At 63.3% G+C, this 54,977-nt stretch carries 57 protein-coding genes and 1 tRNA gene (2 of these 58 cut by a window edge); 28 read left to right on the top strand and 30 right to left on the bottom strand.

The features are described from left to right. Positions 1-324: the 3' end of an alpha/beta hydrolase gene (locus HGI46_RS04750; RefSeq protein WP_168903303.1), read on the top strand. It extends 573 nt beyond the left edge of the window; the window shows 324 of its 897 coding nt (coding positions 574-897); its start codon lies beyond the left edge, outside the window; its stop codon occupies positions 322-324. A 4-nt stretch (positions 325-328) separates the two neighbouring features. Here the strand turns inward: HGI46_RS04750 and HGI46_RS04745 are convergent, their stop codons facing one another. Both HGI46_RS04745 and HGI46_RS04740 read right to left on the bottom strand, forming a co-directional pair. Next, on the bottom strand, positions 329-1,921 hold the full coding sequence (locus HGI46_RS04745; protein WP_240946586.1) for a DNA polymerase Y family protein: 1,593 nt from the start codon (positions 1,919-1,921) through the stop codon (positions 329-331). After that, on the bottom strand, positions 1,815-2,585 hold the full coding sequence (locus HGI46_RS04740) for a hypothetical protein (protein ID WP_240344658.1): 771 nt from the start codon (positions 2,583-2,585) through the stop codon (positions 1,815-1,817). The genes HGI46_RS04745 and HGI46_RS04740 overlap by 107 nt, the downstream gene beginning before the upstream one ends. Positions 2,586-2,746: 161 nt before the next feature. Between HGI46_RS04740 and HGI46_RS04735 the strand changes: the two genes are divergently transcribed. Continuing rightward, positions 2,747-3,229, top strand: coding sequence for a pyridoxamine 5'-phosphate oxidase family protein (locus tag HGI46_RS04735; protein ID WP_118073933.1), 483 nt, complete (start codon positions 2,747-2,749; stop codon positions 3,227-3,229). Positions 3,230-3,305: 76 nt separating this feature from the next. Here the strand turns inward: HGI46_RS04735 and HGI46_RS04730 are convergent, their stop codons facing one another. Next, a complete protein-coding gene (locus HGI46_RS04730; protein WP_118073934.1) occupies positions 3,306-4,844 on the bottom strand; it encodes an amino acid permease in 1,539 nt (512 codons plus the stop codon). 205 nt (positions 4,845-5,049) lie between these two features. Here HGI46_RS04730 and panB point away from each other — a divergent pair, with 205 nt between their 5' ends. Next, complete coding sequence (panB, locus tag HGI46_RS04725) at positions 5,050-5,919, top strand: 3-methyl-2-oxobutanoate hydroxymethyltransferase (RefSeq protein ID WP_168903302.1); 870 nt, start codon at positions 5,050-5,052, stop codon at positions 5,917-5,919. A gap of 41 nt (positions 5,920-5,960) precedes the next feature. Further along, a complete protein-coding gene (locus tag HGI46_RS04720; protein ID WP_168903301.1) occupies positions 5,961-7,028 on the top strand; it encodes a DUF475 domain-containing protein in 1,068 nt (355 codons plus the stop codon). A 4-nt stretch (positions 7,029-7,032) separates the two neighbouring features. On the opposite strand, the gene HGI46_RS04715 is transcribed toward HGI46_RS04720, so the two are convergent. From HGI46_RS04715 to HGI46_RS04690, 6 genes are all read right to left on the bottom strand, one after another. Then, a complete protein-coding gene (locus tag HGI46_RS04715) occupies positions 7,033-8,100 on the bottom strand; it encodes a CaiB/BaiF CoA-transferase family protein (RefSeq protein WP_168903300.1) in 1,068 nt (355 codons plus the stop codon). A 72-nt stretch (positions 8,101-8,172) separates the two neighbouring features. Beyond that, positions 8,173-9,768 (bottom strand): tetratricopeptide repeat protein, encoded by a 1,596-nt coding sequence (locus HGI46_RS04710; RefSeq protein WP_168903299.1) that lies wholly within the window; start codon positions 9,766-9,768, stop codon positions 8,173-8,175. Further along, positions 9,734-11,110, bottom strand: a complete 1,377-nt coding sequence (prsR, locus tag HGI46_RS04705; protein ID WP_118074775.1) for a PEP-CTERM-box response regulator transcription factor — start codon at positions 11,108-11,110, stop codon at positions 9,734-9,736. Before prsR ends, HGI46_RS04710 begins: the two co-directional genes overlap by 35 nt. Further along, positions 11,110-13,245, bottom strand: coding sequence for an XrtA/PEP-CTERM system histidine kinase PrsK (gene prsK, locus HGI46_RS04700; RefSeq protein ID WP_168903298.1), 2,136 nt, complete (start codon positions 13,243-13,245; stop codon positions 11,110-11,112). Before prsK ends, prsR begins: the two co-directional genes overlap by 1 nt. Before the next feature lie 12 nt (positions 13,246-13,257). Beyond that, a complete protein-coding gene (locus HGI46_RS04695) occupies positions 13,258-14,643 on the bottom strand; it encodes a TIGR03013 family XrtA/PEP-CTERM system glycosyltransferase (protein ID WP_168903297.1) in 1,386 nt (461 codons plus the stop codon). Positions 14,644-14,844: 201 nt separating this feature from the next. After that, the gene (locus tag HGI46_RS04690; RefSeq protein WP_118073941.1) at positions 14,845-15,117 is read right to left on the bottom strand and encodes a hypothetical protein; all 273 of its coding nucleotides are present in this window, start codon (positions 15,115-15,117) and stop codon (positions 14,845-14,847) included. A gap of 128 nt (positions 15,118-15,245) precedes the next feature. Between HGI46_RS04690 and HGI46_RS04685 the strand changes: the two genes are divergently transcribed. Further along, positions 15,246-17,555 (top strand): patatin-like protein, encoded by a 2,310-nt coding sequence (locus tag HGI46_RS04685; protein ID WP_168903296.1) that lies wholly within the window; start codon positions 15,246-15,248, stop codon positions 17,553-17,555. A gap of 51 nt (positions 17,556-17,606) precedes the next feature. On the opposite strand, the gene dnaJ is transcribed toward HGI46_RS04685, so the two are convergent. Both dnaJ and dnaK read right to left on the bottom strand, forming a co-directional pair. Next, the gene (dnaJ, locus tag HGI46_RS04680; protein WP_168903295.1) at positions 17,607-18,737 is read right to left on the bottom strand and encodes a molecular chaperone DnaJ; all 1,131 of its coding nucleotides are present in this window, start codon (positions 18,735-18,737) and stop codon (positions 17,607-17,609) included. A 70-nt stretch (positions 18,738-18,807) separates the two neighbouring features. Beyond that, complete coding sequence (gene dnaK / locus HGI46_RS04675; RefSeq protein WP_168903294.1) at positions 18,808-20,718, bottom strand: molecular chaperone DnaK; 1,911 nt, start codon at positions 20,716-20,718, stop codon at positions 18,808-18,810. Positions 20,719-20,886: 168 nt separating this feature from the next. On the opposite strand from dnaK, the gene HGI46_RS04670 reads away from it, so the two are divergent. Both HGI46_RS04670 and HGI46_RS04665 read left to right on the top strand, forming a co-directional pair. Continuing rightward, a complete protein-coding gene (locus HGI46_RS04670) occupies positions 20,887-21,453 on the top strand; it encodes a copper chaperone PCu(A)C (protein WP_168903293.1) in 567 nt (188 codons plus the stop codon). Beyond that, positions 21,450-21,944: a vgr related protein gene (locus HGI46_RS04665; RefSeq protein ID WP_346766672.1), complete on the top strand. Its 495-nt coding sequence runs from the start codon at positions 21,450-21,452 to the stop codon at positions 21,942-21,944. The genes HGI46_RS04670 and HGI46_RS04665 overlap by 4 nt, the downstream gene beginning before the upstream one ends. Here HGI46_RS04665 and HGI46_RS04660 read toward each other — a convergent pair whose 3' ends face one another. Further along, a complete protein-coding gene (locus HGI46_RS04660) occupies positions 21,945-22,205 on the bottom strand; it encodes a YMGG-like glycine zipper-containing protein (protein WP_039331092.1) in 261 nt (86 codons plus the stop codon). It abuts the gene before it with no gap. Positions 22,206-22,370: 165 nt separating this feature from the next. Between HGI46_RS04660 and HGI46_RS04655 the strand changes: the two genes are divergently transcribed. Then, a complete protein-coding gene (locus tag HGI46_RS04655; protein ID WP_118073945.1) occupies positions 22,371-23,048 on the top strand; it encodes an isochorismatase family cysteine hydrolase in 678 nt (225 codons plus the stop codon). A 143-nt stretch (positions 23,049-23,191) separates the two neighbouring features. Here HGI46_RS04655 and grpE read toward each other — a convergent pair whose 3' ends face one another. After that, positions 23,192-23,752, bottom strand: a complete 561-nt coding sequence (gene grpE / locus HGI46_RS04650; protein ID WP_118073946.1) for a nucleotide exchange factor GrpE — start codon at positions 23,750-23,752, stop codon at positions 23,192-23,194. After that, entirely contained in the window at positions 23,749-24,813 is a 1,065-nt protein-coding gene (hrcA, locus tag HGI46_RS04645; RefSeq protein WP_168903476.1) for a heat-inducible transcriptional repressor HrcA, read from the bottom strand. Before hrcA ends, grpE begins: the two co-directional genes overlap by 4 nt. A 78-nt stretch (positions 24,814-24,891) precedes the next feature. On the opposite strand from hrcA, the gene rph reads away from it, so the two are divergent. The 4 genes from rph to HGI46_RS04625 are packed head-to-tail and all read left to right on the top strand — an operon-like array spanning position 24,892 to position 28,333. Continuing rightward, entirely contained in the window at positions 24,892-25,608 is a 717-nt protein-coding gene (rph, locus tag HGI46_RS04640; RefSeq protein WP_168903292.1) for a ribonuclease PH, read from the top strand. After that, entirely contained in the window at positions 25,608-26,282 is a 675-nt protein-coding gene (gene rdgB, locus HGI46_RS04635) for an RdgB/HAM1 family non-canonical purine NTP pyrophosphatase (protein ID WP_168903291.1), read from the top strand. The genes rph and rdgB overlap by 1 nt, the downstream gene beginning before the upstream one ends. Positions 26,283-26,291: 9 nt before the next feature. Next, the gene (gene hemW / locus HGI46_RS04630) at positions 26,292-27,443 is read left to right on the top strand and encodes a radical SAM family heme chaperone HemW (RefSeq protein WP_168903290.1); all 1,152 of its coding nucleotides are present in this window, start codon (positions 26,292-26,294) and stop codon (positions 27,441-27,443) included. Then, a complete protein-coding gene (locus HGI46_RS04625) occupies positions 27,440-28,333 on the top strand; it encodes a tyrosine recombinase XerC (protein ID WP_168903289.1) in 894 nt (297 codons plus the stop codon). Before hemW ends, HGI46_RS04625 begins: the two co-directional genes overlap by 4 nt. 19 nt (positions 28,334-28,352) lie before the next feature. On the opposite strand, the gene HGI46_RS04620 is transcribed toward HGI46_RS04625, so the two are convergent. The 4 genes from HGI46_RS04620 to HGI46_RS04605 all read right to left on the bottom strand — a co-directional run bounded on the left by HGI46_RS04620 (position 28,353) and on the right by HGI46_RS04605 (position 31,679). Next, positions 28,353-29,093, bottom strand: coding sequence for a hypothetical protein (locus HGI46_RS04620; protein ID WP_168903288.1), 741 nt, complete (start codon positions 29,091-29,093; stop codon positions 28,353-28,355). Between the two features lie 88 nt (positions 29,094-29,181). Beyond that, positions 29,182-30,507 (bottom strand): HAMP domain-containing sensor histidine kinase, encoded by a 1,326-nt coding sequence (locus tag HGI46_RS04615; RefSeq protein WP_240344940.1) that lies wholly within the window; start codon positions 30,505-30,507, stop codon positions 29,182-29,184. Positions 30,508-30,589: 82 nt separating this feature from the next. Next, complete coding sequence (locus tag HGI46_RS04610; RefSeq protein WP_039331476.1) at positions 30,590-31,267, bottom strand: response regulator transcription factor; 678 nt, start codon at positions 31,265-31,267, stop codon at positions 30,590-30,592. Positions 31,268-31,382: 115 nt separating this feature from the next. After that, entirely contained in the window at positions 31,383-31,679 is a 297-nt protein-coding gene (locus HGI46_RS04605; RefSeq protein ID WP_062344478.1) for a PepSY domain-containing protein, read from the bottom strand. A 111-nt stretch (positions 31,680-31,790) separates the two neighbouring features. On the opposite strand from HGI46_RS04605, the gene HGI46_RS04600 reads away from it, so the two are divergent. From HGI46_RS04600 to HGI46_RS04590, 3 genes are all read left to right on the top strand, one after another. Next, positions 31,791-33,593: an ATP-binding cassette domain-containing protein gene (locus tag HGI46_RS04600; RefSeq protein ID WP_168903287.1), complete on the top strand. Its 1,803-nt coding sequence runs from the start codon at positions 31,791-31,793 to the stop codon at positions 33,591-33,593. 97 nt (positions 33,594-33,690) lie between these two features. Continuing rightward, positions 33,691-34,263, top strand: coding sequence for a helix-turn-helix transcriptional regulator (locus tag HGI46_RS04595; RefSeq protein ID WP_118073953.1), 573 nt, complete (start codon positions 33,691-33,693; stop codon positions 34,261-34,263). 1 nt (position 34,264) lies between these two features. Then, entirely contained in the window at positions 34,265-35,452 is a 1,188-nt protein-coding gene (locus HGI46_RS04590) for a glycosyltransferase (RefSeq protein WP_168903286.1), read from the top strand. 35 nt (positions 35,453-35,487) lie between these two features. On the opposite strand, the gene secF is transcribed toward HGI46_RS04590, so the two are convergent. Genes secF through yajC form a run of 3 tightly spaced genes read right to left on the bottom strand, consistent with a single transcriptional unit; the run spans position 35,488 to position 38,445 of the window. Next, positions 35,488-36,465: a protein translocase subunit SecF gene (gene secF / locus HGI46_RS04585; protein ID WP_168903285.1), complete on the bottom strand. Its 978-nt coding sequence runs from the start codon at positions 36,463-36,465 to the stop codon at positions 35,488-35,490. Between the two features lie 15 nt (positions 36,466-36,480). Beyond that, the gene (gene secD, locus HGI46_RS04580; protein WP_168903284.1) at positions 36,481-38,088 is read right to left on the bottom strand and encodes a protein translocase subunit SecD; all 1,608 of its coding nucleotides are present in this window, start codon (positions 38,086-38,088) and stop codon (positions 36,481-36,483) included. A gap of 27 nt (positions 38,089-38,115) precedes the next feature. After that, on the bottom strand, positions 38,116-38,445 hold the full coding sequence (gene yajC / locus HGI46_RS04575) for a preprotein translocase subunit YajC (protein WP_168903283.1): 330 nt from the start codon (positions 38,443-38,445) through the stop codon (positions 38,116-38,118). 228 nt (positions 38,446-38,673) lie between these two features. Between yajC and HGI46_RS04570 the strand changes: the two genes are divergently transcribed. From HGI46_RS04570 to accC, 6 genes are all read left to right on the top strand, one after another. Further along, positions 38,674-38,750: transfer RNA gene (locus HGI46_RS04570), tRNA-Pro, on the top strand. A gap of 116 nt (positions 38,751-38,866) precedes the next feature. Further along, positions 38,867-39,280, top strand: a complete 414-nt coding sequence (locus HGI46_RS04565) for a holin family protein (protein ID WP_168903282.1) — start codon at positions 38,867-38,869, stop codon at positions 39,278-39,280. A gap of 54 nt (positions 39,281-39,334) precedes the next feature. Then, positions 39,335-39,703: a hypothetical protein gene (locus HGI46_RS04560; RefSeq protein WP_168903281.1), complete on the top strand. Its 369-nt coding sequence runs from the start codon at positions 39,335-39,337 to the stop codon at positions 39,701-39,703. Positions 39,704-39,778: 75 nt separating this feature from the next. Then, positions 39,779-40,231, top strand: coding sequence for a type II 3-dehydroquinate dehydratase (aroQ, locus tag HGI46_RS04555; RefSeq protein WP_039331122.1), 453 nt, complete (start codon positions 39,779-39,781; stop codon positions 40,229-40,231). A 101-nt stretch (positions 40,232-40,332) separates the two neighbouring features. Next, complete coding sequence (accB, locus tag HGI46_RS04550; protein WP_168903280.1) at positions 40,333-40,821, top strand: acetyl-CoA carboxylase biotin carboxyl carrier protein; 489 nt, start codon at positions 40,333-40,335, stop codon at positions 40,819-40,821. Positions 40,822-40,831: 10 nt separating this feature from the next. After that, the gene (accC, locus tag HGI46_RS04545; RefSeq protein WP_118073960.1) at positions 40,832-42,178 is read left to right on the top strand and encodes an acetyl-CoA carboxylase biotin carboxylase subunit; all 1,347 of its coding nucleotides are present in this window, start codon (positions 40,832-40,834) and stop codon (positions 42,176-42,178) included. A gap of 55 nt (positions 42,179-42,233) precedes the next feature. On the opposite strand, the gene HGI46_RS04540 is transcribed toward accC, so the two are convergent. The 3 genes from HGI46_RS04540 to gshB form a co-directional block, all read right to left on the bottom strand. Next, a complete protein-coding gene (locus HGI46_RS04540) occupies positions 42,234-42,452 on the bottom strand; it encodes a hypothetical protein (RefSeq protein ID WP_162896061.1) in 219 nt (72 codons plus the stop codon). 80 nt (positions 42,453-42,532) lie between these two features. Continuing rightward, a complete protein-coding gene (locus HGI46_RS04535) occupies positions 42,533-43,135 on the bottom strand; it encodes a DedA family protein (RefSeq protein WP_168903279.1) in 603 nt (200 codons plus the stop codon). Between the two features lie 60 nt (positions 43,136-43,195). Beyond that, positions 43,196-44,143, bottom strand: a complete 948-nt coding sequence (gene gshB, locus HGI46_RS04530; protein WP_118073963.1) for a glutathione synthase — start codon at positions 44,141-44,143, stop codon at positions 43,196-43,198. Positions 44,144-44,256: 113 nt separating this feature from the next. On the opposite strand from gshB, the gene HGI46_RS04525 reads away from it, so the two are divergent. Next, a complete protein-coding gene (locus tag HGI46_RS04525; protein ID WP_118073964.1) occupies positions 44,257-44,445 on the top strand; it encodes a hypothetical protein in 189 nt (62 codons plus the stop codon). 7 nt (positions 44,446-44,452) lie between these two features. Here the strand turns inward: HGI46_RS04525 and HGI46_RS04520 are convergent, their stop codons facing one another. Both HGI46_RS04520 and rsmI read right to left on the bottom strand, forming a co-directional pair. Then, complete coding sequence (locus HGI46_RS04520; RefSeq protein ID WP_168903278.1) at positions 44,453-44,809, bottom strand: YraN family protein; 357 nt, start codon at positions 44,807-44,809, stop codon at positions 44,453-44,455. Beyond that, a complete protein-coding gene (gene rsmI, locus HGI46_RS04515) occupies positions 44,806-45,642 on the bottom strand; it encodes a 16S rRNA (cytidine(1402)-2'-O)-methyltransferase (RefSeq protein ID WP_168903277.1) in 837 nt (278 codons plus the stop codon). The genes HGI46_RS04520 and rsmI overlap by 4 nt, the downstream gene beginning before the upstream one ends. Before the next feature lie 20 nt (positions 45,643-45,662). Between rsmI and HGI46_RS04510 the strand changes: the two genes are divergently transcribed. After that, entirely contained in the window at positions 45,663-46,859 is a 1,197-nt protein-coding gene (locus HGI46_RS04510) for a penicillin-binding protein activator (protein ID WP_240946585.1), read from the top strand. Between the two features lie 80 nt (positions 46,860-46,939). After that, a complete protein-coding gene (parE, locus tag HGI46_RS04505; protein WP_168903276.1) occupies positions 46,940-48,940 on the top strand; it encodes a DNA topoisomerase IV subunit B in 2,001 nt (666 codons plus the stop codon). A gap of 4 nt (positions 48,941-48,944) precedes the next feature. Here parE and HGI46_RS04500 read toward each other — a convergent pair whose 3' ends face one another. Continuing rightward, the gene (locus tag HGI46_RS04500; protein WP_168903275.1) at positions 48,945-49,244 is read right to left on the bottom strand and encodes a putative quinol monooxygenase; all 300 of its coding nucleotides are present in this window, start codon (positions 49,242-49,244) and stop codon (positions 48,945-48,947) included. 49 nt (positions 49,245-49,293) lie between these two features. Beyond that, entirely contained in the window at positions 49,294-50,073 is a 780-nt protein-coding gene (locus tag HGI46_RS04495) for a hypothetical protein (protein WP_168903274.1), read from the bottom strand. Between the two features lie 270 nt (positions 50,074-50,343). On the opposite strand from HGI46_RS04495, the gene HGI46_RS04490 reads away from it, so the two are divergent. Together HGI46_RS04490 and HGI46_RS04485 are read left to right on the top strand one after the other, a co-directional pair. Continuing rightward, positions 50,344-51,189 carry a MoxR family ATPase gene (locus HGI46_RS04490; protein ID WP_039331145.1) on the top strand — a complete coding sequence of 282 codons (846 nt, stop codon included), beginning with the start codon at positions 50,344-50,346 and terminating at the stop codon, positions 51,187-51,189. Between the two features lie 11 nt (positions 51,190-51,200). Beyond that, complete coding sequence (locus HGI46_RS04485) at positions 51,201-51,617, top strand: GFA family protein (RefSeq protein WP_168903273.1); 417 nt, start codon at positions 51,201-51,203, stop codon at positions 51,615-51,617. Between the two features lie 30 nt (positions 51,618-51,647). Here HGI46_RS04485 and HGI46_RS04480 read toward each other — a convergent pair whose 3' ends face one another. Next, positions 51,648-52,391 carry a glutathione S-transferase family protein gene (locus HGI46_RS04480; RefSeq protein WP_168903272.1) on the bottom strand — a complete coding sequence of 248 codons (744 nt, stop codon included), beginning with the start codon at positions 52,389-52,391 and terminating at the stop codon, positions 51,648-51,650. Positions 52,392-52,483: 92 nt separating this feature from the next. On the opposite strand from HGI46_RS04480, the gene HGI46_RS04475 reads away from it, so the two are divergent. Then, on the top strand, positions 52,484-52,906 hold the full coding sequence (locus HGI46_RS04475; RefSeq protein WP_168903271.1) for a GFA family protein: 423 nt from the start codon (positions 52,484-52,486) through the stop codon (positions 52,904-52,906). Between the two features lie 65 nt (positions 52,907-52,971). Here HGI46_RS04475 and HGI46_RS04470 read toward each other — a convergent pair whose 3' ends face one another. After that, entirely contained in the window at positions 52,972-53,847 is an 876-nt protein-coding gene (locus tag HGI46_RS04470) for a L,D-transpeptidase family protein (protein ID WP_168903270.1), read from the bottom strand. 136 nt (positions 53,848-53,983) lie between these two features. On the opposite strand from HGI46_RS04470, the gene HGI46_RS04465 reads away from it, so the two are divergent. After that, positions 53,984-54,977 carry the 5' portion of a VWA domain-containing protein gene (locus tag HGI46_RS04465; protein ID WP_118074780.1) on the top strand. Its footprint extends 188 nt past the window's final position, so the window shows 994 of its 1,182 coding nt (coding positions 1-994); the start codon lies at positions 53,984-53,986; the stop codon falls past the right edge of the window.

The raw sequence follows: 54,977 nt of genomic DNA, 5'->3' as shown, positions 1-54,977 counted from the left end.
AGGCCGACGCTGCTCTCAGCGAAGGCTTTTGCCACTACCGATTTCCGTGGGGACCTGCCCTCGTTCCGCGTGCCGACTTTGGTAATCCACGGTACCTCCGATGCGACTGTGCCGATCGAGGCAACCGGGCGCGCCGTTGCCAGGGCCGTGCCGCATGCAACGCTGATCGAGTACGATGGCGAGCCGCACGGGGTCTTCGCAACGCAGACCGAGCGGCTGACCAAGGACCTGCTCGATTTTGTCTCGGGCCGTCCCGCCGAGACGATGCCGCAGGAAGTGATCGACACGCTGACCGCACAGACCATCGTGGCGCCATCGATCTGATGCTTCAGGCAAAGAGCCCCTGGATGAACCATTCAGGGGCTCCACCGCGCCCGTCCCCGATCACGCCGTGGCGGTAGATCCAGTAGCGGCGACCGGTCTCGTCCTCGATCCGGTAATAATCGCGAAGGCGCACGGTGGAGCGTTCGCGCCACCATTCCGGAGCAATGCGCTCTGGCCCTTCGGCTCGTGCGACCTTGTGCAACTGTCCGCGCCATTGGAACTGGCGTGGCAGGCCGTCCGGGGTTTCATAGATGACCGCGACAGACTCCGGTTTATCCAGGAGTTTCAGTGGCCTGTGATGGAAACGCAATTCTTCCTGTGAAGAGGGTATATCCGCCAGCGATGGCTGCCAGCGTTGGGCGCGTTCGGGCAGATGACTGGCGTGAGCGACCGGACGCTGTACCGCTTCTGGCCCAAGGCGCACGGTCAGGCGATCGATACAGGCGGCCAAACTGGTACCATGACGCTCGGCCGCGGCGTCGAGATCGGCCTGCGACAGGTGCAAGGGTTCCGCCCACGGCACGCGCAGGCGCACAAGTTCTATGCCGAACCCCGCATCGAGATCATCGAGCCGTGCGGCGAAGAGACGGCAGATATGGGCCGGATCGCGGGAGGCGGCAGCCATCTCGAGCCGCCTCACAATCACCTCGCCATCGACCTTCCACATCCCCAGCTCAAGGCGACGTGCCCCCTGCCCCAGCCCTTCGAGCAGGCGCGCCATGTCGGCGGCGAGGTCCTCGACCACGCGATCGAGAAGGGTGCGGTGGCGGATCGGCTCCATCAGTCGGCGCTGGACCAGCGGGGCAGGCACGCCCACGACGGGCAGCAGCGGTTCAGGCCGCAGGCCGAAGATCTGGTCGAGCCGCAGCAGCGGATTGGCGGCGGCCGAGCGATGATTGCGGAAGCGGCGCGCCAGGTTCTCGCGCGTCAGCCCTTCGATCTGGCCCAATCGCTTGAGGCCGAGGCGGCGCAGCAGCAGGATCACATCGGCGTCGAGACGCAGCGCGGCGACGGGGAGATCGGCGAGAAAGGTGCGCGGGTCCGCTTCCGCAGGCTGGACTGCAGCTGTCGGTCCATGGCGGGCGAGTGCCCAGGCCGCGCCTGCCGTGGGTGCAAGCGCAGCGCGTGCCGTCAAGCCACGCTTGTTCAGCAGGGCCAGCGCATCAGCGATCAGGGCTTGCTCGCCGCCGAACAGGTGCGCCACGCCGCTGGTATCCACCAGCAGTCCATCGGGTGGATCGAGCGCGCTCCAAGGGCCCCAGCGTTGTGCCCACAGGGCAAGGTTCTCAAGGAACGCAATGTCGCCCGCAGCATCGGCAGGGCGCACGACAAGCGCGGGGCAAAGCGTGCGCGCATCGGTGAGGCGCATCGACGGCGCAGCCCCCGCCGCGCGGGCCGCAGCGTTGGCGGCGACAATGCGCGGGCCGTGGGCGGTGTCCTCGATCAGCGCGAGCGGGGCGGCGTCAAGCCCTTCCCCGTACTTCAGGCCTTCAACCAGTCGCCAGCGATCGATCGCCAGATCCGTGCACCAGATCGCCATGATCCGGCGTCCGGGATTCTGGGAGAGCAGGTTCGGCGACGAGGAGAGCGTCGTCATCGCGCAAGGTCCATTGTCCGGGGTGGAAGGTATGGGCGCGAAACAGATCGGCCCGCCAGGTGGCCGTGCCCGGGGCGTGGGCATTCCAGCGCGGCCGGGGTGAAGGTGCGGGTCCCACCTCCCAGCGCATGCGCGCCGCGCCGAGATCGCGCCGGGCATCGAGCCGCACGAGCCACAACGGCACGCCGTGCTTTTCTGCAGCAAGGCTGAGACGGCGCGAGGCGGTGAAATCGAGCGCGCGAGGATTGCCGCCGATCTCGCCCATCACGAAAGCCATGTCACGACAGCGCAATCCCTCTTCCAGCGCGAACAGCGCATCTTCGGGCGTGGCGGCGGCAACGTGGATGAGGCGATGGCGCAAGTCGGCTGGCAAGCCTGGCAAGTAAGGCCGGCCAGAAAGACGCAGTGCCGCCTTGTCCTGCACCCACAGGAACGGGCGGCGATCGGGCAGTTCTGCGACTTGCTGCTGGCGCAAGGCATCGCGGGCCAGCGCCAGCGCCATTCCCGCTCCGCAGGCATCGCGCGCAGGTGCGAACAGCTCGGCATGAGCGCAATCGAGGGCCAGCCCCGGCTGCCAGCGAGGCGTGCGGGCAGAGGTGCCGATACCGCGCGCAAGGCCTGGAGCCAAGGCGACAGGATCACGGATAGGGGCGTGTTCGATCATGCGATTCGTTCCTTTGTTCTTATTATGTTCCATTTCAGGGAACGCGCAATCCGTCTGTCGTTTCCCTTTTGTGCACAGCCTTGGGGAAAAACCTGGGGGGAACTTCACCCGCTCCGTCCCGTTCATCAGGCAACTGCCGACAAGCAAAGGACATTCGAGCAATGAAGTACGATCAGGGCAATCCCGAAGAGCTACGCGAAAAATTCTGGAAGGCGATGTCTTCATCGCCCTACGTCATGCTCCAGCTCGACAATGATCCGGATTCGGCCGCGCCGATGACCGCGCAGCTCGACAAGGACGCCAACAGCGCGATCTGGTTCTTCACCAGCCGTGACAACCGCTTTGCCAAGATGGGCGGAGCCACCGCGACGTTCTCTTCCAAGGGGCACGATGTGTTTGCCCGCTTCCATGGCGTGCTGGTCGAGGAAACCGATCGCGCGGTGCTGGAAGAGCACTGGAACAACTTCGTGGAAGCCTGGTTTCCGGGCGGGCCGGATTCGCCGAACCTGCTGTTCTTGCGCATGAACCTCGGCGATGCCTCAATCTGGGCGGGTGAACTCGGCCTGATCGGCACGGCCAAGATGGCGCTGGGTATGGACGTCACCAACGACGTCAAGGGCGGCTACACCGACACCAAGCTGTAAGCACTGTCACCTGCCAGCCAAACGAAAAGGGCCGCCCCGAAAGGAGCGGCCCTTTTTATTCAACCCTTGCACACGATCAGCTGATCGGCGGCACCGGCTGCGGCGGCGCGTCAGCGTCTTCCTCATGCACTTCCACGAGGCCACGGCCGACATGGCTGCGGCTGCGGCTGTAGCCGAAGTAGATCAGCAGGCCCAGCGCACCCCACACGGGCAGCACCATCTTGGCGTCGAACGGCAGCAGCAGGTAGAGCGCGAAAGTCCCGACAATAGCGAGCGGCGCCGTCAGCCAGATCAGCGGCGTGCGGAATGGACGATGACGGTTCGGCTCGGTCCGGCGAAGCACCAGCACCGCGATGGCCACCATGAAGAACGCGAACAGCGTACCCGAGTTCGAGATGTCGGCCAGCTTGCCTACCGGCAGAAACGCAGCCGCTGCAGCGACAAACACGCCGGTAATGCCGGTAACGATGTGCGGCGTCTTCCACTTGGGGTGAATCGTGGCGAGCTTTTCCGGCAGCAGACCATCGCGCGCCATCACGAAGAAGATGCGAGTCTGACCGAACAGCATCATCAGGATGACCGAGGGCAGGGCAAGACCGGCAGCAAGGCCGATCACACCGCCAAGCTTGGTCCAGCCGATCTCCTTGAGAACGTGGGCCAGGGCTTCCTTCGAGCAAGCCAGAGGCTCCTTGCCGAGCGCGGCGAGCGACGCACACTGGTCTGCCAGAGCCTTGGAGCCCGGAGCGAGGACTTCACCGGCAGGACCTGAAACGGGCTGCGCACCGATCGAGCCAATCGCGCCGCCTGCGACGAGGATGTAGAACACCGTACAGATCGCAAGGCTGCCGATCAGCCCGATCGGCACGTTGCGCTGCGGGTTCTTGGTTTCCTCGGCCGCGGTCGAGACCGCATCAAAGCCGACATAGGCGAAGAAGATCGAAGCCGCTGCACCGCCAACGCCGATGATGCCCCAGCCGTTAGGCGTGAATGGAGTGAAGTTCGGGCCGTTGTTCAGGTACTTGAACGTGGCGAACACGAACAGGGTCAGCGCGCCGACCTTGATCGCAACAAGCACCGCGTTGACCTTGGCGCTTTCCGAGGTGCCGATCATCAGCAGCCAGGTAACGAGCAGGCCGATAACCAGCGCCGGCAGGTTGACCACGCCGCCCGCGAAAGGACCGTTGGCCAGCGTCGCTGGTATCTCCAACCCTATGTAATCTCGCAAGAGTCCGACGAAATAGCCCGACCAGCCCACGCAGACCGCTGAAGCTGCCACCGCATATTCGAGGATCAGCGCCCAGCCGACCATCCATGCCAGCAATTCACCCATCACGGCATAAGTGTACGTATAAGCTGACCCCGAAACAGGCACCATCGATGCCAGTTCCGAATAGCACAGTGCCGCCACCGCGCAGACAAAACCGGCGATGATGAAGCTCCAGATCATGCCCGGCCCGGCCTTTTGCGCAGCTTCGGCCGTAAGCACGAAGATGCCGGTGCCGATGATGGCGCCGACGCCGAGCAGGGTGAGCTGGACCGGGCCCAGCGAGCGATGCAACGATTTCTTTTCAGCAGTTGCTAGAATGGCGTCGAGCGGTTTGACGCGACCGAACATGAAATTCTCCCGCCTTGGTCCGGCACCTGAAACCAAAACGGTTGCGCCGGAAACCAGGTTATGGCGCGTAACGCTAGCGGGAACGGCCCTTCGCGCAAGCCATTTTTCCCCAGACTTGCATCAAAGGGTTGTCAAATATCGGGCCATCTTGCGGGTTTTCGACAAGCAAGTAGAAGCGTCTGCCCGCTTCAGAGGATGCGCAACGATGTCCACGACCTTCCAGCTCGACACCGCCACCAGCCGCGCGAACCCGACGCCCGCACCGATGAAGCGGCTGACGATCCCGGCGATCCGCCAGCGCAAGAAGGACGGCGTGACCCAGGAACCGGTGGTGATGCTCACCGCCTATACCGCGCGGCAGGCGCAGTTGCTCGACGCCCATTGCGACCTGCTGTTGGTGGGGGATTCGCTGGGTCAGGTGATCTATGGCCTGCCCTCCTCCGTGCCGGTCACGCTCGACATGATGGCAGCGCATGGCGCGGCGGTGGTGCGCGGGTCGTACCATGCCGCCGTCGTGGTCGACATGCCGTTCGGCTCCTACGAAGCCTCGCCGCAGCAGGCATTCGAGAGCGCCTCGCGCCTGCTCAAGGAAACAGGCTGCGCAGCGGTCAAGCTTGAAGGCGGCGAGGCCATGGCCGAAACCGTCGCTTTCCTTACCCGGCGCGGCATTCCGGTGATGGGCCACGTCGGCCTCACTCCGCAAGCGGTGAACGTGCTCGGCGGCTACAACGCGCGCGGCCGCAGCGAGGCCGAGGCTACCAAGATTGTCGGCGATGCGCAGTCGCTGGCCGATGCCGGCGCCTTTGCCATCGTGATCGAGGGGGTAGTGGAGCCCATCGCTATCGCCATAACGCAAGCAGTGCCCTGCCCCACCATCGGCATCGGCGCTTCGGCGCAGTGCGACGGGCAGGTGCTGGTGACGGAGGACATGCTCGGCATGTTCGAGCGTGTGCCGCGTTTCGTGAAGATCTACGAGAACATTGCGGACACGATTTCCGGCGCTGCCGCCACTTATGCTGCCGAAGTGCGCTCTCGTGCGTTCCCCGGTATTGAACAGACCTATCAGCCAAAGTAACGCGCCACGACACGCACGGCACGCCAACAAGGGAATTCCGTTTGCTCCGCTTCTACAAGGGTTCGATCCTTTTTACGCTGGTCTGCCTGGCACTGGCCGTTGCCTACGGCTGGATGCAGACCGGCACTGCCAGTGGCACCATGTCACTGCTCTGGATCGTGTTCGTCCTTTCCATTCTCGAAATCTCGCTGTCGTTCGACAACGCGGTGGTCAATGCGGCCGTGCTCGAGGAAATGGACGAAATCTGGCAGAAGCGCTTCCTGACCTGGGGCATGATCATTGCCGTATTCGGCATGCGCATTGTCTTTCCGCTGGCCATCGTGGCGATTGCAGCGGGGTTGGGGCCGGTAGAGGCGTTGAACCTCTCCTTGAACGATCCCAAGCGCTACGAAGAGATCGTCAGCAGCGCTCATGTCGGCATCGCCGGCTTTGGCGGCGCGTTCCTGGCAATGGTGGGCCTGTCTTTCTTCTTCGACGGCGAAAAGGAAGTTCACTGGATCCGCTGGGTCGAGGAAAAGCTGGCCGTCGTATCCAACGTCAAGGCAGCCGAAATCGCCGTGCTGCTGCTTGGCCTCTACGGCATATCATTGCTGCTGTCGGATGCAGAAGCGCTGACATTCATTGTCTCGGGCGTGCTTGGCCTGGTCACCTTTATCGCCGTCGAAGCGCTGGGGACGATCCTGGAGATGCGCGACGAGGCACAGAAGGCTGCAGGCGTGGTGGTGCGCTCGGGCCTTGGCGGCTTCCTCTACCTCAACGTGCTTGACGCTTCATTCAGCTTCGACGGCGTGATTGGCGCATTTGCCCTGTCCAACAACATGGTGATCATCGCCCTTGGCCTGTCAATCGGCGCAATGTTCGTCCGTTCGATGACGATCATGCTGGTAAAGAAGGGCACGCTCTCGGAATACCGCTACCTTGAGCATGGCGCGTTCTGGGCCATCATCGCGCTTGGCGCGATCATGCTGCTGTCGGCAAAGTTCCACATCCCCGAAACCGTCACCGGCCTGATCGGCGCGGCGCTGATCGGACTGTCGCTGTGGTGGTCGGTCCGCCACAAGCGCAAGTACCCGGACAGCGAAATCGACGCCGCCGTCCGGGCAGACTGAAACCTCAGCTCTTGCCGCGCCCGGCCAGCGATGGCTTGGGCGCGGGCGTGCCAACGAAGCGCGGCGCGGGCGCCGGCATGATCATCCCATCGTCCTCAACGAAGGTTTCACGCGCCGTGTTGTGAGGATGCCTTGGCGCCTCGCGCAGGCTCAGCACCGGCGCAAAGCAGATGTCGGTGCCGTCCATGATCGCGCACCATTCGTCGCGGGTCTTGGTCAGGAACAAGGTGGTCAGCCGCGCCTTCAGGTCCGGCCAGACGCGTGGGTCCATCTGCGGAGCAAAGGCGGGATCATCCTTCAAACCGGTCTTTTCCAGGAGCAGCGCGTAGAACTGCGGCTCGATCGAACCGATCGAAATCCACTTGCCGTCGCTGGTTTCATAGGTGTCATAGAAGTGCGCACCGCCATCCAGAAGGTTGACGCCGCGCTCGTCCTTCCAGCGCCCAAGCCCAAGGAAGGTGTAGGTCATCGCCGAAAGGATCGCCGCACCATCCACCATTGCGCAGTCAACGACCTGGCCCTTTCCGGTCCGCTGCGCCGAGAACACCGCCGCCATCACGCCAAATGCCATGAGCATCCCGCCCCCGCCGAAGTCTCCGACTAGGTTGACTGGGAATTGTGGCTTTCCACCCGCCTGTCCAAAGCTGTGAAGGGCACCGGCCAGTGCAATGTAATTGATGTCATGCCCGGCAAGCGAAGCCATCGGCCCCTCCTGCCCCCACCCGGTCATGCGCCCGTAGACGAGCCTGGGATTGTCGGCGAGCAGTACGTCCGGCCCCAGACCAAGCCGCTCCATCACGCCGGGGCGATAGCCTTCGACAATCGCATCGGCGTCCTTCACCAGTTCGCGGATCCGGGCGATCGCGGCAGGGTCCTTGAGATCGAGCTCGATCCGTTCGCGATTTCGGTTGAGGATATCGCGGTTGCCGCTGTCACCAACCCGGTCGCCTTTGGCCGGTCGGTCTATGCGGATGACGCGCGCACCATGGTCGGCAAGCATCATGCAGGCGAACGGCCCGGGGCCGATCCCTGCGAATTCAAGTACCGTCAGCCCTTCGAGCGCCCCTGCCATGTCCTTCTCCGCATTTAATCGTTCGATTGAATTCGGATTAAGGCGATGGCGCTCCCCTGTCGAGAACAGAGTTCATGACGGATTGCGCAAGGCTCGCTGCTGCAGGAAGCCTTCGATAGCCGCCTGTCCGACAGTGTCGCCCAATGCAGCGCGTCCCGCAGACAGCAGCTTCAATGCCTGAGGACTGCCGGGGTTCTGCCGCAGGTAGCGGGCGAGAACGCCGTTTGCCTCCACGGGCTTCCCCAGTGCGCGCAAGGCGTAGTCTATTCTCTGCAGCGTCGGCAGGTTGAAGCGAATGAGCGCTGCTCGGCCATACTGGTCAAGCGCTCCGACGCGGTCCCCCGCCATGAGCCGGGTGTCGCCCGCCAGCAGCCACGCCTCCGCTGCGCCCGGATTGGCAAGCCGCAAACGGTCCGCCACTACCACGGCCTGACCAGCATTACCGCTCGCGATCAGTCCACGGATATAGGGCACGGCGTTCGCAGCGAAGTTCGGCGCATCGCCATAGGCCAACGCCAGCACCGGCAATGGCTGGTCGGCAGAAATGACCAGCGCAGAGCGTTGGCCTGCTGCGGTCGATCTTTGCCGAAGTGTCGCGGCGGCGAGCTTGTCCCCAAGTCCCGCCTCGGCATTCGCGGCAAGGGCCAGAAGGTAAGGCGGGGCGAAGTCCTGCCTCGCCCAGGCTGCCGCAATCTCGCTCGCCTGCTGATGAAGTGCCTGGCGTTCCAGAGCCCGTACCAGCAGCATGCGTGCCTGCAGGTTATCGGGCTGCACTCGCAGCAGCCGGTCAAAATGGCCGACGGCAAGGTTGGCGTTCCCGGCGCGATATTCGAGAATGCCATTGAGCAGCATTGCTGCCGGCATATCGCGCAAGGTAGTGCCGGTCTGCAGCAGGATCTTGCGGGCCAGATCGGTCTGCCCCGCCCTTGCCGCCAGAACCGCCTGAAGATAGAGCGCGCGGACATTGCCGGGGTCGACCTTGGCCAGCTTGCGACAGACGACCAGCATCGCCCGGTATTGGCCCATGTCGCCCAGCGTCGCGGCATACTCGCCCAGCAGCCCGACGTCGTTTGGCGCAGCACGAAGCCCGGCCTCGAACCAAGGCAGGGCTGCTTGCAGGCCAAACTGTTCGCGTACCAGCAACCCCCGCAATTCGAGCGCGCGCGGATCTTGCGGGGCCAGCTTTACCGCACGCTCTGCAGCCTCGATCGCCTGGGCCTGTTCGCCGCCGCTGAAGCGCAGCCGCGCAATGTCCACCCACAGCGAAGCGTTGTCCGGTGACAGGCGATAGGATTGGTCCAGCGCTTGCCCAGCCGCTGCCAGCCGGCCATCCATAAGCTCGATGCGCCCGCGCAGTTGCCAGCCGTGCGCAGCGCTGTCAGCCCGGAAGTCCCCGCCATAAAGCACCTTGCGCGCCTCGCGTCGGTCACCCTGGAGGAGCAGTGCTTCGCCAAGTTCCGCCCGCACGTCGTCCGCAGACGCGCCCTGCCGCATCGCCGTGCGCAACGGTGCCTCGGCGGCGATGCCATCGCGCTTTGCTATGGCATCGCGCGCCTTGGTGAGGAGGTCCGCTGGCACGTCGCCGCGCACCGGTCCGCCAAGGACCAGTGCGACCAACGCGGCTGCGGTGAACCTAGTTATGGAGATCGTACTGCTTGAGCAGGTCATATAGCGTGGGCCTGCTTATGCCGAGCAGTCGCGCGGTACTGGATATGTTGCCCTCGCTTCGCGCAAGGGCATGGCGAATGACCTTGCGATCGGTCACTTCGCGCGCGGTCTTGAGGTTAAGGGGCGAAGCTTCCTGCGTCTCGCCCGTCGGCAGATCAAGGTCGGCCGCAGAGACTAGCTTCCCGTCGGCCATGATGACCGCACGCTTCACCCGGTTCTCAAGCTCGCGCACGTTGCCCGGCCAGTTCCATCCGTCAATGGCGGCAAGCGCATCGGGGGCAAAGCCCTTGACCGAAGGATTCATCTCCTTGGCAAAGCGCAGCAGGAACGATTTGGCGAGAAGCGTCGCATCGCCCGGGCGCTCGGCCAGCCCCGGAATGCGCACGACGATTTCGGCAAGGCGATAGAACAGGTCCTCGCGGAAACGACCGTCGGCAATCATGGCCTCGAGATTCTGGTGCGTTGCGCAGACGATACGCGTGTCGACTTCGATCGAGCGCCGCCCGCCGATCCGCTCGATGGTCCGCTCCTGCAGGAAGCGCAGCAGCTTCACCTGCAGTTGCAGCGGAATGTCGCCAACCTCGTCGAGGAACAGCGTGCCACCGCTCGCCAGTTCGATCTTGCCCTCGGTCGTCTTGACCGCGCCGGTGAACGCGCCCTTCTCGTGCCCGAACAATTCGCTTTCCAGCAGGTTTTCGGGGATGGCCGCGCAATTGATCGCGACGAAAGCGCCTTGTGCCCGGCTTGAACAATCGTGCAGCCCGCGCGCCAGAAGCTCCTTGCCGGTACCGCTGGCACCCAGCAGCATGACCGAGACATTGGTGTTGGCCACGCGCTCGATCGTGCGCGCCACCTTGATCATCTCGGGCGCAGCCGTGATCATGCGGCCGAGCACCTTGTTGTCTGATGAGGCCCGCGTTGCCAGGACACGGTTTTCAGCCTCGATCTGGGAAAGATGCAGCGCGCGTCGCACGATCAGGCCCAGCGCGTCGATGTCCACCGGCTTCTGGTAGAAATCGTAGGCGCCCTTCTCGATCGCCTTCAGGGCGGATTCCCGCGCCCCGTGTCCGCTGGCGACGATGACCTTGGTCTGGGGACGCAGCGCCATGATCTCGTCAAGCACGGCGAACCCTTCGGTCGTGCCATCCGGGTCAGGCGGGAGGCCGAGATCGAGCGTCACCACAGCCGGCTCTTCCGACCGCAGCAGCGTCAGCGCCGTGGCCCGGTCGCCCGCAATCACGACGTCGAAATCCTCATAGGCCCACTTGAGCTGAGCCTGCAGACCCGGATCGTCCTCGACGATCAGCAGCACCGGCCGCTGTCCGGACTTTGCATCACTCATCATGCCACCTTTTTCCCATGGGGGGTGCTTTCCCCCTCAATCGAACTGAACAATCCTTGCGCGGCTGCCAGCGGCAGGCGCACCGTAAAGCGGCTGCCCAGCCCTTCGCGGCTTTCAACCTCAAGCTTGCCGCGCATGGCCCGCACCATTTCGCGCGCCTCGTATGCACCGATGCCGAACCCGCCTTGCTTGGTCGATACGAACGGCCGGAACAGGCGATTGCGGATAAACTCGGCACTCATTCCGCAACCGGTGTCGATCACTTCGATCGTACCGTAGAGGCCATCCACGTTGCATTGCAGGAACACCGCCATGCCCTCGGCGCTGGCGTCGATCGCGTTCTGCACCAGATGCAGAACCACCTGTTCGAGCACTTCACGGTTGGCAAAGACGCGGCAGGGCGCATCGTGCGTCACGTGGACCTGCAGCTGTCCGGGAGCGTTATAGCGATTGGCCACGGCGCGGATCACGTCGCTCGCATCAATGTCCTCGACGCGCTCTGCAGCATTGCCGCCATAACGCGAAAGCCTCGCCAGCAAAGCGTTGAGCTTGTCGGCGGAATTGCGCAGCGTGATCAGCATGTCCGCCCGGAATGCCGGGTTTTCAGCATGCTTCTCGGCATTGCGCGAAAGCAGGCTCAACTGGCTGGCAAGGTTCTTGATGTCGTGCATGACAAACGCCATGCGACGGTTGAATTCCTCGAACCGGCTCGCTTCGAGCAGCGCCGACTGGCCGGCATGCTCGGCAAGGTAGCTTGCCAGCTGCATGCCCACCACGCGCAGCAGGTCGAAATCCTCCCAATCGAGCTTTCGCGCCACTTGCGGACGCCCCAGCACGACCAGACCGACCAGGCGATCAAAGTGCAGCAGAGGCACCAGAGCCCAGGCGGAATGCTCTTCCACCAGCCATTTCGGTACCGCGGCATCCTCGCCCTGATGGTTCACGCCGGCGCGCAGTTCGTCGAGATCGACAATGAAGCCGCGCCTCTCGAAAAAGGCGACCCGGTCGATCGACAGCGCTTCGGCTGGAACATCGGCAGTCGGCCATTGCCAGCGAGCCGATAGCACCATCTCGCCATTCTCGCCTTGGCACAGCAGCAGGCCGGCAGAGCTGTCGGTGATGTCGGCGACCGCCTGGACCACGCGCTCATGCAATGATGGCGCATGCGTGCCGCCGCGGCCGATCGTGCGGGTGAAGCGCAGCCACTCCGAGCGATAGTCGTAACGGTGCTGGAAGAAGTGCTTGGCGAGCATGACTTTCATCCAGCCACGCAGGCGTCCCGCCGGGAGAATGGCCAGCACCAGCACGCTCGTCACGAACACGAAGCCCAGCTGCGCTAGCTGCCCGGCATCGCCGCCAAGCCACGCCAGCGATTGCGCCGCACCGACCATCACGATCATGTAGGCACCGATCACCAGAAGTGAGAGCGACTGGAAAGCGACGGCGCGTGACGGTGAGAACCGTAGAGCCGACCGCCCTCGCACCGCACCGATGGCAAGCAGCAAGGCAACGCCGATCTGCGCCACGCCGCGCATGGCTTCGAGTTCGACCGGCAAGGCCCGCGCGAGATAGGCGATCGTATAGAGGTTGAGGTCGTACCCCCAGACTGTCGCCATCGCGATGCAGGTCCAGCGCAGCGCAACGCGCTGTTGCGCCATGGCCCCGGCGTAGAGGTTATGCACCAGCACCAGCGCGCCCGCGGCAACCAGCAGCCGGAACAGCATCGAGATCTGGAAGATCATCGCCTGCGCCGCAGCGTTGCCACCATACCGCACGTTCATCATGAGCAGGATGAACTGCAGCGTCTCGACGAAGATCAGCGCCGCCATGACCGGCCTGATCGGTGCAACGCTCGTATGGCGCCCGTCGCGGGTGAACAGCACGAACGCGAGGCTGAGCCAGGCGAAAGTGCGGAAACTTTCGAACACCTGCGCAACCAGTGTCGCGTATCCGGTCCCGGCGACCACGAGCGCCCAGGCACCACTGACGATGAATGCGCCAAGCTCGGCCCGGGCCGGGCCCTCCTGCGCGTTACGCCGACGCTCCCAGCGCCAGCCCGTGAGCATCAGGAAGCAGAACGCGGCAATGAGAAAGGCCCATTGCCCGAAGCCCATCCATGACAGGGGAGTCTGCATGCCGACGCCCCCTTACCGTGCACCCTCGTGCCAGAGCACGACGCGGAGGGTCTGGAGCAGGATCAGCAGGTCCAGGAAAGGGGTGTAGTTCTTGGCGTAGTACAGGTCGTACTCGAGCTTGTGCCGCGAATCCTCGATCGATGCCCCATAAGGGTAATTGATCTGCGCCCAGCCCGTGATGCCGGGCTTCACCATGTGGCGCTCGGCATAATACGGCAGCTTTTCCTCGAGGTCCGAGACGAACTCGGGGCGCTCGGGACGGGGGCCGACGAAGCTCATCTCGCCTTTCAGCACCGACCATGTCTGCGGCAGCTCATCGATCCGCACTTTGCGGATGAAGCGCCCGATCCGGGTCACGCGCGGGTCGTTCTCCTGCGCGAACTGCGCCCCGTTCACCTCGGCATCGGTGCGCATAGAACGCAGTTTGATCACATCGAACGGCTCGCCATACAGGCCGACGCGGCGCTGGCGGAAGAAGGCCGGCCCTTTGCTGTCGATTTTCACCAGCAGGGCGAACAGCACGATCACCGGCAGGGTAAGTACCAGCAACAGCAGGCTCGCGGTAATGTCGAAGATGCGCTTGGCGGCGCTTGACAGGGCACGACCCGATGAAAACCCGTCCGAGAAGATCAGCCAGCTCGGGTTGACCGTGTCGAGATCCACACGCCCCGTTTCGCGTTCCATGAACGTCGAGAAGTCGTTGACGTGTACGCCAGTGGTCTTGATCCGCAGCAGATCCTTCAGCGGCAGCGCGTTGCGGCGCTCTTCCAGCGCCAGCACCACTTCGCTCACACCCAGATTTTCCACATAGCGCGTGAGGTTGTTGATCGCGTCGCGATGGATAGCCTCTTCGACAACCGGCGCGGCGCTGCTCATGCCGATGTATCCGACAATGGCAAAACCTGCCTCGGGCCGCTCGCCCAGCTTGCGCAGGCGGTCAGCTCGCGCGCCAGCGCCCAGCACCAGCACGCGCCGCCGAAATGCGGATGTCCCAAGAAGACCACCCAGCAGCAGCCGGATGAGCACCAGGAACGCCATGGCAATGAACATCGCGTAGAACAGGTTGGACCGCCACAGCGTTCGCCCCGGCAGCATGAAGTAGACAACAGAAAGGGCAATGATCCCGAGGCTTACCGCCACCATCAGCCGTGCCGTAGCATAACGCATCGAACGCAGCGCGTCCGATCCGTAGACGCCGACCGCGATCATCGCGGTCTGCACCAGCACCGCAAACAGCAGCAAGGGCGTCAACCGCATGGGCACCATGCCCGGATCGATGCCGATCTGGTGCGCGCGCAATTGCCAGCCCAGTTCGCCGGCGCCGATAAGCAGGACAAAGTCCAGCAGGCCCAGCAGCAGAACCGAATGCGGTATGTAATGCTTGAACAGGCGGATCATATGCCCGGCACTCGTCACCCCACGTGGGCACGGAATGGCCCTATGGGGCAATCTTACACCGCAAAGAGTAAAGCGTCGGTTACTCTGACACCGGCAAGCTCATAATCCGGACTTCACATCTATCTGATATAAATAGAAAAAACTCCGCCCACAAAATCAATCTGTCGGCGGAGTTTACATTTTTGGCTTATCGGAGGCGATCTATTTGCCGTCGGCAACGTCCTTTGCCGCATCTCCGATGTCCTTGGCCGCGCTCCCCACGTTGTCGGCGGCACGCTCGATGGCGTTGTCGCGGCTCGCGCGGCTGTCCGACATCTGCATGAGGAAATAGCCGCCCACGACCAGCGCGATCAAAAGGATAACGGCAATCAGCCAGCCACTGCCACCGCTGCGCGGGCGTTCGTCATAGACTGTCGTGTGCGTGTGTGCGGACCCGTCAGGTTCACGCACTTCGACCGTACGTTGCTCGACCATGGTTTCGTCCCTTCTGATGAAACTTTTCTGTCCAACGCGCAGGCAAACATGACGTTCCTTTCATCCACATCTGCACCTTCCTGCCAAAGCCTCTGGCTCGCAGCGCGTTGCCGTGCCAGAATGCCACCATGCGGCAGAAGGAACTGCGTCTCGCCCTCATCTGCTACGGCGGCATCAGCCTTGCCGTGTACATGCATGGAGTAACCAAAGAGCTCTGGCACGCCACCCGCGCCAGCCGGGCCTTTCACTGCCCGGACGAAGCGAGCCCCGGCGGTGTCGAGGCGGTTTACCTGAGATTGTTCGAAGAGATTGCGCTTACCCGTGACCTGCGGCTGCGTCTTCTGCCAGATATCGTCTCCGGGGCCAGTGCCGGCGGGATAAACGGCGTGTTCCTGGCGCAGGCCATTGCCACCGGACAAAGCCTTGAACCGCTCACGGCCATGTGGCTCGAACGCGCCGATATCGATGTGCTGCTCGATCCCGACGCAAAGCCGTGGAGCCGCTTCGCCAAGTTCTGGGCGCAACCTCTCGTCTGGTTCGTGCTGAAGCGGCCGGGCAATGTCGTGAGCAGTACGGTCGCGCCAGAGACGCGCTCCGAAGTGCGCCGCAAGGTCTCGCGCCTGATCCGCGCGCGCTGGTTCGCACCGCCGTTCAGCGGAATCGGCTTTTCGCGGATGATTGCCGACGCGCTTGACGCGATGGCAGCCACCCCCATGGGCGATCCGCTTTTGCCCGAAGGTCACCCCATGGACCTGCTGGTCACGGCGACCGACTTCAACGGCCATCATGAAGAACTGCGCCTCAACAGCCCGGAAATTGTCGTCGAAAGCGAGCACCGCCTTTCGATAGGCTTCCGCCGATCGACCAGCAGGCATGGCAACAGGGACCTTGCACCCTGCCCCGAACTGGTCCTTGCGGCGCGATCGACGGCCAGTTTCCCCGGCGCGTTCCCGCCCCTTGTCATCGACGAGATCGATCAGCTTGTTGCCGAGCGCCGCTCCGCCTGGCCGGGGCGCACGCAGTTTCTCCAGCGGATCATGCCCAGCCACTGGAAGCGCGGAGACCTTGACAGCGTGGCGCTCGTCGACGGCGCCGTGCTCGTCAATCGCCCTTTCGCCCAAGCCATCGGCGTCCTTCGTGACAGGCCCGCGCGGCGTGAGGTCGATCGCCGCTTCGTCTACGTCGATCCCAGCCCCGATCACATGCGCATTGCGCCCAAGGGGGGACGCACGATCGGCTTCTTTTCAGCCATATTCGGCTCGCTCTCATCGATCCCGCGCGAACAGCCGATCCGCGACAATCTGGAATCGCTCGAACGGCAATCACGGCAGCGGCATCGCCTCCGCACCATCGTCGATGCCCTGCGCCCCGAGATCGAGGAGACCGTCGAAGGTCTGTTCGGGCGAACCCTGTTTTTCGATCACCCCAACCAGCGACGGCTCACCGCCTGGCGCAACAAGGCACAGCAAGCCGCCGCCGAACGCGCTGGCTACGCTTTCCACGGCTATGCCCAAACCAAGCTGGCCGGGATCGTCACCGATCTTGCGGCGCTGATCCACGAAGCGGCGCCTGCCGCCGGCTCGCTGGATAAGGTCGAGGCTGCGCTGTGGGACCATCTCGCCAGCACTGGCCTTGATCGGCTTTCGGCCCTGCGCGGTGGAGCAACCGACAAGGCCATCGTCTTCTTCCGCACCCACGATCTTTCTTTTCGCATCCGCCGCCTCAAGCTGCTGGCCCGACGGCTGACACACGATTGGGAGGAAGGTGAAAGCGTCAGCATTGCCGACCGCGAAGCTGCACGTGATGCTGTCTACCGCGCCCAAGCGCTCTATCAGGGTAGAGAGACGTTCGAGGGCCTCGGCCCCGGCTTCGCCGAAACCGCAGCCCTTGCCACGGTCGATCCCGGTGCGGTGCTCAACGCCATCGCCACGCGGCGCGATCTCGTCGGGCTGGACCTGCAGGTCGATTCGATGCTCGTGACGGCGCTTGAGAGGATGGGCAAGCCGCTGCGCCGCCGCTTCCTCCACGCCTATCTCGGCTTCCCGTTCTACGACACCGCCACCCTCCCCCTGCTGCAGGGCGAAGGAATGGGCGAGTTCGACCCGGTCAAGGTCGATCGCATTTCACCCGATGATGCCACGTCCATCCGCAAGGGCGGCACGTTCGCCTGCCTGCGCGGGGTCGAATTCTTCAACTTCGGCGCGTTCTTCAGCCGCGCCTATCGCGAGAACGACTATCTGTGGGGCCGCCTCCACGGCGCCGAACGCATGATCGACCTGATCTGCTCGACGGTAGAGGAAACGCTCCCCGCCGAAGTGATCGCCGCCTTCAAGCGCGACGCCTTCCTGGCGATACTGGAAGAGGAACAGGGCCGACTGGTCGCCGAACCGGGACTGGTCGAGCGGGTGCGCGCCGAAGTCGTCGCAGCCTTCGAATAGCGCCGCGATATAAACCAACTGTACCCCCGCCTGCGCGGGGGTAAAGCAAGTTTACTCCGTCAGATCCGTCCAGGCATCCTTGATGCGCTCGAAAAAGCCCTTGGACTGCGGGCACTCCTCGCCGGTCTCGGTAGCCTGAAACTCCCGCAGGAGTTCCTTCTGGCGCGAAGAAAGCTTCGTCGGCGTCTCCACGTGGATTTCCACCACCAGATCGCCAATCCCGCGCCCCTGCAGCACGGGCATGCCGCCACCGCGCTTGCGCAACTGCTTGCCCGACTGGATGCCGGCCGGAATCTCGATGGCGTGGACTTTTCCGTCCAGCCCCGGAATCTCGATCTCGCCACCAAGCGCCGCAGTCGTGAAGCTGATCGGGCAGCGCGTCAGCAGCGTCGTGCCCTCGCGCTCGAACACCTTGTGGCGCTGGATGTGGAGGAACAGGTAAAGGTCGCCCGGAGGCGCTCCGAAGGGACCTGCCTCGCCCTTGCCGGCAAGGCGGATGCGCGTGCCGTTGTCGACGCCTGCGGGAATGTTGACCTGAAGCCGCTGCTCGGCGTCGACGCGGCCTTCACCGCGGCAATTCTTGCACGGGCTTTCGATCACTTCGCCGCGGCCATGGCAGTTCGGGCAGGCCCGCTCGACCATGAAGAAGCCCTGCTGCGCCCGCACCTTGCCGTGCCCGCCGCAAAGGTTGCAGCGTCGCGCCGAAGTGCCCGGCGTGGCGCCCGATCCGCTGCAAGGCTCGCACTTCTGAGAAACCTCGACCGCGATCTCGGTCTCCTTGCCGTGAAAGGCATCCTCGAGGCTGATTTCCATGTCGTAGCGCAAGTCCGCGCCACGCCGCGCCTGCTGACGGCCACCGCCACCGAACGCGCCGCCGAAGATCGTCTCGAAGATATCGCCGATATCGCCGAAGTCTCCGCCACCAAAGCCGCCTTGGCCACCGCCGCCGCCCTGCTGGAACGCGGCATGGCCATAGCGGTCATAGGCCGCCCGCTTCTGCGGGTCGGACAGGCAGGCATAAGCCTCGTTGATCTGCTTGAACTTGGCCTCGCTCTCGGCACAGCCCGGATTCTTGTCCGGATGGAACTTCATGGCGAGTTTGCGGTATGCAGACTTGAGGACCTTCTCGTCCGCAGTCCGCTCAACTTCGAGCAGTTCGTAGAAATCGATCTCGGCCGACATTGCGCTTCCCTAACGCGAAGACCCGCCGCCAGCGCATTCACGCAAGCGGCGGGCCGGTTTCATCGCAACATCACTTGTTGTCGTCGACTTCCGAGAACTCGGCGTCGACCACGTCGTCATCGGCTTTCGGAGCGTCAGCCGACCCCGGAGAAGCCGCAGCAGCCTGCTCCTTCTCGTAGATCGCCTGGCCCATCTTCATGGCCTTGTCGGTCAGCGCCTGCGTCTTCGCGGTCATCTCGTCCGCGTTGCCGCTTTCGACAGCCGTCTTGGCCTCGGCGATGGCAGCCTCGATCTCTGCCTTCAGCGAGGCGTCGATCTTGTCGCCATTGTCTTCAAGCTGGCGCTCGGTCGCGTGGATGAGGCTTTCGGCGTTGTTCTTGGCTTCCGCCTCGGCACGACGCTTCTTGTCCTCTTCGGCGAACTTCTCGGCATCGCGGACCATCTGGTCAATGTCCGCATCGGAAAGACCACCAGACGCCTGAATGCGGATCTGCTGCTCCTTGCCGGTGCCCTTGTCCTTCGCGCTCACGTTCACGATGCCATTGGCGTCGATGTCGAACGTCACCTCGATCTGCGGCACGCCGCGCCGTGCGGGCGGAATGCCGACGAGGTCGAACTGGCCGAGGAGCTTGTTGTCCTGCGCCATCTCGCGCTCGCCCTGGAAGACCCGGATCGTCACCGCCTGCTGGTTGTCCTCGGCAGTCGAATAGACCTGGCTCTTCTTGGTCGGGATCGTGGTGTTGCGGTCGATCATCTTGGTCATGATGCCGCCCAGCGTCTCGATGCCCAGCGAAAGCGGGGTCACGTCGAGCAGCAGCACGTCCTTGACGTCGCCCTGCAGCACGCCGGCCTGGATCGCCGCGCCCATGGCGACGACTTCGTCCGGGTTCACGCCGGTGTGCGGGTCCTTGCCGAAGAAGTCCTTCACCACTTCGCGGACCTTGGGCATGCGGGTCATGCCGCCGACGAGAACAACCTCGTCGATGTCCTTGGCCGAAACGCCAGCGTCAGCCAGAGCCTTCTTGCACGGATCGAGCGTACGCTGGATCAGGCCGGCCACCAGCTTTTCCAGATCGGCGCGGGTGATCGTCTCCACCAGATGGAGCGGGGTGGTGCTGCCACCTTCCATGCGGGCGGTGATGAACGGCAGGTTGATCTCGGTCGTCTGGGCAGACGACAGCTCGATCTTGGCCTTTTCCGCGGCTTCCTTGAGGCGCTGCAGGGCGAGCTTGTCGCCGCGCAGGTCCATGTTCTCCTTCGACTTGAACTTGTCGGCCAGGAATTCCACCAGCGCCGTATCAAAGTCCTCGCCGCCAAGGAACGTGTCGCCGTTGGTCGACTTCACCTCGAACACGCCATCGCCGATCTCGAGGATCGAGATATCGAAGGTGCCGCCGCCAAGGTCATAGACCGCGATCGTCTTGCCGTCCTGCTTGTCGAGCCCATAGGCCAGCGCCGCCGCAGTCGGCTCGTTGATGATGCGCAGCACTTCGAGGCCCGCGATCTGCCCGGCGTCCTTGGTCGCCTGGCGCTGCGCGTCGTTGAAGTAGGCCGGAACGGTGATGACCGCCTGCGTGACGGTCTCGCCGAGATAGGCCTCGGCGGTTTCCTTCATCTTCTGCAGGGTGAAGGCCGAGATCTGCGACGGGCTGTAGTCCTGGCCACCGGCCGCAACCCAGGCATCGCCGTTCTTGCCCTTGGTGATCGTGTAGGGGACGAGTTCCGTGTCCTTCTGGGTCAGCGGATCGTCAAAGCGGCGGCCGATCAGGCGCTTGACCGCGAAAATCGTGTTGTCCGGGTTGGTGACAGCCTGGCGCTTGGCCGGCTGGCCGATCAGGCGCTCACCATCCTTGGTGAAAGCGACGATCGACGGCGTGGTGCGCGCACCTTCCGAGTTTTCAATGACCTTGGGCGTGCCCCCGTCCATTACAGCAACGCAGCTGTTGGTCGTGCCAAGGTCGATGCCGATAACTTTAGCCATGAGTTCCCCAGTTCCTTCCATTCAAGACACCGCGTGGGAAAGCGATCCCCCTGCCGGGCAGACCGCCGTGTGCGGCTCGATTGTCCGCGATATAGGTGCGCTTCTTCTTGGCACAAGGCCCCCGCGCGCTTACCTCGGGACACATATTGGCAACAGGAGTCGCCCTTCATGCGCAAGCTTGCAATCATTGGACTTTCCGCCCTCGCCCTTTCGCTTGGCGCCTGCGGCCAGAAGGCGGAAGATCCGGCGGCTCAGGCCAGCAGCAGCGCCGCAGCCGGGCCGGAAAACGCCCCCGGCGTCACCGTGACCGACGCGATGGTCCGCCTGCCCGCAGTGCCGGGTACACCGGGCGCGGCCTACTTCACCGTTTCGCAGGGCAGCGGCGCCCCGCGCAAGATCGTCTCGGTCTATGTCGAAGGCGCCCAGCGCGCCGAAATGCACGAAACCGTTACGAAAAATGACATTTCCTCGATGCAGCAGGTCAAGGACGTGGCAATCGAAGCGGGCAAGAGCGCCGCGTTCAAACCGGGCGGCCTGCACGTGATGCTGTTCGACGTGTCAGACACGCTCAAGGTTGGCACCACCACGGAACTCACCATCACGCTCGACAATGGCGACAAGGTGAGCGTGCCCGCCAAGGTCGAAGCGCTTGGCGGAGCGAACGGCGATGACGCGATGGAAGGCATGGATCATTCCGGCCATGACATGAGCGGTCATGACATGAGCAAGATGTGAGAAGTGAAGGCGCTCCCTGCCCACCCGGTGGGGAGCGCGCGCTGACGGCGGGCGAATGCGCCCTCGTCGCCGAAGTTTTCGGTGCGGCCATAGACACAGCACCGGTACGCATCCGCCGCCGCCGCTGGTTTCCATTCCAGCCGACAGGCACGGTCATGGCGCCGATGGGCCACCTCCACTTCGCTGCCGCCAGCCCGCATTACGAACACGATTTCGCAAAAGCTTCACTGCCTGCGCAAAGCCTGTTCATTCATGAGATGGTTCATGTCTGGCAAGCGCAGAAACGTGGCCGCTGGTGGCTGCCGCTGATGCGTCACCCGTTCTGTCGCTACAGCTACACCTACGATCCCGGCCGCCCGTTTGAGCGCTACGGTATCGAACAGCAGGCCGAGCTTGTCCGCCACTGGTTCATGGCAAAACGGGGCGCACCGTCACCGGTCGCCCCGCCATTGCCAGCGCTCCAAGCGCTGGTGCCGTTCAGCCCCGCTTGATCAGCAGCGGACTTCGTATTCGCGACCGTAGCGGTCGACCTGATAGCAGCGGTTGTCACGCTTCCTGATCTGCGAACCGCCCACCGCGCCAACTGCACCGCCGATGGCGGCACCCTGCACGACGTCGCCGCCGGTCGCCGCGCCAATGCCCGCACCAACCGCGGCACCAACGGCAGCGCCCTCGCCCGCATAGTTGCGTGCGCAGCCGCCCAGCGTGACGGCCGAACCCATGATAAGCGATGCAATGATGATCTTGCGCATAATCTATCTCCGTTTCCCGGAGACGACGCGCCGGTCATCTTCGCGTTCCACGCCTTGCGATGAAGCGTTGGATCCAGCGTTTCTCCTGCCGAAATCTTCAAAGCCTGTTGAGGACAGTCAAGACGACAGCAGGCAGAATGGCCTGCAGCAGGAGACCTGACCGCCATGCCCCATGCCGTAGATCATCGCGACATCCTCGCCCGCTTTGCCGCCACGCGCGGCGGTGATGGCAATATCTTCCACGATATCGATCCCACCCGGCTCGCCCATATCGTGGTCGACATGCAGAACGGTTTCATGGAGAAAGGCGCGCCGGTGGAAGTGCCGATGGCCCGTACCATCGTCGACAACATCAACCGCATCAGCACCGCAGTTCGTACCAGCGGCGGCCACAACGTGTTCCTGCGCTACACTACGCCGCCCGATGGCGGCCCAAGCTGGTCAAACTTCATGGTTCGCATGGGCGCCAGTGCGCAAGGCCACCAAGAGGCGTTCACGCCCGGCAACCACGGCTGGCAGCTCTGGCCGACACTCGACGTGAGCGAGGCAGACACCGTAATCGACAAGCACCGCTTCAGCGGCTTCACCCCCGGCACCTGCACGCTCAATGAAGCCCTGAAGGCAAAGGGCATCGACATCGTGCTGATCACCGGCACGCTCACCAACTGCTGCTGCGAAAGCACCGCCCGCGACGCGATGCAGCACAACTACCGCGTGATCATGATCGCAGATGCCAACGCCGCCCTGTCAGACGAGGAACACGCCGCCACCCTGCACAACATGGCGTTCGTGTTTGCCGATCTTTACTCGACTGATGAGGTCGTCGATTTGCTGGAGGCGTAGCACCAATCCACACGCGAATGGCGCCCGGCCTTCGCCGGGGTGACAATCATTTGCCCGATAGGTCTTCGTCGCCCCGGCGAAGGCCGGGGCCCATGAACTATCGCCGTCGCATCGTTACCCGCGAAAGCGCCGAACCGTCAAAATCAGTCCGGCTTCTTCGCCACCGCCACCATCGCCGGACGCAGCAGACGGTCCTTGATCATGTAGCCGGCCTGCAACTCCGAAATCACTGTGCCCGGCTCGGCATCGGCCGAGGGCATCTCGATCATCGCTTGGTGCTGATGCGGGTCGAGCGGCAGGCCCATCGCCGCGATGCGCGTGATGCCGTGGCTGCCGAAGACCTTCTCGATCTCGCGCCCCGTGGCTTCGAGGCCGGCGACGAGGTTCTTGAACTTGTCGTCCTCGCGCAGGTCCGCCGGGATCGATTCCAGAGCGCGCGCAAGATTGTCGGCCACCGAGAGGATATCGCGGGCAAAGCCGGTCGCGGCATAGGCGCGGGCATCGGCCACGTCCTTCTCCATGCGGCGGCGGACGTTCTGCGTCTCTGCCTTGGCATAAAGTACGTCCTGCTTGGCCGCCTCAAGCTCTTCGCGGAGCTTGGCTGCTTCATCGCTGGCGGAAGTCTGGTCGATCATGTCCTCGGGCACACCCTTCAGTTCCGCCTCGACTTCAGCGTCAGTGGGGCGCGTCTCGTTATCGCTCATTTTCTCGAAAATCCGTCTTGTCCGATGAATCTGCCCAGCGTCTGGGCGGTGAAATCAACCATGGGGACGACGCGCGCATAATTCAACCGCGTTGGGCCGATCACGCCGACTACGCCGACCACCCGCCCCTCGCTGTCGCGCCATGGCGAGGCGATGACCGAAGAGCCCGAAAGCGAGAACAGACGGTTCTCGCTGCCAATGAAGATGCGCGTCGCCTGCGCCTCGCGCGCGGCATCGAGCACCCGCGCAATCGCCTCGGCGCTCTCCAGCTCGTCGAGTAACTGACGCACGCGTTCGATATCGCTGAGTGCTGCCTCGTCGAGCAGGTTCGCCTGCCCGCGCACGACCATGACCGGCCGCGCCGCCGCATCCTGCGTCCACACCACCAGCCCGCGCTGCACCAGATCGGCACTTGCGGCATCGAGCGCGGAACGCCCGCCCGCAATCTCCGCCCGCACCACACCAGACGCCTCGCCCAAAGTGCGCCCCTGCAAGCGGCTCGTCAGGTAATTGCCCGCCTGCTCCAGCACCGAGGCGCCGACCGGCTCAGGCAGGTCGATCACCCGGTTCTCGATCCCACCATCCTCGCTGACCAGCACGGCCAGCGCGCGCACCGGCGATAAGGGCACGAACGAGATCTGCACCAGCCGAGGCTCGCGCTTGGGCACCATTACCACCGCAGCCCCCGCCGAAAGCTCGGACAATGCCGAACTCGCCGCCGCCAGCGCATTCTCGATGGTTCCGCCATGCGCCAGCCCACGCTCGATCTGCGCACGCTCGGCTACGGTCGGCTCAGCCACCTGCATGATCCCGTCAACGAAGAGCCTCAAGCCCACCTCGGTCGGCATCCGCCCGGCGCTGGTATGCGGAGCGGCGAGCAATCCGGCATCCTGCAACTCCTGCAGCACCGACCGGATCGAAGCGGGCGACAGATTGACGCCCCCCGGCCCCGCCAGCGACTTCGAGCCCATCGGCTGCCCGCTGGCGATATACCCCTCCACGACGAGACGAAAAATCTCGCGTGCGCGGTCGGTCAGGTCAGTAAGCGTTGGTCCGGACATCATCACCATTCTATTTACTGCTCTTGCAGGCTCAAGGCCAATGCGCCAGAGGCCATGCAAACTCTTGAGGGAAATTCCATGAGACCTTCCGGCCGTGCGCCCGATGAAATGCGCCCCATCGTCATTGAAACCGCCTTCACCAAGCATGCCGAGGGCTCGGTCCTGATCTGCTTCGGCGATACCAAGGTGCTCGTCACTGCCTCGGTCGAGGAGCGCGTGCCGCCGTTCCTGCGCGGCAAGGGCGAAGGCTGGGTCACGGCGGAATACTCGATGCTCCCCCGCGCCACCCACACCCGTGGCAGCCGCGAAGCCGCCAAGGGCAAGCAGTCGGGCCGCACCCAGGAGATCCAGCGCCTGATCGGCCGCTCCCTGCGCGCGGTCACCGATCTCAAGAAGCTGGGCGAACGGCAGATCACCCTGGACTGCGACGTGATCCAGGCCGACGGCGGCACCCGCACCGCCTCGATCTCGGGCGCCTGGGTCGCCCTGCGCCTCGCCGTCCAGAAGCTGCTCGATAGCGGCGCGATCAAGGAAGACCCGCTGACCGAAAAGGTCGCCGCGATCTCCTGCGGCATCGTGGGTGGCCAGCCGGTGCTCGACCTTGACTACATCGAGGATTCCTCGGCCGATGCCGACGCCAACTTCGTCCTGATCGAAGGCGGCAAGATCGCCGAGGCACAGGCCACCGCCGAAGGTGCGACCTACGACGAGGAAGGCCTCCTGCGCCTCCTCCGCCTCGCCCGCATCGGCTGCAATGAAATCTTCGCGGCGCAGGAAAAGGCGGTGCGCGGCTGATGTCTTCGCCCCGTCTCGGCACCGGCAAGCTGGTCATCGCCACGCACAACGCCGGAAAGCTCAAGGAAATTCAGGCCCTTCTCGCTCCTTACGGGATCGAGTGCCTGTCCGCCGGCGCGCTCGGCCTGCCGGAGCCTGCCGAGACGGGGACGACCTTCATCGAGAACGCGCTGATCAAGGCGCGGGCGGCGGCGGAGGCTTCACAGATCCCCGCCCTAGCGGACGACTCCGGCTTGTGCGTCGATGCTCTTGGCGGTGCGCCGGGGGTCTATACGGCGGACTGGGCCGAGGCGGACAGGTTCGAGGGTGGCCCCGGTCGCGACTGGTACATGGCGATGGGCAAGGTTGAGGGTAAGCTTGCCGGAGTCGAGGCCGAGTTCGCGAGAGTTGCGGCAGAGTCCGGGGAGAGTCCGCGAGAGTTGGAAAGGGGCTGCCACTTCGCCTGCGTGCTCGCCATCGCCTGGCCCGATGGCTCCCACGCCGTCTACGAAGGCCGCGCACACGGCACTTTGACGTGGCCTCCGCGCGGCACGCTGGGCTTCGGATATGACCCGGTGTTCGTGCCGGTGGGCGATACCCGCACCTTCGCCGAACTCGATCCGGAAGAGAAGCACGCCATCAGCCACCGCGCCGATGCCTTCGCAAAGCTGGTGGCGGATCAGTTTTCCGCCTAAGGCAGGCGCATGGCGCTAGCCCTCTACATCCACTGGCCTTTCTGCCTCGCAAAGTGCCCCTACTGCGACTTCAACAGCCACGTGCGCGAGCGGACGGACATGTCTGCATGGGAAGCCGCGCTGCTGGCCGACATGCGCCATGAAGCGCAGTTGACGCCGGGCCGGAAGCTGACCTCGATCTTCTTCGGTGGGGGCACGCCCTCGCTGATGCCGCCGGCGCTGGTCGAAGCGCTGCTGCGCGAGGCCGAAGCACTGTGGGGCTTTGCGCCCGAAATCGAGATCACGCTGGAGGCCAACCCGAGTTCGGTCGAGGCGGCAAATTTTGCTGCGCTCGCAAGCGCCGGGATCAACCGTGTTTCGCTCGGCCTGCAGGCGCTCGACGACAAGGCACTGAAGTTTCTTGGCCGCCTGCATGGAGTCACGGAGAGCCTTGCTGCACTGGACCTTGCGCAGTCGCATTTCAGCCGCGTCAGTTTCGACCTGATCTATGCGCGGCCGGAACAGACGCCAGAGCAATGGGAGGCTGAACTTCGACGCGCGCTGGGCTTCGGCACCGGACACCTCAGCCTCTACCAGTTGACCATCGAGCCCGGCACCCGCTTCGCCACGCTGGTGCGCGAAGGGAAATTGACTCCGCTCGACGACGATCAGGCCGCAGACCTGTTCACCCTCACCCGTGACATCACGGCAGCCGCCGGTCTTCCCGCCTACGAGACCAGCAACCACGCTCGCCCGGGCGAGGAAAGCCGCCACAACCTCACTTACTGGCGCTATCAGGACTATGTCGGCATCGGCCCCGGCGCGCATGGCCGCAGGCTCGGCGCTGCGACGGTGCGGCACAAGAAGCCCGAGAACTTCCTCCGCGCGGTAAGCGGGCATGGCCATGGCATTGCCGAGGAACACCAGTTGATCCCCTCTGATCAGGCGATGGAAGCGGTGCTTATGGGCCTGCGCCTGACCGAGGGCATTGCCCCGGCCGCCCTCGCTGGTCGGTTCGGCTTGGCTGCAACCGCCCTGATCGACCCTGCCAAGCGCGACTTCTACCTGCGGATCGGCCATCTCGCGCAGGATGGCGACCGTCTGCGCGTGACCGAACAGGGGGCGCCACTGCTCGAAGCGCTGCTGGCAGAGCTGGTGCCCGCCACGCTGCTAAGCGCATGATCACGGCCGAGTTCCTGGAGGCGTGGCACAACCACCTGGCCTTGGGCCGGCGGCGCTCACCCCATACCGTGCGCGCCTATGGCGCAACCGTCGCGCGCCTGCTCCATGCCCTGCCGGAAGGCCAAAGCTGGACCACGCTCGCCCGCATCGACGCCACGACCTTGCGCAACCATCTGGCGGAGCGCCGTGCCGATGGCCTCGGCAATGTCTCGGCGGCGCGCGAGCTCTCGGCGCTCAAGTCCTTCATCGCCTTTGCCCGCGAGCAGGCTGGCGAAGCTGACACCAGCCGCCCACGATTGCGCGGTCCGCGCGTCAAGAAGGGCTTGCCGCGCCCAGTAACGCCGGATGAAGCCGTCAATCTTGCCGAAGTGGTTGCCGACGACGCCAGCGTACCGTGGATCGCCGCGCGCGACCGCGCCGTCCTGCTCCTGCTCTATGGTGCGGGAATGCGCATAGCCGAAGCGCTGGCGCTGCCCGCGTCGGCCTTGCCGCTGGGCGAAGCTGTCGTGATCACCGGCAAGGGTGGCCGCCAGCGGGTCGTACCGCTGCTGCCGATCGTGCGCGAGGGTGTTGCGGACTACGTGGCGCAATGCCCTTGGCCGCTTGCCAAGGATGAACCGCTGTTTCGCGGCGCCAAGGGCGGACCGCTGGCGCAAGGCATGGTGCAACGTGCGGTAGCGAGGGCGCGCACCGCGCTCGGCTTGCCCGCCACGGCGACACCGCATGCCCTGCGCCACTCCTTCGCCACGCACCTGCTGAGCGCCGGGGCAGACTTGCGCTCATTGCAGGAACTGCTCGGCCACGCGAGCCTGTCGTCAACGCAGATCTACACCCGCGTCGATGCAGCAACGCTTCTGGACGTTTACAGGAATGCCCATCCAAGGGCGTGAACGACGACGTCCTGCCGGACTACTTTTTGCCCGCCTTGTCGTCCTTGAGCTTCTTGTCGGCCCATTCGATGAAATCCTTGGCGAAAGCCTCGCGCAGTTCGGCCTTGGCCGCCTCCACGTTTTCCGGCGTCTTGGGCGGGAAAACTTCGAGCGGATTCTTCACTGCGCCGATGGAGATGACCGGCGCGCCACCCTTGCTGAAATCGCGGAACTGCGTGCCGACGAGCAGGTTGCTGCCGTACATCATCGCCTTGAAGTAGAAGACGCTGAGCAGGACGAATTCTGCGTAGCAGGGGTTGGTGGACGAGGTTATGCGCCGTCCCGCCTTGAGATCGGCGTTGAGCAACTTGACCTTGGCCTTGAGCTCAGGATCGGCCTTGACCGCTTCATTGGATGGCGTCGGTGGCTCGATGATCACCTTCCAGTCCTGAACGCCAAGGCGGGCGCGGTAATTGATCTTCTCAAGCTCGGCCAACTGGATATCCGGACCGAGATAGTCCTTCATCAGGCTGTTGACCGAAGCGACCTTGTTCTTGTGGACTTCCTGGTCAGCCACCGCCCCGACAATGCCGAAGCCAGACAACAAGCCGCTGTTGAAGCCAATGTAGTTCTCGGTCGGGAAGACGTGGAGTTCGCACTCCTGCTTTGCTGCAGGCTCAACCGACGCGGCAGCCGTTGAAGCCGTGCCATCCTGCGCCATGGCCACTTGTCCTTGCGCCAGACACAGCGCAGCCAACGCCAAACCAAAGCCTGCCTTCATTTACCTGCCCCCTGCTTACGGCCCGAGCGCCGCCCCGCTGATCGGATCGGACATTTGGACCATTTTGGCAAGAGTGCTGCGAAAGCGGTTATTTCATGGTGATCGAACGCGGCAAGCGCAGGACCGAAAGCAACCCGCCGAGGTCTTCGCTTTCCTTGAGCTCGACGCTTCCGCCGTAGATTTCGGCAACGTCCCGCACGATCGCAAGGCCCAAGCCGGTGCCGGGCTTGCCGGTATCGAGCCGGGCACCGCGGTCGAAGATACGGGTGCGCGCCTCCTCGGGGATGCCCATGCCGTCGTCCTCCACCCAGATCTCGCAGAATTTGGGATCCGTCGGCGCGGCATCGACGGTGATGAACACGGACCCGCCGCCATACTTGGCTGCGTTCTCGATCAGGTTTCCGAGGATCTCGTCAAGGTCCTGCCGCTCGATCGATACTTCGGCCGAGCGGTTGCCGTCCATGTCGAAGCGCACCTGCGGGTAGAGCCGAACGACCGCGCGCTCCACCGCCTCGGCGCTTTCCCACACCTGTGCGCGCGACATGCCGACGGCGCGGCGACCGACAGCACGGGCGCGGGCCAGGTGGTGGTCAACCTGGCGGCGCATGACCGCAGCTTCGCGGATCACTGTATCGGCCAGATCATCGGCCTTGGCGGTTGCCGCGTTCATCACCACGGTGAGCGGCGTCTTCAGCGCATGGGCGAGATTGCCGGCGTGGGTGCGGGCTTCCTCGGCTTGCCGCTCGGAATGTTCGAGCAGGGCATTGAGTTCGACCACCAGCGGCTGGACTTCAAGCGGCAACGGGTCCGTCACCCGGCTTGCCCCGCCCTCACGCATCCGCGCAATGGCAAGGCGCACGCGGCGCAAGGGGCCAAGGCCGTAGAAGGTCTGCAAGCCCGCCATCGTGAACAGCCCGAGGCCAAGCGCAAGGAACGACCAGATCAAGATCGAGCGGATGCGCCGAATCTGCGCGTCGATCTCGCCTCGGCTGGCGGCGACCTGAAACTCCCACAGCGTATTGGCGCCCGGTAGGATGACGGAGCGCTTGATGATGCGCAGGCGTTCACCCTCGAACTGGTCGCTGTCATCGATCTTCGGTTCGACGTAGTTCTGATCGGGATCGGTGCGGAGTGAACGGTCCCACAGCGAGCGCGAGGGGAAGTCTTCGTGGCCCTGCCCGGAAATTTGCCAGTACAGGCCGCTGTTCGGTTCAAGGAAGCGCTGGTCGCCGAGGGGGCGGTTGAAAAACACCTCGCCGTCAGGGCCGATCTCGGCCGAGGCGACCATTGCGGTCAACATGTAGCCAAGCTGCTCGTCGAAATTGCGGGTGACGAGACCGGTCAGTGTCTGGTCAAGCGCGAGACCGCCGCCGAGCAGGAGGACACTGATCCAGCCTGCCGCGATGAGCAACATGCGCCGCGCCAGCGAGCCGGTATGCGGCGCTGGCTGCGGCGTGTCGTTGCTACCCTTCTCCGGCACCTATTGCCTGCGCAGATTACCCACGTCCGGGTTCAGCCGGATCGTCGAGGCTGTAGCCAAGGCCGCGGATCGTGGTAATCACGTCGGGGCCGAGCTTCTTGCGGATGCGGGTGACGAAGACTTCGATCGTGTTGGAATCGCGGTCGAAATCCTGATCGTAGATGTGTTCGATCAGTTCGGTACGGCTTACGACCTTGCCCTTGTGATGCAGCAGGTAGGACAGGAGCTTGTACTCCTGCGCCGTCAGCTTGACCGGCTCACCGTTGAGCGTGACGCGGCCCGAACGCGTATCGAGACGCACGTCGCCGGCGGTGAGTTCAGACGAGGAATTGCCCGAGGCACGGCGGATCAGCGCGCGCAGGCGGGCGATCAGTTCCTCGGTCTGGAAGGGCTTGGCCAGGTAGTCATCGGCACCGGCATCGAGGCCGGCGACCTTGTCGGACCAGCTGTCGCGGGCGGTGAGGACGAGCACCGGGAACTTGCGCCCCTCCTTGCGCCACATGCCGAGCACAGTCAGGCCGTCAATCTCGGGCAGGCCTAGGTCGAGGATGACCGCGTCATACTCTTCGGTCGAGCCCATGAAGTGCCCGTCTTCGCCATCGACCGAAAGATCGACGGCATAGCCGTTCTGTTCGAGCGTGTTCTTGAGCTGCTTGCCGAGAGTGGGTTCGTCCTCGACGATCAGAATGCGCATCACTTGCCCCTTGTTGCGCGCGTTTGCGGCGCGGTAACCTGAACGGCTAGATGGGGCGTGAAACCTGAACGGTCAAGGAACTGGCGAGAAAGCCTGCGTTCACCCGCTGTTTCGATTAGCGGCTCTCGCCAAGCACCTGCCCTGTGCGGGCATCGACATCCACGAAGACAACGCGACCGTCGCGGATGAACTTCAGGCGATAGACCATCGCCGAAGGATCGTACTCCGGGCCGAGGTACTGCATGCCCGGCTTGGTCGGCAGCACGCGGCGTTCGATGTCACGCAGCGAGCGGACGTTGCCGGCGCGAAGATCGCGGCGCGCCTCGTTCTGCTCGTCAGGCCGCTGCTGGGCGTGCGACGTTACGGGCAGGAGGGCCAGCGATGCGGCAAGGAGGGCAATGGCGCGGTTCATGATGTGCGCATGCATAAGCCGAGGGCATTGAACAAGCGGTGAATGCGAAGCCGCGTTATCGTTCAGCGTCGGGCGTTGCGCGAGGGCAACGGTGCGGCTAAGCGGCAGGCCATGGCGGCACCGATACTCAGCTGGGAAGGCCTCGGCCTTGTCCAGGGCAATGGCTGGCTCTTCCGGGATCTCGACATCCATATCCAGCAGCGCGACCGGCTTGCGCTGATCGGGCGCAACGGCGCGGGCAAGACGACGCTGCTCAAGCTGTTGGGCGGACAAGTTGATGCCGACAAAGGCACGCGCTCGATCCAGCCGGGGACGAAGATCGTCACGCTTGAGCAGGACCCGTTCTTCACCGGCTTCGATACGCTGATGGACTTTGCCCTTTCGGGTAAGGACGCCCCGCCCCGGCATGAAGTGGAATCGATTGCCGGGCAGCTCGGGATCGACATGACCCGCAAGGCCGACAGCGCCAGCGGCGGTGAACGCCGTCGCGCTGCGCTGGCCCGCGCACTGGCGAGTGAGCCGGACCTCCTGCTGCTCGACGAACCCACCAACCACCTCGATCTTGCCGCGATCGACTGGCTGGAAGACTGGCTGCAGCGCTATCGCGGGGCCTTCGTGGTCATCAGCCATGACCGCACTTTCCTCGAGCGGCTGACCAAGGCAACACTGTGGCTCGACCGGGGCTCGCTGCGCCGGAAGGATATCGGCTTCGGCGGATACGAGGCGTGGATGGAACAGGTCTATGCCGAGGAAGCGCGCGCTGCCGACAAGCTTGACGCCAAGCTGAAGATCGAAGCGCATTGGCTGGAGCGCGGGGTCACGGCGCGGCGCAAGCGCAACATGGGACGGCTGGAAAAGCTTTACGAGATGCGCGAACAGCGGGCGGCGATGCTGTCTCCGCAGGGCACCGCGAAGCTGGCCATCGCCAGTGACGACGCCAAGAGCAAGGCGGTGATCGTTGCCGACCACGTCAACAAGTCGTTCGGCGATCGCGCCATCGTCAAGGATTTCACGTTGCGCATCACGCGCAAGGACCGCATCGGCGTGGTCGGGTCGAACGGCGCGGGCAAGACGACGCTACTCAAGCTGCTGACCGGTGAACTGGAGCCGGACAGCGGGACGATCACGCTTGCCAAGACGCTGCAGGGTATCATGATCGACCAGCAGCGTAGCCTGATGGCACCGGACAAGCGCGTGCGCGACGTGCTGGCCGATGGTAGCGACTGGATCGACGTGCGCGGCGTCCGCAAGCACATTCAGGGCTATCTCAAGGACTTCCTGTTCGATCCGGGGCTGGTCGAAGCGCGCATCGGCACGCTTTCGGGCGGTGAGCGCTCGCGCCTGCTGCTGGCTCGTGAGTTCGCGCGCTTTTCGAACCTGCTGGTTCTCGACGAGCCGACCAACGATCTCGACCTCGAGACGCTCGATCTCTTGCAGGAAGTGATTTCGGACTACGACGGCACGGTGCTGATCGTCAGCCATGATCGTGACTTCCTCGACCGAACCGTGACGATCACGCTGGGCATGGATGGCACAGGCAAGGTCGATATCGTTGCCGGCGGCTATGCCGATTGGGAAAAGATCCGCAAGCAGAGGCAAGCGGGCAAGCCGGCTGCCCGGTCCGCAGGGGTGGACAAGCCGGAAGCGGCAGCGCCCCCACCCCCGCCTGCCCAGCCTGCGAAAAAGGGCAAGCTTTCGTACAAGGATCAGCGCGACTACGAGTTGCTGCCCAAGCGCATCGAGGACCTCGACGCGGCGATTGCGCGAGGCGAAGCGCAACTGGCCGATCCCGATCTTTATGCCAAGGACCCCAAGAAATTCGATGCCCTGATGGCTGCGCTGGAAAAGGTCCGGGCGGAGAAGGATGCGGCCGAGGAGCGTTGGCTGGAACTGGCGGAGATGGTCGAGGGGTGAAGTCCCTACGCGCAAAGCCCTTGCTTCGTCCTGCAGTTTGTAGGTAAGCAAAAAATCACCGTTACGGTTAAGACGGTCACGAACAGGGGTCGCGCGCATGATCAACCGAATCCGCGATATTCGCCGACAGAAGGGCATGACGCTGGCCGATGTGGCTGCGCGCTGCGATCCACCGACCACCGCGCAGACGATCGGCCGCCTTGAGACCGGCACGCGCAGCCTGTCGCTGACGTGGATGAACCGCATCGGCGCCGCACTCGGAGTCGAGCCGCAATTGCTGGTCAAGGCCGAGGAGGATACCCCCACCCATCTCGTCGCCCGGCTTGGACCCAATGGCGCCGAAGCCCTCGCCAAACCGATGGACGCCATCCTTCCGGTAGCGCTCGACGGTTCTGCACGCCTCCTCGCGCTGTCCGTTGAGGCGAGCGCTGGCGAGTATCGTGCAGGCGATCAGGTCTGGCTGCGCCAGATCGATCCGGACGACTTCGCCCGCGCCTTCAACCGCGATGTCCTCGCGCCACGCACTGCCGGTAGGTTCGCATTCGGCCGCTTGATCGATCAGCGTGACGGGCGGGTTGCCCTGCTTCCGCCGGGGCCAGGCCAAAGACAGGTCGTGATCGATCGGCCGGCATGGCTTGGCGTTGCCGAAATGCTCGTGCGCAAACTTTGACGTGAGGCGCCTCCTCTCGATCTCCACGCTCTATCCTGCAACGGGCCGTCCCGGCTTCGGCCGCTTTGTCAGCCGTCAGATGCAAGCCCTGGCCGAACGGGGGGACTGGGAGGTCACGGTCGTCAATCCGATTGGCATTCCACCAGTGCCGATGAAGCGTTACGCAACGCTTAAAGGCGTGCCGGAAGTGCAGGAACAGGGCGCGGTCACGATCCATCACCCGCGGTTTCTCCTGATTCCCGGCCTGTCCGGACCGATCAACCCGGCGCTGATCGCCCACGCGGTCCTGCCGCTGGCAAAACGACTTCATGCCGAGCAGCCCTTCGACATGATCGATGCGCAGTTCTTCTATCCTGACGGACCTGCCGCAGCCAAAGTCGCGCGCGCACTTGAAGTGCCGCTGGCCATAAAAGCGCGCGGATCGGACATCCATCTGTGGGGACAGCGGTCATGGCCGCGCCGCCAGATGATAGAAGCCGCACGGCAATCGTCCGTGCTGCTTTCCGTTTCCCAGGCTTTGGCAAACGACATGATCGCGCTGGGCATGCCCGCTGACCGTATCAAGGTCCACTACACGGGCCTCGACCGATCGCGCTTCCGCCCGCTTGAGCGCCAGGCGGCGCGGCAACTGGTATCGGCCTTGCCGTCCCTCCAGATCTGGTCAGAGGGCCGTCTGCTGCTGTGCGTTGGCGCGCTGATTGCGATCAAGGGACAGGCCCTGGCAATCCGCGCGATGACATTGCTGCCGGATGATGTCCGACTGGCCATTGCCGGCACCGGCGCGGATGAAACCGTCCTGAAGCGGCTGGTTCAGCAACTCGGTCTCGAATCGCGGGTCCATTTCCTCGATTCTGTGGAACACGACATCCTTCCGCATTTGCTGTGCGCTGCCGATGCCATGGTACTGCCATCTGAACGCGAAGGGCTGGCCAATGCCTGGATCGAATCGCTCGCATGTGGAACGCCTGTCGTGATCCCCGACATCGGCGGCGCGCGTGAGGTGGTCGCCGATAGCAGCGCCGGGCGGATTGCGGACCGCACTCCGGAAGCCATCGCCGAAGCAGTGAACGAGCTGCTTCAGGCTCCACCCACGCAGGATGCGGTTGCGGCAAATGCTGTGCGGTTCAGCTGGGAAGCCAATGCCAGTGCGCTCGCCGCCATGTACGCAGAAGCGGCGGCGAAGCGCTAAGCTTCACCGCCGCCGAATTGTTGGTCTGCGCTGGATCAAACGCCTTCGCGCGCGATCCGCTCCTGCTTTTCCAGCGCCGTTTCAGTCGGCACGAAGCTGTTCGGGTTGACCTTCAGCCAGATCAGGATCGGCGCTGCCATGTAGATCGAGCTGTAGGTGCCGACGAAGATGCCGAGCGTGATGGCCGCGGTGAAGCCGAAGATCACGTCGGGGCCCTGCAGCAGCAACGCCACCAGCGTGATCAGCATCGACAGCGAGGTCACGATCGTGCGGTGCAGCGTCTCGTTGACCGAAAGGTCGAGCAGTTCCGGCATCGGCATCCGGCGATACTTCTTCATGTTCTCGCGGATGCGGTCATAGACCACGATCGTATCGTTCAGCGAATAGCCGATCAGCGTCAGGAGCGCGGCCACGATGTTCAGGTCGAACTCCATGCCGGTCACGGCAAAGAGGCCTAGCGTCAAGGTTACGTCGTGAACCAGCGCGAACAGTGCGCCCACGCCGAACTGCCATTCGAAGCGCAACCAGATGTAGGCTGCCACCGCCAGCGATGCCAGGCCAAGCGCCTTGAACGCGTCCCAACCCAGTTCCTTGGAGACCTTGCCCGAGACCGAATCGACGCCATCGATGCGCGCATCGGCGTGGTTCTTCTTGATGTCTGCGGTAATGGTGCGGGCCATCTTGTCGGCAAGCGCCGCTTCCTGGCCTGCGCCTTCCGGCAGCTTCATGCGGATCGAGATTTCGTTGGGCTTGCCGTAGCGCTGGATGATCGGCTCACCGTATCCGAGCTTGGCGACTTCCTCGCGCAATTCGCCGACTGGAGCTTCGGCACTGCGTTCGAACGTCACGCGGATCATCTGGCCGCCGATGAAATCGACGCCGAGATTGAGACCCTTGGTCAGCACCAGACCCCACGATGCCGCCATCAGGATAATGCTGATGACGTAGAACGGCACGCGCCACTTGAGGAAATGGATGTTGGTGTTGTCGGGTACGAGCTTGAGGAGTTTCATCGGTCTGTCCTCCTCTTAAAGGGCAATGTCGGTGGGACGGGCGCGACGAAGCCACTGTGCGACCCACATGCGCGTAAGGGTGACGGCGGTGAACACCGATGTCGCGATACCGATCATCAGAACCACCGCAAAGCCCTTCACCGGCCCCGAACCGAAGGCAAACATCAGCACGGCGGCAATGACGTTGGTGATATTGGCGTCGAAGATCGCGCGGCTGGCTTCCTTGTAGCCCAGCTCCACCGCCTGGACGACCTTGCGCCCACGGTGTCGTTCTTCACGGATGCGTTCGTTGATGAGCACGTTGGCGTCTACCGCGGCACCGATAGTCAGCACGAAGCCGGCGATGCCCGGCAGCGTCAGAGTGGTGCCAATGATGCCCATGATACCGAGGATCATGATCACGTTGATGATCACGGCGAGGTTCGCATAGACGCCAAAGCGGCCGTAGGTGACGAGGATGAAAACGGCGAGCGCAAGCGTGCCAACACCCATCGCGATTGCGCCCTTGCGGATCGAATCCGCACCGAGGTCAGGTCCGACGGTACGCTCTTCCACAACCTTCAGATCCACCGGCAGCGCGCCCGAACGCAGTGAGATGGCCAATGCATTGGCGCTTTCGGTGGTAAAGCGGCCCGAGATAATCGCGCTGCCCCCGAGGATCGGTTCATTGATCGTCGGCGCGGAAAGGACCTTGCCGTCGAGGATGATGGCAAACTGCTTTCCGACGTTCTGCGTTGTCAGCTTCGCGAACTTTGCGCCACCATCAGTGTTGAAGGTGATGTTGACGACGGGCTCGTTGGTCTGCTGGTTGTTTGTCTGCTGCGCGTTGGTCAGCTGATCGCCGCGGATGCCACCGAGGCGCTTTACTGCGATCGATGGTACGCCGCCCCCCTCTGCGGCACTTACGAACGGCACGATCTCGCTGCCCGGAGGCGCGATGCCTTGCGCCACGTCCGACGGCAGCGCCGAAGTGTCGACCAGCTTGAACTCGAGCTTGGCGGTCTGCCCCAGCAGGTTCTTGAGCGCCTGCGGGTCTTGCAGGCCGGGAACCTGCACGACGATGCGCGTCGGGCCGGAGCGGATGATCGTCGGCTCCTTGGTGCCGAGGGCGTCGATACGCTTGCGCACGACTTCGACGGCCGTGTCCATCGCCTGCGTCACAGCCTGCTGGACACCGGCATCGGTCGGCTTCAAGACGAAGCGGTTGCCATCGACGACGTTGATGTCCCAATCGCGCTGGCCGGTAAGCCCAGCGCCGTTGGTCAGTGGCAGGACCGCTTCGCGCACCGCATCGACCTGCGAGGCATCGGCAACAACGAACGTCAGCGCGCCATCGCGGTTCGAAATGTCGCTGATGCGAATGTCTTTTCCATCCTGCTTCAGCTTGTTGCGGACAGATTCCTCCATGCCTTCGATGCGCTGCTGGCGCACCTGGGCAGGATCGGCTTCGAGCAGGATATGGCTGCCACCCGCAAGGTCGAGCCCGAGGTTGACCTTGGGTTCGGGGAGCGACGTCGGCCAATTCAGGCCCATGGTAGCAGTAAGCGACGGGATCGCGGCAGCAACGCAAACCAGCGTTATCAGCCAAAGCCAGATCACCTTCCAGCGCGGAAATTCGAGCATGGGCGTTCAGCCTTCAGGAAAGTGAGATCAGTCGTTCGTAGGCGAGGAGCCGACAGGCGGCACGATGTCGCCGATGGTGGCGCGCACGGCCTTGACGCGGACGTTCGGGCCGAGTTCGAGTTCCACGTAATGATCATCGAGCTTGATGACCTTGCCGATCAGCCCACCGGCAGTAACGACCATGTCGCCCTTCTTCATCGCGGCAATCTTGGCCTTGTGCTCCTTCTGCTGGCGCATCTGCGGGCGCAGGATCAGGAACCAGAAGATGAAGCCCATCGCCACCAGCGGCATGAAGGTCATCCAGGCAGGCGGCTGACCGGCATTGGCGGCGGCGGCGGAAAGAGTGCTCAGCATCATGGGTCCGTTTCTGGGATCGCAAGGCAGGGATTACAACCGGAGCGACTGCGGTTTACCCGCTTTTCGTTGCTCCGGCATGGACAAGCGGCGCGGTTAGCAGTTTGAATTGCGCAAGGCAATCTGAGGCGCTGGCAGAGCGCCTCGGCACGCCGCAGCCGGTCCCCCTAACCTTTCGCCAATCTCGTGCTTGCCATCCTGAAAAGTGCTGCCTATAGGCGCGCTTCCGGTCGGGACGTAGCGCAGCCTGGTAGCGCATCACACTGGGGGTGTGGGGGTCGGAGGTTCGAATCCTCTCGTCCCGACCAATTCAAAAGGCCCGCGAAGCGCTTTGCGCTCGCGGGCCTTTTTGCTGTGTTCATTTTCCTACACCGCGCCTTGTGGTTATATGTCCCTGCGTCCCATAACTCGGAAGGACGCAAGCATGGCAAACTCCGAAGCCCTGATTTCATCAGTCTCCGCAATCATCGACAAGATCATCCCCGATGCCGGCCTGCGCGATCAGGCAAAGCTCGAACTGCTTCGCCTTGAGAGCGCACGAGAATTCAAGCCACTGAAAACCCGCATTTCGGCGATTCTCGCAGAATCCAGTGCTAACGATCCCTGGACTCGGAGAGCGCGCCCCGGCTTTCTCTATGTAATGTATGCGGTGATCCTGTGGGCCCTGCCCATGGGCCTGCTGGCCGGATTCAATCCACTAGCTGCACAGGCGATCATGACTGCGACGAGCGCCTATCTCAAGGGACTGCCCGAACCGCTCTACGCTTTGTTCGCCACCGGCTATCTTGGCTATACTGCTGCGCGGCAGTGGGGGAAGGCCCGGGGAACCGACCGCTGAAAGCGCAACACCTTGGTTAGTTTCTGGTAACCTCCGCCTGATATGGAAGCAGGCATGAGATCGAGGTTGGACCGCTTATCATCGCAATCGCTGGCCGCAGGCAGGCTCTCGCCGCTTGTGGCCGGCCTCGCGCCGCTCGGCTTGATCCTTGCGCTTGGCGGATGCGGATCATCTGACAACGAAAAGCTTGAGGCACGGTTGGCAGCGCTCGAAGCCAAGGCAGACGCGGCCGAAAAGCGCTCGCGGCAAGCCTTGAGCATGGCGGCGACGAACAATCCCGCCCCGGTTGTCGAGAGCGGGACGACCGACAGCTTCGGCGAGCCCTCATCGTCGGACGAAGTCACCGATGGCTCGGCTGACAGCGCGATATACGAAAACACCATCGAGGCACCAGCCGGACCACCGATCGCTCCCGGCTTTTAAAGGGCGTCCCCCTCTGGCCCTTGCGACTTTGCATGCAACGTCTATCACGGCAGGCATTCGCGTTCGGGGGATCTGATGACACAAGCTTCCGGCCAAGGCACAACTGTTTACGTGCTCAACGGCCCCAACCTCAACCTGCTCGGTCTGCGCGAGCCGGAAATCTACGGTTCGCAGACACTGGATGACATTGCGGGCATGCTGGAAGACCGTGGCCGTGAGCTCGGCCTCGAGATCGACATGCGCCAGTCGAACCATGAAGGCCACCTGATTGACTGGCTGCACGAGGCCCAGGCCGAAGGCGTAAAGGCTGTGCTGCTCAATGCCGGCGCCTATACCCATACCTCCGTGGCGATCCATGATGCGATCAAGTCGATCAAGGTGCCGGTAATCGAGGTTCACCTGTCCAACCCGCACAAGCGCGAGGCATTCCGCCACCATTCCTATGTCGGCATGGCAGCGCTTGGGACTGTCTGCGGCTTCGGCGCAAACAGCTACCTTGCGGCATTGGATGCCGTTTCGCGCCTTTGAAACGGGCGTTTTTCCACTTTCACTGATCGCTGCCACTTGCCAGTCCATCGTCTTGGGGGCATGGCGCGCGGTCAGAATTCTTACCCCGCGAGGAAATTCAAATGGGTCACGAACGCGGCGACAAGGCCGAAAACATGGCGATCGACGGCAAGCTTGTGCGCGAACTGGCAGAGCTTCTTGCCGAAACCGGACTTTCTGAAATCGAAGTCGAGGATGGCGAGCGCAAGATCCGCGTCGCCCGTCAGCTGACGGCTGCGCCTGTCGCTCAGGTTGCGGTTGCGGCTCCGGCTCCGGTGGCTGCCCCTGCTGCGGCAGCGGCACCCGCTGCGCCCGCCGCGGCTCCGGCAGACGACCATGCCAACGCCGTGAAGTCGCCCATGGTCGGCACCTGCTACCTCGCCGCCGAACCGGGCGCACCGAACTTCGCCTCGGTTGGCCAGACTGTGAAGGCAGGTGACACCCTGCTGATCATCGAGGCGATGAAGGTAATGAACCCGATCACTGCCCCTGCCGCTGGCGTGGTCAAGGCGATCCTGGTCGAGAACGCGCAGCCGGTCGAGTTCGACCAGCCGCTGGTCGTGATCGCGTAAAGGTCCGCTGATGGCCATCAAGCGCCTGCTTATCGCCAACCGCGGCGAAATCGCGCTGCGCATCCACCGCGCCGCGCACGAAATGGGGATAGAGACGGTGGCGGTGCACTCCACCGCCGATGCCGACGCGATGCACGTTCGCCTGGCAGACCACGCGGTGTGCATCGGTCCGCCCGCGGCCAAGGACAGCTACCTCAACGTCGCGGCGATCATTTCGGCAGCCGAAATCACCCACGCGGACGCGATCCACCCGGGCTACGGCTTCCTATCGGAAAATGCCAAGTTCGCCGAGATCGTCGAAGCGCACGACATCACCTGGATCGGCCCCAAGCCCGAGCACATCCGCACGATGGGCGACAAGATTGAGGCCAAGCGCACTGCTGGCGCGCTCGGCCTGCCGCTCGTGCCCGGCTCGGACGGCGCGGTTTCGGATCTCGAAGAAGCCAGGGCGATTGCCGAGAAGGCCGGCTATCCGGTGATCATCAAGGCCGCTTCGGGCGGTGGCGGTCGCGGCATGAAGGTCTGCAACAGTCCGGAGCAGCTCGAAACGCTGATTCAGCAGGCCGGTAGCGAGGCCAAGGCCGCGTTTGGCGATGCCACGGTCTATATCGAGAAATACCTCGGCAATCCGCGCCACATCGAATTCCAGATCTTCGGTGATGGCAATGGCAACGCGATCCACCTTGGTGAGCGTGACTGCTCGCTGCAGCGCCGCCACCAGAAGGTGCTGGAAGAAGCGCCCTCGCCGGTCATTTCGGCCGAAGAGCGCAACCGCATGGGCGGCATCGTTGCCAAGGCGATGGCCGACATGGGCTATCGCGGCGCCGGCACGATCGAGTTCCTCTGGGAAAACGGCGAGTTCTACTTCATCGAGATGAACACCCGCCTGCAGGTGGAGCACCCGGTTACCGAAGCGATCACCGGCGTCGATCTGGTGCGCGAGCAGATCCGCATTGCCGATGGCAAGCCGCTGTCTGTCAGCCAGGACGAGATCGAGTTCAAGGGCCACGCGATCGAGTGCCGCATCAATGCGGAAGACCCGTTCACGTTCGCGCCCTCGCCCGGCTTGGTGAAGAGCTATCACGCGGCAGGCGGCATGCACGTTCGCGTCGATTCCGGGCTCTATGCCGGGTACAAGATCCCGCCGTACTATGACTCGATGATCGCCAAGCTGATCGTCTACGGCCGCACCCGTGAGGGTTGCATCATGCGCCTCAAGCGGGCGCTCGAGGAAATGGTCATCGAAGGCCCAAAGACTTCGATCCCGCTACACCAGCGTCTTTTGAACGAGCCGGATTTCCTTTCTGGCGACTATACCATCAAATGGCTGGAAGAGTGGCTGGCGAAGGACGCCTGAGCCACCATCGGCACAAACAAAAAGCCCCCGCAGTGCGGGGGCTTTTCAGTTCTGCTCAGTCAACGACCGGCAATCGCGCGCGAATAGCCCGCCAGGCCGGCTCGGGCCGATCGTTCTTCACCAGTATCGCCTCCACCTCGTCGAACTCTTCGAGTTCGAGCGCTTCGGTCACGCTGAGCGGGAAATAGACGTTCTCGTCGTTGTCCATGCGCACGGCATAGGCACCGCGCCCTTCCTCGCTTCTGGTGACAATGCACATCGCTTTTACAGCCATTGGAATACCTTGGTTTGATAGATTGACAGCACAGACCGCACGAAGCGGAGGGCAAGGCAAAGCCGCCTCGCCGCGGTTAGTCAACCCCCACGTGGTTTCCAGGTCAGCACGCGCCACACATAGGCTATTGCCACGATAACCAGTGTCGCCGTGGCAATCGGGCCGGTGTACCTCTCGATCTCGCCAAAATTGCGGCCGAGGTAATAGCCCGCACCGCTGAGGATTGCGTTCCAGATCGCCGCGCCTGCGAAAGTGAACAGCAGGAAACGGGTATGCCCCATGCGCGTGAGGCCCGCTGGCAAGGAGATCATCGTTCGCATGAACGGCGCAAACCGGACAGCAAACACGACCCACTGGCCATGGCGCCGGAAGAACCGGACAATCGCCTCGACATCCTCCCACTCCACGGTAAGCCATCGCCCGAACCGGTTCACGAACGGTTGCAACCTTTGATAGCCAAGCGATCGGCCAAGCAGGTACCAGCAGTAATTGCCCAACGTCGAGCCGACCGTTCCTGCCAGCATCAGCGGCCAGAACTCCATCCGCCCCCGCGCAACAGCAATGCCGCCCAAGCCCATAATCACTTCGGACGGTATCGGCGGAAACACGTTTTCAATGACCATCAGGAACGCGATGCCCCAATAGCCGCCGCCTTCGATCAGGTGGACGATCCAGTCATTCATGAAAAGGGTAACGCCTGCAAGCGGTCAAAAGCTCCTGCACCGGAGCGCTATGCCTTCCGATTAGAGCCGCGCCTCGATCGCGTCCCAGATCATTCCCGGCGTATCGGTGCCATTGAACTTGTCGATTGCGACGATACCGGTCGGCGAAGTGACGTTGATCTCGGTCAGGTACTTGCCGCCGATCACATCGATGCCGACGAAGATCAGGCCGAGACGCTTCAATTCCGGCCCGAGTGCGGCGCAGATCTCCTGCTCTTCGGGCGTCAGTTCGGTCTTTTCGGCATAGCCGCCGACAGCAAGGTTCGAGCGGAACTCCCCCTCACCCGGTTTGCGGTTGATCGCGCCGGCAATCTCGCCATCGACCAGGACGATGCGCTTGTCGCCCTTGGCAACTTCGGGAAGGAATGCCTGCACCATGTGCGGTTCGGGCCAGGTCTGGTTGAACACCTCGAACAGCGCGCCGAGGTTTTCCCCTTCAGGTCCGACGCGGAAGATCGCCTTGCCGCCATTGCCGTGGATCGGCTTCACGACGATCGCGCCGTGCTTCTTTTGGAACAGCCGCACTTCCTCGACCGAGCGGGTCACTATGGTCGGCGGCATGAAGCGTCGGTAGTCCAGCACCATGACCTTTTCAGGCGCATTGCGCACGCTCCGGGGGTTATTGACGACCAGCGTCTCGCCCTCGATCCGCTCAAGCAGATGCGTCGCCGTGATGTAACCCATATGGAACGGCGGGTCCTGCCGCATGAGGACCACATCGATATCGCGCCCAAGATCGAGCCGGCGCAGGTCGCCGGTCTTGTAGTGGTCGCCTTCCACGCGCTGCACCGTGACCGGGCGGGCATGGGCAATCAGCCGGTCATCTTCGTCCAGCGTCAGTGAGCCAACGTCGTAATGGTAAACCTCGTGCCCGCGCTCCTGCGCCGAAAGCATCAGTGCAAAGCTGGAATCTCCAGCAATATTAATGGAGTGGAGCGGGTCCATCTGAACCGCGACGCGGAGTGTCATGCTTGCACCGATCCTCAGGGGTTTCTCTCACCAGCGCCTTAAAGCCACTTTATCGGCTGCGCGACCATTTTCACTGCGCGCCAACCGGGCGCCTCACCACTCAGGAGCCATTGATGCGCAAACTGTTCGCTGTCGCCGTTGCTGGAATCGCCGTTCTCGGCTGGTCGTCGCAAGGCATCGCCAACCCCGATCCGCACCCGACCTCGGCCCCGCATGACGATCACAAGAAAGACAAGAAAGACGAGCATCACGACGAGCACAAGGACGGCGAGCACAAGGAAGAGCACAAGCCCGCCCACTAAGCGTCGGTCAGGCGCCGGGTTGCCAGGCGTTGGCAATCCGGCGCGGCCACTTTCCCGGGGCCATCAGGATCACGTCAATCCGAAGTTCGTCCCCCGGCCCGGCATACTTTGGGGCGAGCACCTCCGCAGCCCGTGCCACACGGCGCAAGCGGTGAGCATCAATCGACGCGCCGAGTTGCCAGGCGTCCTTGCGCCACTTCACTTCGATGAACGCAACCGTCCGCCCCTTTCGCGCGATCAGATCCACCTCGCCTGCCTTGAGCTTCACCCGCTGCGCCAGAATGCGCCAGCCGAGAAGTCGCAGCCACCACGCCGCCAGCACTTCCGCCCGTCGCCCCCGCTGCTCGGCCTCGGCCCGCTTCATTCCTTCAGTGCCATGGCCCGTGCGTAAAGCGCCTTGCGGTCCAGCCCGTGCGCCTTGGCCACTTTGCCCGCCGCCTGCGATGTCGACATCTCGGTGAGCGCTGCGCGCAGCTCTGCGTCGATGACATCATCATCTGGCGCCTCGGCTTCACCGGGCGGAGCAATGAGCAGCACGATCTCACCCTTCGGCGGCTGTGCCGAATAGTGTGCCGCAAGCTCTGCTGCAGAACCGGTACGGCACTCCTCGTGCAGCTTGGTCAGCTCTCGTGCAACGGCAACTTCGCGCCGTGGCAAGCGCTCGGCGATGGCTTCAAGCGAAGCGACGAGGCGCGGCCCCGTCTCATAGAACGCCAGCGTAGCCGGAACGCCGGAAAGTTCGGTCAGGACATCGCCGCGCGCCTTCTCCTTGTTCGGCAGGAACCCCGCAAACAGGAACCGATCCGTAGGCAGCCCCGCCATCGACAATGCCGTCACTACCGCGCTCGCGCCCGGCAGCGAGGTTACAGTGACACCACGCGCCCGCGCTTCTCGCACCAGCTTGTACCCCGGATCGGAAATCAACGGCGTTCCTGCGTCCGACACCAGTGCAACCGCCTTGATTGCCATTTCCGCCAGCAGCGCTTCCCTTGCGCCATCGCTGGCATGATCGTCATAGCGCCGCATCGGCTTGTGAAGGCCAAGCAGATTCAACAATTTCCCTGTCACCCGCGTATCTTCGCAGGCGACCAGATCACAGCGCCCAAGCGTGTCTGTGGCGCGACGGGTCATGTCACCAAGATTGCCAATAGGCGTGGCAACAATATAGAGACCGGGTGCAAGAGGCGACGTATCCATGGCATTTCCATGGACCGGCGATGACAGAGCGACAAGAGGGTGTGCAGGGAATGATCGAGGGACAATCGGGCGACTGGCGCGAAACTGGCTTGCGCCGCTCCCGCAGATGGCTTGTCACCGGCACGCTGGCCCTGCTGGCAGGTTGCACTGTCATCCCTAAGGGCACCGGCCCGATTGCCGAGCCGACTGAAAAAGCGCCTGACGCAAACGTGCTGCCTACCGATGCCGGTCGCCACCGCGTCGCATTGCTGGTGCCAATGACAGGGCCCAATGCATCCGTCGGTCAATCAATAGCCAATGCCGCAACGATGGCCGTGCTCGATACAAGCGCGGCGAACCTGCGCATCACGACTTATGACACTGCAACGGGCGCTGGCAGCGCGGCGGCCCGCGCCATCGCCGATGGCAACAAGCTGATCCTCGGCCCCCTGCTGTCCGATGATGTCGTGCTGGTCTCCAATGTCGCACGCCCGGCCAAAGTCCCGATGATTACCTATTCGAACGACAGTGCCGTCGCCTCGCGCGATGTCTTCGTCATGGGGCAGGCTCCCGGCCAATCGATCACCCGCGTTCTCGGTTTTGCCAAGTCGCGTGGTATCAAATCCGTTGCCGCAATCATCCCGACCGGTGATTACGGACAGCGGGCCACCGCAGGGTTGACCGAGGCAGCGCGGGCCAACGGCGTCACCGTCACCGCCATCGAGACCTATGATCGCGGCAATACATCCGTTGCCAGCGCCGTACGCCGGGCAAAGGACAAGGGGCGTTTCGATGCTCTCCTGATCGCGGATGGTAGCCGCATCGCGCTTCAGGCAGGTCCGCTCGCCGGAAAAGGCGTCAAGCTTCTGGGCACCGAATTGTGGAGCGGTGAAGGCGCAATCGCAAAATCTGCCGCCATGCGCGGCGCGTGGTTCGCTGCCGTTTCCGACCAGCGCTTCGGCCAATTTGAAAAGAGCTATGCCACGCGGTTTGGCGCAACGCCATCGCGCCTCGCGACCCTGGGCTACGATAGTGTGTTGCTGACGCTCAACATCGCGCGGACATGGAAGCCGGGCACGACCTTCCCTACCACAAAGCTTTATGACCCGCAGGGCTTCATCGGGCTCGACGGTGTGTTCCGCTTCACCGCAAGCGGCATGGCTGAGCGGGCAATGGAAGTGCGCGAGGTCGGCGCTGGCACCTTCGCCACCGTATCACCCGCGCCGCCCAAGTTCTGAACGCCTGAAAGCGGGGGATTTCGCCGGATAAGGCGCCATCCCCGCTTGCGCAGGCAAGCGCGTGTTCTATACCCGTTCGCATGTCCGACGACCTTTTCGACAAGCTCCCCGCCACCAGCGCAGCCGAGGCTTATGACGGCTCCGCCATCGAAGTTCTCGAGGGCCTTGAACCGGTCCGCCGCCGCCCCGGCATGTACATCGGCGGCACGGACGAGCGTGCGCTGCACCACCTCGCTGCCGAAGTGCTCGACAATGCGATGGACGAGGCGGTCGCCGGCCACGCCAACCGCATCGAAGTGCAGCTGGAGGAAGGCAACCGCCTGACCATTTCGGACAATGGTCGCGGCATCCCAGTGGACGAACATCCCAAGTATCCCGGCAAGTCCGCGCTCGAGGTGATCCTCACCACGCTGCACTCAGGCGGGAAGTTCTCCGGCAAGGCCTATGCCACCAGCGGCGGTTTGCACGGTGTCGGCGTCTCGGTGGTCAACGCGCTGTCCTCGCTCACCCGCATCGAAGTCGCGCGCAACAAGGAGCTTTACGCGCAGGAGTTCTCGCGCGGAAACCCGACGACCAAGCTGATGAAGATCGGCAATGCCCCCAACCGGCGCGGCACGCAGGTTACCTTCATCCCGGATCTTGAAATCTTTGGTGAGGACGCGAAGTTCAAGCCAGCCCGCCTGTTCCGGCTGGTCCGATCCAAGGCCTACCTGTTCGCAGGTGTAGAGATCCGCTGGAAGTGCGCCCCATCGCTCGCCAGCGAGGACGTGCCGGCCGAAGCGGTATTCCAGTTCCCCGGTGGCCTTGCCGATCACCTCGCCGAACAGGTCTCTGGCCGTGAGTGCGTCACCTCGGTGCCTTTTGCTGGCCGTCAGGACTTTCCGCTTGGACTCAATGGCGAAGAGAATGGCCGCGTCGAATGGGCCATCGCCTGGCCCTTGTGGTCTGACGGTTCATACAGCTGGTACTGCAACACCATCCCCACGCCCGATGGCGGCACCCACGAACAGGGTCTTCGCGCCGCGCTGACCAAGGGCATCCGCGCCTTTGCCGAATTGATCGGCCAGAAGAAGGCCAAGGACATCGCACCCGAGGACATGATCACCGGCAGCGAGATCATGCTCTCGGTGTTCATCCGTGATCCGCAGTTCCAGAGCCAGACCAAGGACCGCCTCACGAGTCCGGAAGCTGCGCGCATGGTCGAAGCCGCCGTGCGCGATCATTTCGACCACTTCCTCACCGACAACATGGAGCGCGGCAAGGCCCTGCTCGGCGCAGTGATGGAGCGCATGGACGAACGTCTGCGCCGCAAGGCGGAGCGCGAGGTCAAGCGCAAGACCGCCACCAACGCACGCAAGCTGCGCCTTCCCGGCAAGCTCACCGATTGTTCGGGCGAAGGTGAAGGCGAGACCGAACTATTCATCGTCGAGGGTGATTCGGCAGGCGGCAGCGCCAAGCAGGCGCGTGATCGCAAGACGCAGGCGATCCTGCCGATCCGCGGCAAGATCCTCAACGTCGCCAGCGCCACGGCTGACAAGATCCGCGCCAACCAGGAAATCGCCGACCTAGCGCTCGCCCTCGGCTGCGGCATGCGCAAGGACTGCAACCCGGACGCGCTGCGTTATGACCGCGTGATCATCATGACCGACGCCGACGTCGACGGTGCGCACATCGCCACGTTGCTGATGACGTTCTTCTTCCAGGAAATGCCCGAGCTCGTCCGCCGCGGCCACCTCTACCTCGCCCAGCCTCCGCTTTACCGCCTGACCAGCGGCAGCACCTCGGCCTACGCCAAGGACGACTCCCACCGTGCCGAGCTGGAAGCCACCAAGTTCAAGGGCAAGAAGGTTGAAGTCGGCCGCTTCAAGGGCCTCGGCGAAATGAATCCGCAGCAGCTGCGCGAAACCACCATGGCGCCCGCCACCCGCAGCCTGATCCGCATAACGCTGCCCCCAGAATACGAAGGCCGCGCGGCAGTGAAGGAACTCGTCGACCGCCTGATGGGCCGCGATCCCGCCCAGCGCTTCATGTTCATCCAGAACCGCGCGAGCGAGATCGATCCGGAATTGATTGACGCCTGAGGCGTCAGCCCATCGGTATTTCCTGAGCCTGGAACAGCTGGATCTTCGGTGGTGCGACCGCAAGAGCTGTCATCTGGCGCACGAAGGCACTTGATTCCGGCACGGCGAAATGCGCCTGGAGCGCCGCCATGTCAGCCCAGTATTCAACGAAGACGATCCGGTTCTCGTCCTCAGCATCCACATGGCAGTTGTGATTCAGGCAGCCGGGCTCACTCCGTGACCTGACCGAATGCGCAATCCCAACCGCAAGCGCCTCATCAAGCCGATCGGGCAGAACAACTGCGCTGCCGGTGACAATGATCATGCGTCCCTCCCCGAAAAATGGCTTTGCGGCAGACCATTGCCTCCCAAGCTCAGCCTGCCGCTTCGACAGCTGTGTCACTCTTCTTCGCCCTGAAATCAAAGCGTATCCGCACCCATTCTCCGATCTGCGGCTTTCCGTTCACGCGCGGTGGCCGTACCAGAAACTGCCAGCTGGCCTGCCGGATGGCGCGCGCCAGGCCTGATCCCGGTGGACTTTCGCCGATCTCCTGGCAATCTTCGACGTGGTACTTCTCGATGGTCTTGCACGCGATCATTGCCCAATCGCCCTGCATCCTGCGCTGTGGCAGATAGGGGCCAATTTCCGCATCGGTGGGTTCGCGATACCATTGCGCGGCGTAGAGCCGCACGCCGCCCGGACCTTGCCCGACGCTGGCCGAATCTCCAGGACTTCCCGCACTCGCCTGCTGCCCGCCACCGGATTCCGCCCGCTTCATGTTGCTTATGTCGGTCGCGCGATAGTCGTTGCGCGAAAGCTCGATGAATCCTTCCGGCCATTCGACCTTGCCAGGCACCGGCACGGGAGGCGGCGCGGTGACCGGCTGGCTCGCTGCGGTCTCGGCCGATTGCGCCTGTTTCTGCTGTTTCTGGTCCTGCTTCTGTGCCTCTTTTTTGTCCTGACCTTCAGCGGAAAGGTCGATCGCGGTCAGACGAGTGCCCTTGCCATCGCCAAAGCCGGTTACGGCACCCATGCGCCACATGATCAAAAACACCAGCAAGGTCGTGACGGCGGCAAACGCCATCGCTCCGGCCCGCTCCCGCGGCGATGCCTGATAGCCTTGCTTCGCCATGACATTGCGGGATGCGACCATTCCCGCCTCGCTACACGGGGGCCACCGGCACTTCAATCGCCGAGATTATTGCCCACGCAGTAGCGACAATTTGACACGCCACATACCTGACCGCCGCGTCAACTACTGTCCGCCAACCTGACTAGCGCGTCATCAAAGGCTCGTGATACTGACATACGCGTCAAGTATTCATGGGATAAGTGACGCAGGCGTCAGTTCAGCAACCCCCTTGCGCCAAACGCACCACAGCCTTATCGCTTAACCGAACGATTAAGCACACAGGAACCGCCGATGCGCTTTGAAGGCACCAGCAACTACGTCGCTACCGAAGATCTCAAGGTCGCCGTCAACGCAGCCGTCCTGCTGCGCCGTCCGCTTCTGGTAAAGGGAGAACCCGGCACCGGCAAGACCGTGCTTGCGCATGAAATCGCCAAGGCAGTGAACGCGCCGCTCATCGAATGGAACGTGAAATCCACGACCAAGGCGCAGCAAGGCCTTTACGAGTACGACGCCGTCGCCCGCCTACGCGACGGGCAGCTCGGCGATGAGCGTGTCCACGACATCCGCAACTACATCAAGAAGGGCAAATTGTGGGAGGCCTTCACCAGCCCGACCCTGCCCGTGCTGCTGATCGACGAGATCGACAAGGCCGACATCGAATTCCCGAACGACCTCCTGCAGGAGCTCGATCGCATGAGCTTCGACGTATACGAGACGCAAGAGCGCATCGAAGCCCGGGAACGCCCGATCGTCGTAATCACGTCGAACAACGAGAAGGAACTCCCCGACGCCTTCCTGCGCCGTTGTTTCTTCCATTACATCAAGTTTCCCGATCGCGACACGATGCAGGCGATCATCGACGTCCACTTCCCCGGCATCCAGAAGACGCTGGTGAGCAAGGCGATGGAAGTGTTCTACGAAATCCGCGAAGTGCCTGGCCTCAAGAAGAAGCCCAGCACATCCGAACTGCTCGACTGGCTGAAGCTTCTGCTGAACGAGGACATGCCGCTGGACGTCCTCCAGAACCGCGATCCGACCAAGGCGATCCCGCCGCTGCACGGTGCGCTGCTCAAGAACGAGCAGGACATCATGCTGTTCGAACGCCTCGCATTCATGGCTCGTCGTCCGGGCAACTGAGGAAGATTGACATGCCCCACGTCGGCGGATGCCTCTGCGGCGCAGTGCGCTATGCGATCTCCGCCGACCCGTTGGGCGCGCGCATGTGCTGGTGCCGCGATTGCCAACGGATCGCCAGCGGATCGGCTACGGTTAACGTGCTGTTTCCGGAAGCCGCCGTGGCGATCGAAGGCGAACTCGAATCGTTCTCGATGATTGCCGACAGCGGCAACACTGTGGAACGCGGCTTTTGCAAGGCCTGTGGCGCGCAAATCTACAGTCGCACTGTTTCGCCGACCGGCCTGCCGATGCGCATCCGTGCCGGCACGCTCGACGACCCCGAACTCGCGCCGCCCACAGCAATCATCTGGGCCGACAGCGCACCGAGTTGGGCGCCAATTCCTGAAGATCTCCCGCGTCACCCGAAAGGTCCGCCGCCGGTCAGTTGAGCGTGCAGACCTTGCAGATGGCAGGGCCTTTCACTCCCGCGGGCCCAACTTCTCCAGTTCCACCTGCGCAAACATCGCCTTTACTGCCGGCCGCTCGTTTATCTGGTCGATCCAGCGCACGAGATGAGGCGTATCCTCCTTGTTGACCAATTCCTTGAAGCCAAAAGGCATGCCGTTGGCGATGGCGAAATTGCAGATGTCGGCGAGGGTATATTGCCCCGGCACCAGCCATTCGTGATTGGCCAGATGGTCGTCCAGCTTTCGCACTGAGTAGCCGATCTTGCGCATTTCCTCGTCGAGCAGGTCCTGCGGGAAGCCTTCGCGGGCGCGTCGCCACTTGACCTGCTGCTCGACCACCGGGATCGCCTTCACCTTCTCCTCGAACTCGGCGTCGGTAAGGCCCTTGACCATGTTTCCGACATAGCGGTGCCAGCCAATGGTCGAGACGCACCAGCAGAAGTATTCGTCTACCCACTTCGTCCAGATCCGCATCTGCGCGCGACCAAAGCTGTCCGCCGGACGCAGTGTCACCTCGGTCGGATATTCGTCCTCGAGGTATTCACAGATGACCGTCGATTCCGTGACGACCTTGTCGCCATCCACCAGCGCTGGAACCTGACCACGCGGATTGATGGCCTTGAACCAGTCAGTGTGATGCTCGAACTTGGCGGGATCGAGCCTATGCTTCTCGACATCGAGACCCTTTTCGAACACCGTCAGCAGCGGTTTCATCGAGTTGGCAGCCGGTCCAAAACTGTAGAGCTTGAGTGTCATGGCGTTATCCTCTCCAAGTGGAAGCACCATAGACAATTGTATGTAACACTAACAATACCCAATCGCGAAAAACCAGAAGGAAGCACACCTCCATGCCCTATTCCGGTCAATGTGCTTGCGGTTGCGTCTTCCTCAAGATCGCCGGGGAACCCATTGCGACGCGCCAATGCTGGTGCCGCCAGTGCCAGCAGATTGCCGCCGGAGGCCCGACCAACAACGCAATTTTCAAGGCGGAAAACGTCAGCATCACTGGAACGCTCGCCCATCGCGAATGGAAGGCAGCCAGTGGCAATACCCTGACGTTTCACTTCTGCCGCGCCTGCGGCACGCAGATCCTTGCACAAAGCTCGGCGCGCCTCCACCTCAAGACGGTGCGCCTCGGTGCCCTTGACGCGGGCCACGGCCTGCGTCCCGAAGCGATCATCTGGACCGAGGATGCGCCGCCCTGGGCCATGCTTGACCCTTCGCTCGAAAGCTGGCCGCAACAGCCCCCTGCCCCGCCGCCCGTCGGTTGAGGCATCAACGCTTTCCACGGGGTTGGCATGGTCTTAGGGCAGTTCAAGGCCAACAACTGCTCAAGTCAGATCACGTTGAAGCAGTCCTGCCCCGCACGCTTCAGCAACCCGCACACCGCATGCGCGCCGGGAGCACTGGCTCGCAACCGCCAATAACGACGCTGTCCGACCACTGCCGGAACCACGGCCTTCTGGAAGCTCGCCAGTTGCGGGTACATCGCGACCGCCCCCTGCCAATGCGCATCTGCCTCGGCAGGGCTTAGCGCTGCGGCGAGCTGGATCGTCTGGACCGGTGCTGCTGCAGCCATCACTACGCTCGGGACTGCTGCGGGCTGTCCCGCCGGAGCTTGCGAATTGAGCGCCAGCGCCACCGCTCCCTCCTCCGATCGAAGGGGCGCGTTCGTGACCACCACCGTCGTCCGGTCTGCCCGCGTCAAGTCGAACAGCGCCTTGGCAAAGCTGCGTGGCAAGCGAATGCAACCGTGCGAGGCCGGATAGCCCGGGACATGGCCGGCATGGATCGCAATGCCGCGCCAGGTCAGCCGCTGCATGTAGGGCATCGGCGCGTTGCTGTAGATGTTGGAGCGGTGAAACACCCGCTTCTGCAGAATCGGGAAAACCCCCGCCGGCGTCGAATGCCCGCGCTTGCCGGTGGAGACCGGCGAGGAACCCCAATGTTCGCCGTTCTTGAACACGTGCATCCGCTGCGACGCCTTGCTCACCACGACAAGCACGCCCGATTGCAGGACGTCCGGCACCGGCGGAGGCGATTGTGGACGGACAGGCTGCACAATTGGCTGGAAGATGGCCGGTGGCGCGATCTGCTGGATCACCGCCTCCTGCGCATCCGCCCGCGCCTCCCGGCCGAGCAACGTCAGGCCCAGACCTGCCACACCCAGCAGAAGCAAAAGGATAGCAAGCGCACTCGTGACGCGACTCATGGTAAACTGCCCTTAACCATGTTTCTTCATGACTTACCCGTTTGCCGCTTCCGCTCAACCGCCTATCGTGCAACAGCCCTTGCCGATCGCTGCCACAGCGCTTAATCACTCGGTTAAGTCAGAGGAGCTGCGGCCCGTGTTTTTCAATTTCGTCGACGAGTTGCGTGCCGCAGGCATCCAGGCGAGCTTCAAGGAGCACCTCGTCCTGCTCGAAGCGCTCGACAAGGACGTGATCGAGCAGACCCCGGAGGCCTTCTATTACTTGAGCCGCGCGACGTTCGTGAAGGACGAAGGGCTGCTCGACCGCTTCGACCAGGTGTTCAACAAGGTCTTCAAGGGCCTGCTCACCGACTACGGACAGCGTCCGGTTGATATCCCCGAGGACTGGCTCAAGGCCGTGGCCGAGAAGTTCCTGTCCGAAGAGGAAATGGAGAAGATCAAGTCCCTCGGTTCGTGGGAGGAGATCATGGAGACGCTGAAGAAGCGTCTCGAAGAGCAGGAAAAGCGCCACCAGGGCGGCAACAAGTGGATCGGTACGGGCGGCACCAGCCCGTTCGGCAATTCCGGCTACAACCCCGAAGGCGTCCGCATCGGCGGCGAGAGCAAGCACAAGCGTGCGGTAAAGGTCTGGGAAAAGCGCGAATTCGCCAACCTCGACAACACCCGCGAACTCGGCACGCGCAACATCAAGATCGCCTTGCGCCGCCTGCGCCGCTTCGCCCGCGAAGGGGCAGCAGACGAGCTTGATCTCGACGGCACGATCGAAGGCACTGCGCGCCAGGGCTGGCTGGACATCCGGATGCGGCCGGAAAAGCGCAATGCGGTCAAGCTCTTGCTATTCCTCGATGTCGGCGGATCGATGGACCCGTTCATCAAGCTCGTCGAGGAACTGTTCAGCGCGGCAACCGCCGAATTCAAGAACATGGAGTTCTTCTATTTCCACAACTGCCTGTATGAAGGTGTGTGGAAGGACAACAAGCGCCGCTGGTCGGAACGCACCAAGACCTGGGACATCCTCCACAAGTTCGGCCACGATTACAAAGTGGTATTCGTTGGCGACGCGGCAATGAGCCCCTACGAGATCAGCCACCCCGGCGGCAGCGTCGAACATTTCAACGAGGAAGCGGGGG

It is taken from the genome of Novosphingobium sp. ERW19 (assembly GCF_012641315.1).
GTDB lineage: Bacteria > Pseudomonadota > Alphaproteobacteria > Sphingomonadales > Sphingomonadaceae > Novosphingobium.
This window is presented reverse-complemented; position numbering and strand designations above follow the sequence as displayed.

Excerpts from the sequence above, each read along its gene's own strand:
- HGI46_RS04745 (WP_240946586.1), bottom strand. The coding sequence starts at position 1,921 with ATGACGACGCTCTCCTCGTCGCCGAACCTGCTCTCCCAGAATCCCGGA.
- HGI46_RS04740 (WP_240344658.1), bottom strand. The coding sequence starts at position 2,585 with ATGATCGAACACGCCCCTATCCGTGATCCTGTCGCCTTGGCTCCAGGC.
- HGI46_RS04735 (WP_118073933.1), top strand. The coding sequence starts at position 2,747 with ATGAAGTACGATCAGGGCAATCCCGAAGAGCTACGCGAAAAATTCTGG.
- HGI46_RS04730 (WP_118073934.1), bottom strand. The coding sequence starts at position 4,844 with ATGTTCGGTCGCGTCAAACCGCTCGACGCCATTCTAGCAACTGCTGAA.
- panB (WP_168903302.1), top strand. The coding sequence starts at position 5,050 with ATGTCCACGACCTTCCAGCTCGACACCGCCACCAGCCGCGCGAACCCG.
- HGI46_RS04715 (WP_168903300.1), bottom strand. The coding sequence starts at position 8,100 with ATGGCAGGGGCGCTCGAAGGGCTGACGGTACTTGAATTCGCAGGGATC.
- HGI46_RS04710 (WP_168903299.1), bottom strand. The coding sequence starts at position 9,768 with ATGACCTGCTCAAGCAGTACGATCTCCATAACTAGGTTCACCGCAGCC.
- prsR (WP_118074775.1), bottom strand. The coding sequence starts at position 11,110 with ATGAGTGATGCAAAGTCCGGACAGCGGCCGGTGCTGCTGATCGTCGAG.
- prsK (WP_168903298.1), bottom strand. The coding sequence starts at position 13,245 with ATGCAGACTCCCCTGTCATGGATGGGCTTCGGGCAATGGGCCTTTCTC.
- HGI46_RS04695 (WP_168903297.1), bottom strand. The coding sequence starts at position 14,643 with ATGATCCGCCTGTTCAAGCATTACATACCGCATTCGGTTCTGCTGCTG.
- HGI46_RS04690 (WP_118073941.1), bottom strand. The coding sequence starts at position 15,117 with ATGGTCGAGCAACGTACGGTCGAAGTGCGTGAACCTGACGGGTCCGCA.
- HGI46_RS04685 (WP_168903296.1), top strand. The coding sequence starts at position 15,246 with ATGCGGCAGAAGGAACTGCGTCTCGCCCTCATCTGCTACGGCGGCATC.
- dnaJ (WP_168903295.1), bottom strand. The coding sequence starts at position 18,737 with ATGTCGGCCGAGATCGATTTCTACGAACTGCTCGAAGTTGAGCGGACT.
- dnaK (WP_168903294.1), bottom strand. The coding sequence starts at position 20,718 with ATGGCTAAAGTTATCGGCATCGACCTTGGCACGACCAACAGCTGCGTT.
- HGI46_RS04670 (WP_168903293.1), top strand. The coding sequence starts at position 20,887 with ATGCGCAAGCTTGCAATCATTGGACTTTCCGCCCTCGCCCTTTCGCTT.
- HGI46_RS04660 (WP_039331092.1), bottom strand. The coding sequence starts at position 22,205 with ATGCGCAAGATCATCATTGCATCGCTTATCATGGGTTCGGCCGTCACG.
- HGI46_RS04655 (WP_118073945.1), top strand. The coding sequence starts at position 22,371 with ATGCCCCATGCCGTAGATCATCGCGACATCCTCGCCCGCTTTGCCGCC.
- grpE (WP_118073946.1), bottom strand. The coding sequence starts at position 23,752 with ATGAGCGATAACGAGACGCGCCCCACTGACGCTGAAGTCGAGGCGGAA.
- hrcA (WP_168903476.1), bottom strand. The coding sequence starts at position 24,813 with ATGTCCGGACCAACGCTTACTGACCTGACCGACCGCGCACGCGAGATT.
- rph (WP_168903292.1), top strand. The coding sequence starts at position 24,892 with ATGAGACCTTCCGGCCGTGCGCCCGATGAAATGCGCCCCATCGTCATT.
- rdgB (WP_168903291.1), top strand. The coding sequence starts at position 25,608 with ATGTCTTCGCCCCGTCTCGGCACCGGCAAGCTGGTCATCGCCACGCAC.
- hemW (WP_168903290.1), top strand. The coding sequence starts at position 26,292 with ATGGCGCTAGCCCTCTACATCCACTGGCCTTTCTGCCTCGCAAAGTGC.
- HGI46_RS04625 (WP_168903289.1), top strand. The coding sequence starts at position 27,440 with ATGATCACGGCCGAGTTCCTGGAGGCGTGGCACAACCACCTGGCCTTG.
- HGI46_RS04620 (WP_168903288.1), bottom strand. The coding sequence starts at position 29,093 with ATGAAGGCAGGCTTTGGTTTGGCGTTGGCTGCGCTGTGTCTGGCGCAA.
- HGI46_RS04615 (WP_240344940.1), bottom strand. The coding sequence starts at position 30,507 with ATGTTGCTCATCGCGGCAGGCTGGATCAGTGTCCTCCTGCTCGGCGGC.
- HGI46_RS04610 (WP_039331476.1), bottom strand. The coding sequence starts at position 31,267 with ATGCGCATTCTGATCGTCGAGGACGAACCCACTCTCGGCAAGCAGCTC.
- HGI46_RS04605 (WP_062344478.1), bottom strand. The coding sequence starts at position 31,679 with ATGAACCGCGCCATTGCCCTCCTTGCCGCATCGCTGGCCCTCCTGCCC.
- HGI46_RS04600 (WP_168903287.1), top strand. The coding sequence starts at position 31,791 with ATGGCGGCACCGATACTCAGCTGGGAAGGCCTCGGCCTTGTCCAGGGC.
- HGI46_RS04595 (WP_118073953.1), top strand. The coding sequence starts at position 33,691 with ATGATCAACCGAATCCGCGATATTCGCCGACAGAAGGGCATGACGCTG.
- secF (WP_168903285.1), bottom strand. The coding sequence starts at position 36,465 with ATGAAACTCCTCAAGCTCGTACCCGACAACACCAACATCCATTTCCTC.
- secD (WP_168903284.1), bottom strand. The coding sequence starts at position 38,088 with ATGCTCGAATTTCCGCGCTGGAAGGTGATCTGGCTTTGGCTGATAACG.
- yajC (WP_168903283.1), bottom strand. The coding sequence starts at position 38,445 with ATGATGCTGAGCACTCTTTCCGCCGCCGCCGCCAATGCCGGTCAGCCG.
- HGI46_RS04565 (WP_168903282.1), top strand. The coding sequence starts at position 38,867 with ATGGCAAACTCCGAAGCCCTGATTTCATCAGTCTCCGCAATCATCGAC.
- HGI46_RS04560 (WP_168903281.1), top strand. The coding sequence starts at position 39,335 with ATGAGATCGAGGTTGGACCGCTTATCATCGCAATCGCTGGCCGCAGGC.
- aroQ (WP_039331122.1), top strand. The coding sequence starts at position 39,779 with ATGACACAAGCTTCCGGCCAAGGCACAACTGTTTACGTGCTCAACGGC.
- accB (WP_168903280.1), top strand. The coding sequence starts at position 40,333 with ATGGGTCACGAACGCGGCGACAAGGCCGAAAACATGGCGATCGACGGC.
- accC (WP_118073960.1), top strand. The coding sequence starts at position 40,832 with ATGGCCATCAAGCGCCTGCTTATCGCCAACCGCGGCGAAATCGCGCTG.
- HGI46_RS04540 (WP_162896061.1), bottom strand. The coding sequence starts at position 42,452 with ATGGCTGTAAAAGCGATGTGCATTGTCACCAGAAGCGAGGAAGGGCGC.
- HGI46_RS04535 (WP_168903279.1), bottom strand. The coding sequence starts at position 43,135 with ATGAATGACTGGATCGTCCACCTGATCGAAGGCGGCGGCTATTGGGGC.
- gshB (WP_118073963.1), bottom strand. The coding sequence starts at position 44,143 with ATGACACTCCGCGTCGCGGTTCAGATGGACCCGCTCCACTCCATTAAT.
- HGI46_RS04525 (WP_118073964.1), top strand. The coding sequence starts at position 44,257 with ATGCGCAAACTGTTCGCTGTCGCCGTTGCTGGAATCGCCGTTCTCGGC.
- HGI46_RS04520 (WP_168903278.1), bottom strand. The coding sequence starts at position 44,809 with ATGAAGCGGGCCGAGGCCGAGCAGCGGGGGCGACGGGCGGAAGTGCTG.
- rsmI (WP_168903277.1), bottom strand. The coding sequence starts at position 45,642 with ATGGATACGTCGCCTCTTGCACCCGGTCTCTATATTGTTGCCACGCCT.
- HGI46_RS04510 (WP_240946585.1), top strand. The coding sequence starts at position 45,663 with ATGACAGAGCGACAAGAGGGTGTGCAGGGAATGATCGAGGGACAATCG.
- parE (WP_168903276.1), top strand. The coding sequence starts at position 46,940 with ATGTCCGACGACCTTTTCGACAAGCTCCCCGCCACCAGCGCAGCCGAG.
- HGI46_RS04500 (WP_168903275.1), bottom strand. The coding sequence starts at position 49,244 with ATGATCATTGTCACCGGCAGCGCAGTTGTTCTGCCCGATCGGCTTGAT.
- HGI46_RS04495 (WP_168903274.1), bottom strand. The coding sequence starts at position 50,073 with ATGGTCGCATCCCGCAATGTCATGGCGAAGCAAGGCTATCAGGCATCG.
- HGI46_RS04490 (WP_039331145.1), top strand. The coding sequence starts at position 50,344 with ATGCGCTTTGAAGGCACCAGCAACTACGTCGCTACCGAAGATCTCAAG.
- HGI46_RS04485 (WP_168903273.1), top strand. The coding sequence starts at position 51,201 with ATGCCCCACGTCGGCGGATGCCTCTGCGGCGCAGTGCGCTATGCGATC.
- HGI46_RS04480 (WP_168903272.1), bottom strand. The coding sequence starts at position 52,391 with ATGACACTCAAGCTCTACAGTTTTGGACCGGCTGCCAACTCGATGAAA.
- HGI46_RS04475 (WP_168903271.1), top strand. The coding sequence starts at position 52,484 with ATGCCCTATTCCGGTCAATGTGCTTGCGGTTGCGTCTTCCTCAAGATC.
- HGI46_RS04470 (WP_168903270.1), bottom strand. The coding sequence starts at position 53,847 with ATGAGTCGCGTCACGAGTGCGCTTGCTATCCTTTTGCTTCTGCTGGGT.